This window comes from Microbulbifer mixtoriginis (SeqCode) (assembly GCF_052467705.1).
The window spans coordinates 2,935,689-2,993,359 of record NZ_CP174322.1 but is presented as its reverse complement, the minus strand read 5'-3'; the positions used below and the strand labels follow the sequence as shown (position 1 = coordinate 2,993,359).

The 57,671-nt window shown below is 51.3% G+C and carries 50 protein-coding genes and 1 tRNA gene (2 of these 51 cut by a window edge); 38 read left to right on the top strand and 13 right to left on the bottom strand.

Going from position 1 to position 57,671, the window contains the following annotated elements; translation table 11 throughout:
• A protein-coding gene (locus tag ACJJIB_RS13045; RefSeq protein ID WP_444886372.1) for an SOS response-associated peptidase family protein crosses the window boundary here: on the top strand, positions 1 to 112 show its end. Its footprint begins 623 nt before the window's first position; the window shows 112 of its 735 coding nt (coding positions 624–735); its start codon lies off the left edge, out of view; it ends in the stop codon at positions 110 to 112.
• 385 nt (positions 113 to 497) lie between these two features.
• Here the strand turns inward: ACJJIB_RS13045 and ACJJIB_RS13040 are convergent.
• Together ACJJIB_RS13040 and ACJJIB_RS13035 are read right to left on the bottom strand one after the other, a co-directional pair.
• Positions 498 to 585, bottom strand: a tRNA-Ser gene (locus ACJJIB_RS13040).
• Between the two features lie 164 nt (positions 586 to 749).
• On the bottom strand, positions 750 to 3,692 hold the full coding sequence (locus ACJJIB_RS13035; protein ID WP_444886371.1) for an Rne/Rng family ribonuclease: 2,943 nt from the start codon (positions 3,690 to 3,692) through the stop codon (positions 750 to 752).
• On the opposite strand from ACJJIB_RS13035, the gene ACJJIB_RS13030 reads away from it, so the two are divergent.
• Positions 3,691 to 4,176, top strand: coding sequence for a hypothetical protein (locus ACJJIB_RS13030; RefSeq protein WP_252081844.1), 486 nt, complete (start codon positions 3,691 to 3,693; stop codon positions 4,174 to 4,176). The genes ACJJIB_RS13035 and ACJJIB_RS13030 overlap by 2 nt on opposite strands.
• A gap of 123 nt (positions 4,177 to 4,299) precedes the next feature.
• Here the strand turns inward: ACJJIB_RS13030 and ACJJIB_RS13025 are convergent, their stop codons facing one another.
• Positions 4,300 to 4,491, bottom strand: coding sequence for a hypothetical protein (locus tag ACJJIB_RS13025; RefSeq protein ID WP_444886370.1), 192 nt, complete (start codon positions 4,489 to 4,491; stop codon positions 4,300 to 4,302).
• Here ACJJIB_RS13025 and rluC point away from each other — a divergent pair.
• Both rluC and ACJJIB_RS13015 read left to right on the top strand, forming a co-directional pair.
• The gene (rluC, locus tag ACJJIB_RS13020) at positions 4,490 to 5,485 is read left to right on the top strand and encodes a 23S rRNA pseudouridine(955/2504/2580) synthase RluC (protein ID WP_444886369.1); all 996 of its coding nucleotides are present in this window, start codon (positions 4,490 to 4,492) and stop codon (positions 5,483 to 5,485) included. The genes ACJJIB_RS13025 and rluC overlap by 2 nt on opposite strands.
• Before the next feature lie 12 nt (positions 5,486 to 5,497).
• A complete protein-coding gene (locus ACJJIB_RS13015; protein ID WP_444886368.1) occupies positions 5,498 to 6,142 on the top strand; it encodes an HAD-IA family hydrolase in 645 nt (214 codons plus the stop codon).
• Here the strand turns inward: ACJJIB_RS13015 and ACJJIB_RS13010 are convergent.
• On the bottom strand, positions 6,132 to 6,731 hold the full coding sequence (locus ACJJIB_RS13010; protein ID WP_444886367.1) for a Maf family protein: 600 nt from the start codon (positions 6,729 to 6,731) through the stop codon (positions 6,132 to 6,134). The two genes, ACJJIB_RS13015 and ACJJIB_RS13010, sit on opposite strands and share 11 nt — an antisense overlap.
• A gap of 107 nt (positions 6,732 to 6,838) precedes the next feature.
• On the opposite strand from ACJJIB_RS13010, the gene ACJJIB_RS13005 reads away from it, so the two are divergent.
• The 22 genes from ACJJIB_RS13005 to ACJJIB_RS12900 all read left to right on the top strand — a co-directional run bounded on the left by ACJJIB_RS13005 (position 6,839) and on the right by ACJJIB_RS12900 (position 25,405).
• Positions 6,839 to 7,381 carry a YceD family protein gene (locus tag ACJJIB_RS13005; RefSeq protein WP_444886366.1) on the top strand — a complete coding sequence of 181 codons (543 nt, stop codon included), beginning with the start codon at positions 6,839 to 6,841 and terminating at the stop codon, positions 7,379 to 7,381.
• A 74-nt stretch (positions 7,382 to 7,455) separates the two neighbouring features.
• On the top strand, positions 7,456 to 7,650 hold the full coding sequence (rpmF, locus tag ACJJIB_RS13000; RefSeq protein WP_252081838.1) for a 50S ribosomal protein L32: 195 nt from the start codon (positions 7,456 to 7,458) through the stop codon (positions 7,648 to 7,650).
• A gap of 3 nt (positions 7,651 to 7,653) precedes the next feature.
• A complete protein-coding gene (gene plsX / locus ACJJIB_RS12995; RefSeq protein WP_444886365.1) occupies positions 7,654 to 8,700 on the top strand; it encodes a phosphate acyltransferase PlsX in 1,047 nt (348 codons plus the stop codon).
• 52 nt (positions 8,701 to 8,752) lie between these two features.
• The gene (gene fabD / locus ACJJIB_RS12990; RefSeq protein WP_444886364.1) at positions 8,753 to 9,697 is read left to right on the top strand and encodes an ACP S-malonyltransferase; all 945 of its coding nucleotides are present in this window, start codon (positions 8,753 to 8,755) and stop codon (positions 9,695 to 9,697) included.
• A 45-nt stretch (positions 9,698 to 9,742) separates the two neighbouring features.
• Positions 9,743 to 10,498, top strand: a complete 756-nt coding sequence (fabG, locus tag ACJJIB_RS12985) for a 3-oxoacyl-ACP reductase FabG (RefSeq protein WP_444886363.1) — start codon at positions 9,743 to 9,745, stop codon at positions 10,496 to 10,498.
• Positions 10,499 to 10,720: 222 nt separating this feature from the next.
• Positions 10,721 to 10,957: an acyl carrier protein gene (gene acpP, locus ACJJIB_RS12980; protein WP_152453358.1), complete on the top strand. Its 237-nt coding sequence runs from the start codon at positions 10,721 to 10,723 to the stop codon at positions 10,955 to 10,957.
• 195 nt (positions 10,958 to 11,152) lie between these two features.
• The gene (gene fabF / locus ACJJIB_RS12975) at positions 11,153 to 12,394 is read left to right on the top strand and encodes a beta-ketoacyl-ACP synthase II (protein ID WP_444886362.1); all 1,242 of its coding nucleotides are present in this window, start codon (positions 11,153 to 11,155) and stop codon (positions 12,392 to 12,394) included.
• A gap of 88 nt (positions 12,395 to 12,482) precedes the next feature.
• A complete protein-coding gene (locus tag ACJJIB_RS12970; RefSeq protein ID WP_444886361.1) occupies positions 12,483 to 13,205 on the top strand; it encodes an aminotransferase class IV in 723 nt (240 codons plus the stop codon).
• A complete protein-coding gene (gene mltG / locus ACJJIB_RS12965) occupies positions 13,199 to 14,263 on the top strand; it encodes an endolytic transglycosylase MltG (protein ID WP_444886360.1) in 1,065 nt (354 codons plus the stop codon). Before ACJJIB_RS12970 ends, mltG begins: the two co-directional genes overlap by 7 nt.
• Positions 14,264 to 14,268: 5 nt before the next feature.
• Positions 14,269 to 14,889: a dTMP kinase gene (tmk, locus tag ACJJIB_RS12960; protein WP_444886359.1), complete on the top strand. Its 621-nt coding sequence runs from the start codon at positions 14,269 to 14,271 to the stop codon at positions 14,887 to 14,889.
• Positions 14,890 to 14,956: 67 nt separating this feature from the next.
• Positions 14,957 to 15,976, top strand: coding sequence for a DNA polymerase III subunit delta' (locus ACJJIB_RS12955; protein ID WP_444886358.1), 1,020 nt, complete (start codon positions 14,957 to 14,959; stop codon positions 15,974 to 15,976).
• A 128-nt stretch (positions 15,977 to 16,104) separates the two neighbouring features.
• Positions 16,105 to 16,458: a PilZ domain-containing protein gene (locus tag ACJJIB_RS12950; protein WP_020415211.1), complete on the top strand. Its 354-nt coding sequence runs from the start codon at positions 16,105 to 16,107 to the stop codon at positions 16,456 to 16,458.
• 7 nt (positions 16,459 to 16,465) lie between these two features.
• Positions 16,466 to 17,242 (top strand): TatD family hydrolase, encoded by a 777-nt coding sequence (locus tag ACJJIB_RS12945; protein ID WP_444884694.1) that lies wholly within the window; start codon positions 16,466 to 16,468, stop codon positions 17,240 to 17,242.
• A gap of 28 nt (positions 17,243 to 17,270) precedes the next feature.
• Positions 17,271 to 17,894 (top strand): dUTP diphosphatase, encoded by a 624-nt coding sequence (locus ACJJIB_RS12940; protein WP_444885910.1) that lies wholly within the window; start codon positions 17,271 to 17,273, stop codon positions 17,892 to 17,894.
• A gap of 131 nt (positions 17,895 to 18,025) precedes the next feature.
• Positions 18,026 to 19,006 carry a malate dehydrogenase gene (locus ACJJIB_RS12935; RefSeq protein WP_252081829.1) on the top strand — a complete coding sequence of 327 codons (981 nt, stop codon included), beginning with the start codon at positions 18,026 to 18,028 and terminating at the stop codon, positions 19,004 to 19,006.
• A gap of 394 nt (positions 19,007 to 19,400) precedes the next feature.
• Positions 19,401 to 19,922, top strand: coding sequence for a DUF2244 domain-containing protein (locus ACJJIB_RS12930; RefSeq protein WP_444886357.1), 522 nt, complete (start codon positions 19,401 to 19,403; stop codon positions 19,920 to 19,922).
• An 82-nt stretch (positions 19,923 to 20,004) separates the two neighbouring features.
• Positions 20,005 to 20,481, top strand: coding sequence for a thioredoxin-dependent thiol peroxidase (bcp, locus tag ACJJIB_RS12925; RefSeq protein WP_252081827.1), 477 nt, complete (start codon positions 20,005 to 20,007; stop codon positions 20,479 to 20,481).
• 422 nt (positions 20,482 to 20,903) lie between these two features.
• Positions 20,904 to 21,350, top strand: coding sequence for a helix-turn-helix domain-containing protein (locus ACJJIB_RS12920; RefSeq protein ID WP_020415217.1), 447 nt, complete (start codon positions 20,904 to 20,906; stop codon positions 21,348 to 21,350).
• 115 nt (positions 21,351 to 21,465) lie between these two features.
• On the top strand, positions 21,466 to 21,798 hold the full coding sequence (gene yajC, locus ACJJIB_RS12915) for a preprotein translocase subunit YajC (RefSeq protein ID WP_020415218.1): 333 nt from the start codon (positions 21,466 to 21,468) through the stop codon (positions 21,796 to 21,798).
• A gap of 136 nt (positions 21,799 to 21,934) precedes the next feature.
• Positions 21,935 to 22,525, top strand: coding sequence for an OsmC-related (seleno)protein (locus ACJJIB_RS12910; RefSeq protein ID WP_444886356.1), 591 nt, complete (start codon positions 21,935 to 21,937; stop codon positions 22,523 to 22,525).
• Positions 22,526 to 22,612: 87 nt separating this feature from the next.
• Positions 22,613 to 23,638, top strand: coding sequence for a D-cysteine desulfhydrase family protein (locus ACJJIB_RS12905; RefSeq protein ID WP_444886355.1), 1,026 nt, complete (start codon positions 22,613 to 22,615; stop codon positions 23,636 to 23,638).
• Positions 23,639 to 23,746: 108 nt separating this feature from the next.
• On the top strand, positions 23,747 to 25,405 hold the full coding sequence (locus tag ACJJIB_RS12900; RefSeq protein ID WP_252081822.1) for an alanine/glycine:cation symporter family protein: 1,659 nt from the start codon (positions 23,747 to 23,749) through the stop codon (positions 25,403 to 25,405).
• A 111-nt stretch (positions 25,406 to 25,516) separates the two neighbouring features.
• Here ACJJIB_RS12900 and ACJJIB_RS12895 read toward each other — a convergent pair whose 3' ends face one another.
• The gene (locus tag ACJJIB_RS12895; RefSeq protein WP_252081821.1) at positions 25,517 to 27,640 is read right to left on the bottom strand and encodes a M4 family metallopeptidase; all 2,124 of its coding nucleotides are present in this window, start codon (positions 27,638 to 27,640) and stop codon (positions 25,517 to 25,519) included.
• A 434-nt stretch (positions 27,641 to 28,074) separates the two neighbouring features.
• Complete coding sequence (locus tag ACJJIB_RS12890) at positions 28,075 to 29,409, bottom strand: glutamine synthetase family protein (protein WP_444886354.1); 1,335 nt, start codon at positions 29,407 to 29,409, stop codon at positions 28,075 to 28,077.
• Between the two features lie 229 nt (positions 29,410 to 29,638).
• Between ACJJIB_RS12890 and ACJJIB_RS12885 the strand changes: the two genes are divergently transcribed.
• The 4 genes from ACJJIB_RS12885 (at position 29,639) to cysB (ending at position 33,788) form a co-directional block, all read left to right on the top strand.
• Positions 29,639 to 30,928, top strand: a complete 1,290-nt coding sequence (locus ACJJIB_RS12885; protein ID WP_444886353.1) for an NAD(P)/FAD-dependent oxidoreductase — start codon at positions 29,639 to 29,641, stop codon at positions 30,926 to 30,928.
• An 87-nt stretch (positions 30,929 to 31,015) separates the two neighbouring features.
• Positions 31,016 to 31,696 (top strand): TetR/AcrR family transcriptional regulator, encoded by a 681-nt coding sequence (locus ACJJIB_RS12880; RefSeq protein WP_444886352.1) that lies wholly within the window; start codon positions 31,016 to 31,018, stop codon positions 31,694 to 31,696.
• Positions 31,696 to 32,607: a 5'-nucleotidase gene (locus ACJJIB_RS12875; RefSeq protein ID WP_444886351.1), complete on the top strand. Its 912-nt coding sequence runs from the start codon at positions 31,696 to 31,698 to the stop codon at positions 32,605 to 32,607. Before ACJJIB_RS12880 ends, ACJJIB_RS12875 begins: the two co-directional genes overlap by 1 nt.
• A 209-nt stretch (positions 32,608 to 32,816) precedes the next feature.
• Positions 32,817 to 33,788 carry an HTH-type transcriptional regulator CysB gene (gene cysB, locus ACJJIB_RS12870; protein WP_444886350.1) on the top strand — a complete coding sequence of 324 codons (972 nt, stop codon included), beginning with the start codon at positions 32,817 to 32,819 and terminating at the stop codon, positions 33,786 to 33,788.
• A 27-nt stretch (positions 33,789 to 33,815) separates the two neighbouring features.
• Here the strand turns inward: cysB and ACJJIB_RS12865 are convergent, their stop codons facing one another.
• The 3 genes from ACJJIB_RS12865 to ppsR all read right to left on the bottom strand — a co-directional run bounded on the left by ACJJIB_RS12865 (position 33,816) and on the right by ppsR (position 36,523).
• A complete protein-coding gene (locus ACJJIB_RS12865; RefSeq protein WP_444884701.1) occupies positions 33,816 to 34,112 on the bottom strand; it encodes a hypothetical protein in 297 nt (98 codons plus the stop codon).
• A gap of 167 nt (positions 34,113 to 34,279) precedes the next feature.
• Positions 34,280 to 35,611 carry an aminodeoxychorismate synthase component I gene (pabB, locus tag ACJJIB_RS12860; protein ID WP_444886349.1) on the bottom strand — a complete coding sequence of 444 codons (1,332 nt, stop codon included), beginning with the start codon at positions 35,609 to 35,611 and terminating at the stop codon, positions 34,280 to 34,282.
• A gap of 84 nt (positions 35,612 to 35,695) precedes the next feature.
• Positions 35,696 to 36,523, bottom strand: a complete 828-nt coding sequence (gene ppsR / locus ACJJIB_RS12855) for a phosphoenolpyruvate synthetase regulatory kinase/phosphorylase PpsR (protein ID WP_444886348.1) — start codon at positions 36,521 to 36,523, stop codon at positions 35,696 to 35,698.
• Positions 36,524 to 36,719: 196 nt separating this feature from the next.
• Here ppsR and ppsA point away from each other — a divergent pair, with 196 nt between their 5' ends.
• From ppsA to rraA, 3 genes are all read left to right on the top strand, one after another.
• Positions 36,720 to 39,083: a phosphoenolpyruvate synthase gene (ppsA, locus tag ACJJIB_RS12850; protein ID WP_444886347.1), complete on the top strand. Its 2,364-nt coding sequence runs from the start codon at positions 36,720 to 36,722 to the stop codon at positions 39,081 to 39,083.
• Between the two features lie 430 nt (positions 39,084 to 39,513).
• Positions 39,514 to 40,083 (top strand): L,D-transpeptidase, encoded by a 570-nt coding sequence (locus tag ACJJIB_RS12845; protein WP_252081811.1) that lies wholly within the window; start codon positions 39,514 to 39,516, stop codon positions 40,081 to 40,083.
• 141 nt (positions 40,084 to 40,224) lie between these two features.
• Complete coding sequence (rraA, locus tag ACJJIB_RS12840) at positions 40,225 to 40,704, top strand: ribonuclease E activity regulator RraA (RefSeq protein ID WP_444886346.1); 480 nt, start codon at positions 40,225 to 40,227, stop codon at positions 40,702 to 40,704.
• Positions 40,705 to 40,800: 96 nt separating this feature from the next.
• Here the strand turns inward: rraA and ACJJIB_RS12835 are convergent, their stop codons facing one another.
• On the bottom strand, positions 40,801 to 42,237 hold the full coding sequence (locus tag ACJJIB_RS12835) for a di-heme oxidoredictase family protein (RefSeq protein ID WP_252081809.1): 1,437 nt from the start codon (positions 42,235 to 42,237) through the stop codon (positions 40,801 to 40,803).
• A gap of 360 nt (positions 42,238 to 42,597) precedes the next feature.
• On the opposite strand from ACJJIB_RS12835, the gene ACJJIB_RS12830 reads away from it, so the two are divergent.
• Both ACJJIB_RS12830 and ACJJIB_RS12825 read left to right on the top strand, forming a co-directional pair.
• Positions 42,598 to 44,832 (top strand): acyl-CoA dehydrogenase, encoded by a 2,235-nt coding sequence (locus ACJJIB_RS12830; protein ID WP_444886345.1) that lies wholly within the window; start codon positions 42,598 to 42,600, stop codon positions 44,830 to 44,832.
• A gap of 24 nt (positions 44,833 to 44,856) precedes the next feature.
• Positions 44,857 to 47,061: an acetyl-CoA hydrolase/transferase C-terminal domain-containing protein gene (locus ACJJIB_RS12825; RefSeq protein ID WP_444886344.1), complete on the top strand. Its 2,205-nt coding sequence runs from the start codon at positions 44,857 to 44,859 to the stop codon at positions 47,059 to 47,061.
• Positions 47,062 to 47,071: 10 nt separating this feature from the next.
• Here ACJJIB_RS12825 and pta read toward each other — a convergent pair whose 3' ends face one another.
• The 3 genes from pta to ACJJIB_RS12810 form a co-directional block, all read right to left on the bottom strand.
• Positions 47,072 to 49,234 (bottom strand): phosphate acetyltransferase, encoded by a 2,163-nt coding sequence (gene pta, locus ACJJIB_RS12820; protein ID WP_444886343.1) that lies wholly within the window; start codon positions 49,232 to 49,234, stop codon positions 47,072 to 47,074.
• 2 nt (positions 49,235 to 49,236) lie between these two features.
• The gene (locus ACJJIB_RS12815; RefSeq protein ID WP_444886342.1) at positions 49,237 to 50,445 is read right to left on the bottom strand and encodes an acetate kinase; all 1,209 of its coding nucleotides are present in this window, start codon (positions 50,443 to 50,445) and stop codon (positions 49,237 to 49,239) included.
• Between the two features lie 260 nt (positions 50,446 to 50,705).
• Positions 50,706 to 52,304, bottom strand: coding sequence for an isocitrate lyase (locus tag ACJJIB_RS12810; RefSeq protein ID WP_444886341.1), 1,599 nt, complete (start codon positions 52,302 to 52,304; stop codon positions 50,706 to 50,708).
• Between the two features lie 114 nt (positions 52,305 to 52,418).
• On the opposite strand from ACJJIB_RS12810, the gene ACJJIB_RS12805 reads away from it, so the two are divergent.
• From ACJJIB_RS12805 to ACJJIB_RS12795, 3 genes are all read left to right on the top strand, one after another.
• On the top strand, positions 52,419 to 53,354 hold the full coding sequence (locus ACJJIB_RS12805) for a LysR family transcriptional regulator (RefSeq protein WP_252081803.1): 936 nt from the start codon (positions 52,419 to 52,421) through the stop codon (positions 53,352 to 53,354).
• Positions 53,355 to 53,543: 189 nt separating this feature from the next.
• Positions 53,544 to 55,718, top strand: a complete 2,175-nt coding sequence (locus ACJJIB_RS12800; RefSeq protein WP_444886340.1) for a malate synthase G — start codon at positions 53,544 to 53,546, stop codon at positions 55,716 to 55,718.
• 901 nt (positions 55,719 to 56,619) lie between these two features.
• Positions 56,620 to 57,671 carry the 5' end (the start) of an FUSC family protein gene (locus ACJJIB_RS12795; RefSeq protein ID WP_444886339.1) on the top strand. The gene runs 1,132 nt beyond the window's last position, so only the first 1,052 of its 2,184 coding nucleotides appear in the window; the start codon lies at positions 56,620 to 56,622; its stop codon lies beyond the right edge, outside the window.

Below are 57,671 nucleotides of genomic sequence, written 5' to 3'. Positions count from 1 at the left end.
GGATCATATGTTGCCTTGGTTAAATGCTGAATCTAAATCAGCTGAGGGTTGGCAAAATTTCTTGGCTGGGCATCGTGAGCCGGTAGCTTATCGTCACCACATGATGGTATGAGCAATGGAGGCCGCTTGCTCATGGGCATATCCTGGCCGGTAGGTCTTTATTTTTACATGCTGCGCTCATGAGCAGTATGCGCTGTCCTTATGAAGCTCCCTTTTTTTTCTGTGGTGGTAGTTGTGGCGCTGGACGGTCAGCTGACTTGTTAAAGTTATTTATGGGGACGCGAGTAGTTACTAGTTGCGGGCAGTCAATGAAAATATCCGCCAGTTCCTATCCGGGATGGGTATGAACTGATTGCGGTAGGACTGCCTCGGTGCCAATTCGATACAGCAGGGGTGGAGCGGCTTTTACTGTGAAGATCTTACAAAAGTTAAGTGGGGGGAACACAAAGGGCACAAACAAAAAAGCCCTGAAAAATCAGGGCTTTCTGTATGAATAATGGCGGTGGGGCAGGGATTCGAACCCTGGGACCTGTTACAGTCAACGGTTTTCAAGACCGCCGCTTTCGACCACTCAGCCACCCCACCAAATTGTGCTGTGCATTATACATAGCTTCGTGCTACATACAAGTGCCGTTTTAAATTTTTTCAATTAGTTCAATGGGTTAGGTGATTTATTGACCAGTCAAGGGAAATTCTTCAGATGTAAAAAGCCGCCAGCAGCTGAACTGCTGGCGGCTTTGATTGGTTGCTTAGCCTGCTTCTGCAGAATTGTGGTCAGTATTAGCCTGTGTTACTTGACGTGCCACACGCGGGTCATTGGCTGGGCGTGCAAGTGCGCGAGGGCTGTGCTGGATGGCCGCTGGTTGAGCGGTGTCTAGCGGCTGCTGGGAGCCTATGTCACGATGCTCTGTCACGATCGCCAACTCCAGCAATGGTTTGGGGTTGATGCGCGGGTCGTTGCCGGCGCGTCCCTGAGTTGCCGGCGTAGCGATTTCCTCAGAAGCTTTAGCTTCTGCAGCCATCATTTCCTCTCTGGCGATAGCGTCGCCTTGCTCTACCGATGCCTTTGCGGCTTCACTGGCTTCTTTTAGGGCAGTTTCTTCAGCATCTTCAGTTGCTGCGGTAGCCTCCACGTTAGTAGCAGGTGCCGACACTTTTGTGGCTTGTACTTCTTGAGAGGCTTTGGGGGTTACCAGGGTAGGAGAGGGTTGCTCTTCTCTGGTTGCAGTAACCTTTTCAGGTGTTACTGGCTGCTGAGCGGGTGCCTCGTTTGTGATTGCTGGCTGTGCCTTTGGGGAGGCCTCTGCAACTGGTTTTACTTCCGCCTGGCTTTCAGAAACCTTAGGCGCAAAAGGCTTTTGCTCAGGAGCCTTCACTACAGGCTTGGGCTCGGTTACCTGGGTGGGCTCGGGAGCTTTTTGCTCTTTGTGCTTGGGCTTCGCCGCCTCACTCACAGGAGCTTCGCTTAAGTTTTTGGCTGCGGTATCCCTGGATTTCCTGGCTTCACTTTCCGCTTCGTCAATCGCTTCATTGACTTCGCGATTTAGCTCTTCCTGGCTCTGAGCTACGGCTGTGGCGGCAGTGTTTTCTGTACGGCGGCCACGACGACGAGCTTGTGGACGGCCGCGAACATTGCTGGGGCGACGTGCCGGGCGATCCTGATCGGCGCTTTCATCTACCTGTGAGATGTTTTCGTTAGTGTTACCCTCGGAGACGTTGCCGCGATTTTCATCTTTACGGCGATTGTCTCCGCTACGGCGGCGGCGGCGACGGCGCTGTCCTTCACCGCGGTCGGCTCCGCTATCACGCTCATCGAACGACTTTGTGGTCTGCCTGGCTTCGCGCAGGTCATCGCTCTTGCTATCTTCGCGGCGATCGTCTTTGCGGCGAGTCTGACGTTCATTGCGACTGCCACGGTTGCCACCGCGCTGATTGCGATTACGGTTGCGATTGCGCTGGTAATCTTTACCGCGGTTTTGGGACTTCTGATGCTTTTTGGGCTCTTCTTCTTTGCTGGTGAAAAGCTCAGCAATAGCGTTTATCAGGCGGCTAAACAGACCTGGCTCCGGTTTTTTCTCCGGAGTTGGTGCCGGTGCGGTGTGCGCGAGCGGTTGTACAGCAGGCTGTGCTTGTGGGCGCTTAGGCTGCTCTTCTTTCTTGGTGACAGTTTCCTCTACGCTTCCAGATATTTTATAGGAGGTTTCAAGGGTAGATGTGTCGTCATCGCGTAGGCGCTGAACTTCAAAGTGCGGCGTTTCAATTTCCGCATTTGGTACGACCACTACGCGGGTTTTATTACGTGACTCAATTTGGGAGATCGCCTTGCGCTTCTCGTTGAGGAGGTAGGTGGCAACGTTTACCGGGGTAATTGCGCGAATCTCTGCGCTGCGCTCCTTCTTGGCCTCTTCTTCTACTAGGCGCAAGATAGAGAGGGCCAGAGATTTGGTGCCGCGAATAGTGCCTTGGCCGCTACAGCGGGGGCAAACGCGGAAGGTGGTTTCACCGAGAGATGGGCGCAGGCGCTGGCGTGACATTTCCAGCAAGCCGAAGCGGGAGATGCGGCCAACTTGTACACGAGCGCGGTCCATGCTGAGAGCTTTCTCCATGCGCTTTTCAACTTCGCGCTGATTGGACTTGCTTTGCATGTCGATAAAGTCGATCACGACCAGGCCGCCCATATCGCGCAGGCGCAGCTGGCGGGCAATCTCATCGGCGGCTTCCAGGTTGATGTTGCGCGCGGTCTCCTCAATGTCTCCGCCTTTGGTGGCGCGGGAGGAGTTGATATCAATGGAGACAAGTGCTTCAGTCACATCAATAACGATTGAGCCACCGGAGGGAAGTTTTACTTCGCGTTCAAAGGCAGTCTCAATCTGGCTTTCGATTTGGTATCGGTTGAAGAGCGGAATGCTATCTTCGTAGAACTTTACCTTGTGGGCGTAGTGGGGCATTACTTGTTCAGCAAAGCCCTTTACTAGTTTAAAGGCATCCGCATCATCAACAATAACTTCACCAATATCATCGCGCATGTAATCGCGAATCGCCCGGATGATTACATTGCTTTCCTGGAAGAGGAATTCGGGCGCGCTATTTTTGTCCGCTGATTCTTTGATTAAGCTCCACAGTTGCAGGAGGTAGTTGAGATCCCATTGCAGCTCTTCGCCACTGCGGCCCACACCGGCGGTGCGTACAATCATGCCCATGCCAGAGGGGACATCCACGCTGGCTAGGGCGTCACGTAGTTCAGAGCGTTCATCGCCCTCGATGCGACGGGAGATGCCGCCGGCACGGGGGTTGTTCGGCATTAGTACCAGGTAGCGCCCGGCGAGACTGATAAATGTGGTGAGGGCAGCGCCTTTGTTGCCGCGCTCTTCCTTATCTACCTGGACAACAACCTCCATCCCCTCTTTGACGACATCTTTAATCTTGATGCGGCCTTCGATGTCCTTGGGTTGCTTGAGGAAGTATTCTCGGGAAATTTCTTTCAGGGGAAGGAAGCCGTGGCGCTCTTCACCGTAGTCGACGAATGCGGCTTCAAGCGAGGGTTCTACACGGGTGATTTTACCTTTGTAGATGTTGGCTTTTTTCTGTTGACGGGTGCGATTTTCAATATCCAGGTCATAGAGCCACTGGCCGTCCACCAGTGCTACACGCAACTCCTCAGGCTGGGTTGCGTTGATCAACATTCTCTTCATGCGTGTCGATTTCCTTGCGTTGCGCAAAGGTGAGACACCGCTCATTGCAGGCTTGCTTATGGGCCGCCAAGAGGAGATGACCTGGTGGCGGGGCAGGGAAGTTAGAGAGGCTGTCTGTTCCGCAAATTCAGTCTACGCGGCCTTTCGAGACGAGCGTTCGCCCAACATTCCACTGCAAAAACTCCGGATATGCGATGCTGTGCTGCTATCCGTTGGCACTTACCAGTACCTTTCTTCCTTTAGTACCTTACGTTTAGTACTGCCCTGTACCGGGGCCGTGGGTTTCCATGGCCGGGTTGGGCGCCACCCTTGGGTCAGTTTCAAGCTGGGTGGCAAGGTTTGCGTCATCGTTTCTAGCTCTGTAGCTCGGCTTTTGGCCGCTACTCTTCTTCTATATTTTGTTGACCAGGTTAAAGTAAGCAGTTGTCTCCTGGTTGCCAGTTCGGTCGCTGGCATTATCTACAGAGCGGGACGCAAGTTTTGAGTCGTCCTTTCAAGCGCTGCGGGTCGCGGCCCGTCTTACCTTCGCGATTGTTACCCACTTAACTGTGGGCTGTTGTGCTGGTGAGGCCCCCTTGAGATTCTCGTTTTGGGGAGTGCTCATCAGCTAAGTTTTTATCAATAACACGGGTATGCCCGCGCACTGGCCGAACAGCAGTATTTTCTCCGAAGCCATGGCTATTTCTTCATGTGGGAAGCCGCCGATGACCGAAAACCAGCCGAATTCAGGCCGGCCGAATATAGCACGGGCAGGGAGGTGCTTCAATTGTCCTTGCAGCGGCGCTATGATGCGCGTCATGAGAAGTACACCTCCCCTGAAAGCGGCTGCGGCCGACACTCCCTCTGATACCTGGAACCCCTCTGGTGGCGTGCAGTTTTTAACTGTGCCTGAAGAGCTGGCTGGGCAGAGGATTGACAATTTCCTTCAGGCACGCCTAAAAGGTGTGCCCCGTTCACGCGTTTACCGAATCCTGCGCAAGGGTGAGGTAAGGGTAAATAAAGGACGGGTAAAGGCAGAATACAAGCTCGCGGCGGGCGATGTGGTGCGTGTGCCGCCAATTCGTGCGGCAGAGCAGGCTCCTCCCCCCCATGCTGGAGAGCAGCTGCGCCAGTTGGTGCACGACTCGATACTTTATGATGACAAGGGCCTGCTTGTGATCAATAAGCCTGCCGGCCTTGCCGTTCATGGCGGTAGCGGCGTCCGGCTCGGTTTGATTGAGGTGCTCCGGCAGATGTATCCGCAGAGCCCGTTTATTGAGCTTGTGCATCGCCTCGACCGGGATACTAGCGGTGCGATCATGGTGGCGCGCAAGCGTAATGTTTTACAGCATGTGCAGGCGGAACTGAGGGGCGGACGGATTGAGAAGTCTTATCTGGCGCTGGCGGTAGGTAAATGGCCGCGAGGTAGGAGGGTTGTTGAAGCCCCGTTGCGTAAAAACACCCTCAAGAGTGGTGAACGAATGGTCTCGGTGCATCAGGATGGAAAGGCTTCCGAGACGCGCTTCCAGGTGTTGGAGCGTTTTAAAGCGGCAACACTGCTGGGCGCAGAGCCGGTAACCGGGCGCACCCACCAGATTCGTGTGCATGCCCAGTTTGTTGGCTGTCCCCTGGCGGGTGATAGTAAGTACACCGGTGATGAGGATAACCGCGCGTTTCGTGAGCGAGGCCTAAAGCGTCTTTTCCTGCACTCGGCTTCTGTGCGCTGCACGCTTCCAGACGGCACCGATGTACATGTTGAAGCGCCGCTACCCACTGAAATGCAGGCGCTGTTAAAGAAGTTGCGAGACGAGTAAAGGGGCGCGGCGATGTTGGTTATTCTCGATTGGGATGGCACAGTTTGTAATTCCGAGACGCGGATTGTTGGCTGCATGCTGCGCGCGGCGGCGCGAGTTGGTTTGCCGGCACTTTCTCCTGAAGCGGTGAGCAATATTATTGGATTGGGTTTGCCGGAGGCGGTGGCCACTCTTTTTCCTGAGGCTGTTGATAAAGATCGGCAAGCCTTGAAGCAATTCTATTCAGAAGAGTGGATGGCGGCGCGAGTGGAGCCCCTACCTTTATTTGATGGGGTTTTAGATACTTTGGATGCGTTGCTTTGCCAGGGGCATCAGTTGGCGGTCGCCACGGGAAAGAGTCGTCGAGGCCTCAGTCGGGAGTTTGAAGAGCACGGCATGGGGCACTTATTTATAGCGAGCCGCTGTGCAGATGAAACTGCTTCCAAGCCAGACCCATTGATGCTGAGTGAGCTGCTAGCTGAAGTTGACTGCGGTGTTGATGATGCGGTGATGGTTGGTGACACCATTTATGACTTGGCGATGGCGGCAGCGATTGGTATGCCCGCCGTGGGGGTTAGCTATGGCGCTCATTGCCCAAGTCGCCTGCGGGAGTGTAATCCCCAGGCGATTATCGATGAGTTTTCCGGGTTGCTGGGTTGGCCGCCGCTTAGCTCTTAGCAGTTGATTTCAGTGGATCTATACCAAATTCGCCGAGCAGATCTACCAGGCGAATTAGGGGTAAACCTATAAGAGTGTTGATGTCGGTGCCGTCGAGCTTTTCAAATAATGCTATACCGAGGCCCTCCACTTTAAATGAGCCTGCACAATCGTAGGGCTCTTCCAGCTCAATATATTTTTCAATTTGCGGAAGGCTGAGTGGCCGGAAATACACTGTAAAGGTTTCCACGGTACTCACTTGGCGGTTGCTTGCGCTTTCCAGCAAAGACAGCCCTGTATGGAAGGTAACTTTGTTGCCGGAGCAGGCCTGTAGTTGAGTAATGGCTTTGTCGCGATTACCGGGCTTGCCCAGAATTTGTCCCCGGCATTCTGCAACCTGGTCGGAGCCGATGATCAGGGATTGGGGGTTGTCTCGCATTAAAGCGCGAGATTTTTCCTGTGCGAGCCTTAAGGCAAGGGCGCCAGCGGCCTCCCCTGGCTTGGCATCTTCATTTATATGGGGAGATGCGGTCTGAAAGGGGAGATGGAGTTGCTTCAGTAGCGCCCTGCGGTAGGGGGAGCTGGAAGCTAGTATCAGTGTGGAGGCCATTATTTGGGCGGTTCCATGGTTGTTAGGTCAAAGTTTGTGACCGAGCGATACTGCAGTGACTGAATTGTTTTGACAAGGGTAGGGTGAGTCCATAGAATTGCGCGCTTATGTCGATAGCCCCCTCTAAATCAGTATTGCCTAAGAGCGTTGACGCTCGGAAATTGGTGCAGCGCGAGCAGTATCTGGAAGGTATTTTGCCTCTGGAGTCACTGCAGCGACTACGTGAAGCCGTTGAGTCTGTGAAAGGGGAGGTCGAGGCTGAAATCCAATTTGGCCGTGACCTGCAAAATCACCTCACTGTTAGCGGTAAGGTGCACTGCACGGTGGATTTGTTATGCCAGCGTTGCCTGCATCCTGTAGGCGAGCAACTCGAGGCGCAGTTTTGCTGGGGTATCGTTTGGTCTGAAGAGCAGGGCAAGGCTCTTCCCAAAGACTTGGATCCGGTGATTCAGGATGGCGATGAGCTGGACTTGCACCAGATCCTCGAAGATGAAATTTTGCTCAATCTGCCGATGGTGGCTTATCACGATGAGGAGTGTGTCTCCAAGGAGATTTTCCATATTGGTGAGAAGGCATCTGAAGCGGGTGAGCAACGGGAAAACCCCTTTAAAGTGCTGGAGCAGTTGAAGGGTTCTTCGGGAAAATCCTAGATTTTCTCTTAGAGTTTGGGCTCGCCGGTAGGCGCCCCGGTTCCAGCGAAATTTGTTTATTTTAGGAGCTAGCAATGGCTGTTCAACAAAACAAGAAGACTCGTTCCCGTCGCGGTATGCGCCGTTCACACGACGCGCTAGGCGCCGGTGCAACTCTCTCCGTAGACCCGACTACTGGTGAAAAGCACCGTCGCCACCACGTGACCAAAGATGGTTTCTACCGTGGTCGCAAGGTGATCGACATCGGCGGCGGCTCCGAAGAAGAGTAAGCTTTGTCCAGCCAATTGCGATTGGCCGTGGATGCAATGGGCGGGGACTTAGGTCCCCGCTCTGTCGTTCCGGCCTGTATTAGATTTCTTCAAAATTTCCCTGAAGCGCAGTTGAAACTTTTCGGCCCGCGCGCGCAATTAGAAGCTCTGCTCCTCGAGCAGCGCCACGCCCAAATTCCCGATCGCCTTGAAATCATCCCTTGTGAGCAGGTTGTTACCCAAGAGTGCAACCCTTTGCAGGCGGTTCGCCATAAGCGCAACTCCACCATGGCCCAAGCTCTAAAAGCTGTGGCGGAAGGTGGTGCCCAGGCAATGGTTACCTCTGGAAATACTGGCGCCCTTTTGGCCTTAAGTCGCAGTGTTCTGGGTAATATTGAGGGCGTTCGCAAGCCGGCACTGGGCAAGTCTGTACCCTCAGGGCACGGTTCCTGCTACCTTTTGGATCTCGGCGCAAATGTGGGGTGCAGCGCGGAAGATCTACTGCAGTTTGCGCGTATGGGTATTGAGGCTCAGCATCTCCACACTGGCGTTCCGCGTGAGGACATTGAGGTTGCACTGCTGAATATTGGTGCCGAGGCGCACAAAGGTACTGCTGAAATACGCAGGGCGGCCGAGCTCCTCGAGGGGGATCCGCAGGTTAACTATGTGGGTTTTGTGGAGGGGCACGACATCTTTACCGGGGCTGTCGATGTAGTTGTGTGCGACGGTTTGATGGGAAATGTTGCCATGAAATCCGCCGAAGGCGTGATTAGACTGATGGGTCAAAAAGCGTTCACCATTGAGAAAAAGGGGTGTTTCAAACGTTTTTTTGGCCAATTAGCCATAAAGCTGTTGCGAAAATGGCGCACACAGGTGGAACCCGCTCGCTATAATGGCGCCAGCTTTGTAGGGGTGAAGGGCAACGTGATTAAAAGTCACGGGGGTGCCAGCAGCGAAGCTTTTTACCGGGCTATGGTGACGGCAAAAGAATGTGCCGATGCCGATTTGGCTGCCAGAGTTGGCGCCGCCTTGGTACAAGCTGGCGAGCGAAACTCAAAGGAAATGGGGTAGATACTACACCTCCCTCCTACTGTTATTTGCCAAACAGGTTTAAGGATATCTTATGACCAATGCCGCGCTTGCATTCGTCTTTCCGGGGCAGGGATCTCAAAAGATCGGCATGCTCTCCGAAATTGCTCAGGAGGCCCCTGAAATCCAATCCACCTTTGCTGAAGCCTCAGAAGTTCTGGGATATGACCTCTGGGATCTCTGTCAAAATGGTGAGCAGGAAGCAATCAATCTTACCCAGCGTACGCAACCTCTTCTTTTAGCCTCCAGTGTTGCTCTCTATCGCCATTGGCGCGCTCGTGGTGGTGCGGTGCCCGCTCGCATGGCAGGGCATAGTCTTGGGGAGTGGTCGGCATTGGTGTGTTCCGGTGTCCTGGCTTTTAAAGATGCTGTCCACCTGGTTCGTGAACGTGGCCGCCTGATGCAGGAAGCTGTACCCGTGGGTACAGGAGCTATGGCCGCAGTGATTGGGCTTGATGATGATGTGGTGGGAGAGCTCTGTGCTAAAGCCGCTCAAGGTGAAGTGGTGGCTGCGGTGAACTACAACTCTCCGGGCCAGATCGTAATTGCAGGCAATAGTGCTGCTGTGGAAAGAGCGATAGATGCCTGTAAGGCGGCCGGTGCAAAGCGTGCCATGCCTTTGCCAGTGAGTGCGCCATTTCATACTGAGTTAATGCGTCCGGCAGCGGAGAAGCTCGCCCCTCAGATCGAGGCGGCGGAATTCAGTACCCCGCAAATCCCTGTTGTACACAACGTACATGCCGAAACTGAATCTGATCCTGCGAAGATCAAGGCTTTGATGATTGAGCAGATATATAGTCCGGTTCGCTGGACTGCCTGTGCGCAAAAGCTGATAAACGATGGTGCTTCCCAGCTGGTCGAGTGTGGTCCGGGTAAGGTGCTGGCTGGTCTCATCAAGCGTATTGATCGCAGTGCCGTTTGTCACGGTATAGACACTCCCAGCAGCTTTAATGAAGCACTGAGATCTACAGCCGCCTGAGTTGCTCAGGCACGATGGCAATGGTCAAATAAGGATAAAGCAAGTATGAGTCTGAAGACCTCCCTTGAGGGCAAAGTTGCCCTGGTCACTGGTGCCAGTCGCGGCATAGGTGCAGCAATTGCGGATATGTTGGGCAGCCAAGGCGCAGTGGTCATCGGTACTGCCACTAGTGTTGGTGGTGCCGAAAAAATTAGTGCGCGTTTCGCCGAGCAGGGCTTCAATGGCGCAGGTATGGTACTTGATGTCACCAGTGCGGAAAGTATCGCGGGGCTGCTAGAAGTAGTGAAAAATGATTTTGCGGCGCCGACCATTTTGGTTAATAACGCGGGAATCACAAAAGACAATTTGCTCATGCGCATGAAAGATGATGAGTGGGACTCGGTGATCGAGACAAACTTATCCGCTGTCTACCGTATGACAAAAGCCTGCCTCAGAGATATGACTCGGGCGCGCTGGGGGCGTATCATCAATATCAGCTCCGTGGTGGGTAGCATGGGCAACGCGGGTCAGAGCAATTACGCGGCCACCAAGGCTGGAGTAGCAGGTTTTGCTCGGTCCCTGGCTGCAGAGATTGGCTCTCGCGGCATTACTGTGAATACGGTCGCCCCGGGTTTTATTGATACCGATATGACCAAAGTGCTGCCTGAGGCGCAGCGCGAGGCGCTTCTTGGTAAGATCCCTCTGGGTCGTTTGGGGCAGCCCGAAGAGATTGCCTCTGTTGTGGCCTTCCTGGCGAGTGATGCCGGAGCTTATGTCACTGGGGAGACGATACATGTCAATGGTGGCATGTATATGGCCTGAGGCACGTTGAAAATATTTCAATAACCTATTGATTTTTAAAAGTTTTTTGTATTTGCTGATGGTACCGCAGAGCCGTGCATTACAACCCTAAAAACTTGGGGTACAATGGCCTCTGAATTATCCAAAAGCTGTGTGAGCCGGTCGTTATCGCTGTTAATTGGATTGGCGAAATAACAATAGCGACTAAAACAGATTTTTACCCACTAGGAGTTAAATTGAATCATGAGCAGCATTGAAGAGCGCGTTAAAAAGATCGTTGCTGAACAACTGGGCGTGAAGGAAGAAGACGTTAAGCCTGAAGCCTCTTTTGTTGAAGATCTGGGCGCGGACTCACTCGACACAGTTGAGTTGGTAATGGCTTTGGAAGAGGAATTCGAAACCGAAATCCCCGATGAAGAAGCTGAGAAAATCACAACTGTTCAGCTGGCAATTGATTACATCAAGGACAACCTTGGTTAATTCCTGCTGGGTGGTTTAGGCGCGAACAGTTTTATTACTGTGCGTAGCCAAGCGTTTCTGAGAGCCGTTCTATGTTACATAGCGCGGCTCTCTTTATATTTGCACTATGGAATTGTGACTGCTGTTCTAGTGTTGATTCCTTCGTATGTAGATTGAAGGGAGAGCAGTGGCAGTAAGAGTTTCGGGGGGACCGCAGTGTCGCACAGAAGAGTTGTTGTAACCGGAATGGGCGCAGTGAGCCCGCTGGGTAACACCGTAGAGGAGACTTGGTCTGGCATCCTAAAGGGCGTCAGTGGAGCTGCTCCAATAGAGTCATTCGATGTTTCGGCGTTCTCAACCCGCTTCGCCGCTACGGTAAAAGATTTTGATCCCACTCCTTATGTAGCCGCAAAAGATGCGCGCAAGATGGATACTTTCTTGCAGTATGGCCTGGTTGCGGGTAACCAGGCGATGGAAGATAGCGGTCTGGAAATTAATGAAGAGAATGCGTCGCGTATGGGGACCTGTATCGGTTCCGGTATGGGAGGCATTTTGGCTATTGAAGATAATGCCCTGTTAATTGCCGACAAGGGCCCCCGACGAGTGTCACCATTTTTTGTGCCGGGTGCCATTATCAATATGGTCGCTGGCAATTTGTCGATAAAATTTGGTCTTCGAGGTCCAAATCTCGCTGTCACAACAGCCTGTACTACTGGCACTCATGCTCTGGGATTGGGTATGCGGACCATTCAGTATGGCGATGCGGATGTTATGGTATGTGGCGGGGCCGAAATGGTCACTACGCCTGTTGGGCTCGGTGGCTTCTGTGCGGCCAGGGCGCTTTCTACGCGCAATGATGACCCCAAAACGGCCAGTCGCCCGTGGGATAAAAGTCGAGATGGTTTTGTGCTGGGAGAGGGAGCTGCGGTACTTGTCCTGGAGGAGTACGAGCACGCGAAAGCCCGCGGCGCAAAGATTTACGCAGAGCTTGCAGGCTTTGGTATGAGCGGCGATGCCCATCATATGACTTCGCCTCCAGAAGATGGTGCTGGAGCTGCGATCTCCATGCAGAATGCGCTTAATGACGCCGGTATGAATGCTGCTGATATCCAGTATATCAATGCACATGGCACCTCTACGCCATTGGGAGATACGGCTGAAATTCAGGCTGTTCGTGAGGTTTTTGCAGATTCTTTAGAAGAGCTGGCGGTAAGCTCTACAAAGTCTATGACTGGCCACCTTCTCGGTGCTGCAGGAGCTCTTGAAGCAGTTTTCTCTGTCCTCGCTCTGCGCGATCAGATGGCACCGCCAACAATCAATTTGTATGACCCAGACGAGGCTTGTGAAAATATCAACCTAGTGCCTCAGGAGGCCCAGCCTAGAGCAATTAATTCGGTACTATCTAACTCTTTTGGGTTTGGTGGCACCAATGGTTCATTAATCTTCAAGCGAACCTGATCTGTCTGCCCGCCTCTGGGCGGGCAACTCCCATCCTGATATGTGCAAATTGCCACAATTTTTTCTCAGAAGCCGACCTGTACAGAGCTTGCCTGCTGATGAGAGTTACGAAGATGGAATCCTCGAAACCATGCGCTGTCACAACGGAAGGTTGCCGCTGTGGCCGCTACACCGAGAGCGCCTGGCCCGGAATGCTGGTTTGGATGAGATGCTCCTTAAAGAGATTGATCAGTGCATACCCCGGTTGGTTGAGCAGCTTAACCAGAAAATGGCGATCGCCCGATTGCGGCTGGGTTCGGTTGGTGGTGAGTGGTGCTGGGATCTGTCCTTGTTGCCGCTAAAGTTGACTGCCGAGACTGAACTTGGAGTTCGACTTTACCCCTGTAAGACCTATCTATCGCTTTCAAAAAGTAGGAACTTAGGCAGCAAACTTCTATGTCGCAATCGATATAATAAGGCGAAATCTGAGCTTCCTGAAGGGGAGCGTATCGATGGCCTGATGTTAGATAGTGAGGGCAGGGTTATCGAGAGCTTGCGTTGTAATTTACTGGCTCGCTTTGGTAATACCTGGATAACGCCTGATTTGTATCGCTGTGGTGTCCGGGGCGTCATGCGGGACTGGTTATCCAGTGAGATTCAGTGGCAGGAGCGAGATTTAGAAATTCGGGATCTGAGCGGGGCTGATGAAGTAGCATTGTGTAACAGCGTGCGCGGGGTATTGCCGGTTGTCGAGATTATCGGTCATCAACGTTGGTCGATCGGGGCTGGTGTTCGAGGGTTGCAGCATTTGATCATGGAAACATTGTGGTAAAGAAAAAGCGGACAAGCTCTCCTTTCAAGTTTTGGAAAATCCTGTTTAGTGGTTTTCTCCTCGTTGCCTTATTGGGCGGAGCCTCTCTGTGGATGTTACAGATGGCCCTAGCGTCTCCACTGGCTGTGGGAGAAAAGGGTCTGCAGTTCCAAGTGCAAAAAGGCAGTAGCTTATCTGGAACCTTGCGGAAACTGAAAAGTGACGGGGTGATTAGCTGGCCGCGATTGATTCTTGCCTATGCCTATTGGGAGGGCAAAACCGATATCCACTCTGGTGAGTATCTGATACCCAGCGGAAGTACGGCAGTGGATTTAATTACCCGGTTAAACCGGGGTGACGTCACCATTTATCGACTCACTTTAGTTGAGGGATGGACTTTCCGGCAGGCGCTGCAAAAGATTCGCTCGGGGCAGAGGATTGTTAGATCTGAGGCTGGCAGTAGTGTCAGTGCCGCGGCCAGGGCTCTTGGCCTGAAAGAGGGTGCTGAGGAAGGTTGGATTTTCCCAGATACCTATGTATATCGCTCTGGGACTACAGATATTGAGCTTTTGCGCGAAGCGTATACACGTATGCAGCGCGTGCTGGATGAAGAGTGGCAGGCAAAAGAGGATGGCCTCCCTTACGCAACGCCCTATGAGGCCTTGATTATGGCTTCGTTGATTGAAAAGGAAACTGGTCAGCCTTCCGAGCGAAGTCAAATTGCCGGAGTTTTTGTGCGGCGCCTAAATATGGGCATGCGCTTGCAAACCGATCCCACCGTAATTTATGGGCTGGGGGAAGACTATGATGGTAACCTCACCCGAGCACACCTTCGCCAGCCAACCCCGTATAATACTTATGTAATCAATGGGCTCCCCCCTACACCAATTGCACTGCCGGGACGCGCGGCTATCCGCGCCGCACTGAACCCAAAGCCCGGCAAAAGCCTGTATTTTGTAGGTAAGGGGGATGGTTCCCATCATTTCTCAGCCACTCTGACAGAGCACAACCGTGCGGTGCGGGAGTATCAGTTGAAAAGGCGAGCGGATTACCGCTCCAGTCCGGCAAAAGGAAATTAGAAATAGTGTCGCGCGGAAAATTTATAACCCTGGAAGGCGGGGAGGGGGTTGGCAAGTCTACCAACCTGCAGTTTATTACCCAGTGGTTAGCTGATCGTAATATTCCATTTATTCAAACCCGCGAGCCGGGTGGCACTCCCCTGGCTGAGCAGCTGCGGGAGTTGCTACTGGCTAAGCGTGACGAGGCTGTTGATCCCACGGCGGAGCTGCTTATGGTTTTTGCCGCTCGAGCACAACATCTGGCGAAAGTGATTATCCCGGCCTTGAAACGGGGTGACTGGGTGATTTGTGACCGCTTTACTGATGCCACTTATGCCTACCAAGGTGGGGGGCGAGCGCTTGACAGGGCTCTAATCGAGCGCTTAGAAAATGATGTGCAGGGAGATTTGCGGCCTGATAAGGTGCTTCTTTTAGATTTGGACCCGCAAATAGGTTTACAGCGCGCTGCCAGTACTGGAGCTGCCGACCGGTTTGAAAGTGAGCAGCTGGCTTTCTTCCACCGGGTGCGTGAAGCTTATCGTGAACGTGCTCAGGCAGCCCCTTCGCGCTATGCCGTTGTCGATGCTAGTCAACCTTTAGTGCAGGTCCAGCAACAGCTGGGGCAGGAGTTACAGCGGCTTCTTTGATGCACGCTTTAAAATATGGTCACCACGAGTGTGGTGAAGTTTCCAGTTACAAATTTGGCAATTGGCAGTGTCTGAAGTACCTGAACATACCCCTATTCCTTCTTTACTACCCTGGCAAACGGAACAGTGGCAACGGCTTGGTACCCAGTGGCGCGCTGGTCGATGCCCTCATGCCCTATTACTGAGTGGCCAGCCTGGTCTTGGCAAACGCGCTTTTGCTGAGGCTTTTTCTGCGCTGGTATTGTGCGAGCAGCCCAGAGAAGGGCAGGCCTGTGGAAGTTGCAAGGATTGCCACCTTTGGCAGGCGGGGTCGCACCCGGATTTTCTTCGGGTAGAGCCTGAAAAGGTAGGCGGTCCGCTTAAGGTTGAACAGATTCGCCAGCTGGGGGATTTTGTCTCCCGCACCAGTGGGCGCGGGGGGGCGCGCTTGGTATGGCTGGCGCCAGCGGAAGCTATGAACATCAATGCGGCCAATGCGCTATTAAAAAACCTGGAGGAGCCTGCGGCATCAGTGATTTTCCTTCTGGTCAGTGACTCTCCCGCAGGTTTACTGCCAACAATTCGCAGTCGTTGCCAAGCTGTTGCTTTTCCATCCCCTTCTGCAGAAATGGCATTGCAGTGGCTGCATGGATATGGTTTGAAGGAAGGTGCGGCAACCAAGGCCCTGGCGTTGGCCGGTGGGGCGCCATTGTTGGCTGCGCAATTGGCCGAGCCAAAATGCGAGGAAGTTCGGGAGCGCTTTCTGGGGGAGCTAATTGCCCTAGCTCAGGGTAGTGCAAGGGCTGTGGCAGCTGCAGGTCGCTGGGAGACTCCGCCCGAGCCTGCAGATCTGGCCCAGCTTATTCAATTTTGGCAGCAGTGGGTTGCCCAAATGACTAGGGTGCGCAGTTGTGATTCCACTGGCGATACTCAGGTTATGACCCTTCTTCAGAGGTTCCCAGGAATAGGGCAAGGCAGTTTGCGCCCACTGTTTGGTTTTTACGATCACCTCGTTCAGGCGCGTAAGGGGCTTGCGAGTGGAGCGAATCCCAATCGTCGCTTGTTGCTGGAGGAGTTGATGATACGGTGGTCTAGGCTTTTTGCTTAATGAGAAATGTAAAGCCGTAACCACACGCGGGGGCATTAAGCTTCTTTCTACCGGGAACGTGTAGTGTTCTGGACAGAAACAGTACGCTCAGATAAGTTAGCGCAACATTTAAAACATTGAGGTTGAGCATGAAAGCCATGGGAGGCGGTGCCCGAAACGGCATCCTATCGCTGAAAATCCAGGATAAGTCGGTTCTCTATGCCGCTTATATGCCCTTTGTAAAAAATGGTGGCTTGTTTATCAGCACGGATAAATCCTACAGCCTCGGCGATGAAGTATTCCTGTTGTTAAGCTTGATGGATGAGCCGGAAAAAATTCCGGTGGCAGGCAAGGTTATCTGGATAACCCCTAATGGAGCCCAGGGAAACCGTACGCCGGGTATTGGCGTTCAGTTTGGTGACAAGGACAACATTGCACAAAACAAGATAGAAACTTACCTGGCTGGCACCCTTGAATCCAGTCGACCTACTCACACGTTGTAATTTTCACATGCTCGTAGATTCTCATTGTCACCTGGATAGACTGAAGCTCGATAAATTTGATGGCGATCTGGATGCAGTCTTGGAGTTCGCACGCAGCCGAGGAGTTGGGAAATTCCTATGTGTTGGTATCAGTCTGGAAAATGCAGATGCCGTCGTAGAAATCGCCTCAAAATATGAGGATGTTGTTTGCTCTGTTGGAATACATCCGCTGGATGTTGAATCCGGTCTCGCTGGGGTGGACGAACTGATCGCGATGGCTGAGCGTCCCAAGGTAGTGGCACTTGGGGAGACTGGTCTTGATTATTATTACAGTACGGACACCAAAGAGACCCAACAGCAGAGCTTTATTGCTCACTTGCAGGCCGCAGGTCAGGTGGGGTTGCCGGTTATTGTGCACACACGCGATGCTCGTGAAGATACAATTCAGTTGATTCAAGAGTACGGAAACCCACAAACAGCCGGTGTATTGCATTGCTTCACTGAGAGCTGGGAGATGGCCAAGGCCGCATTAGATCTCAACTATTACATTTCCCTCTCCGGTATTGTGACATTTAAAAATGCTGAGGATCTGCGCGATGTTGCGCGCAAACTGCCGCTCGATCGCCTGTTGGTGGAAACAGATTCTCCCTACCTTGCACCGATTCCTTATCGTGGCAAGCCCAATATCCCGGCTTATGTGCGAGAAGTAGCCGAATTTATTGCTGAGTTGCGCGGAATTTCATACGAGCAGCTGGCTGAAATCACTACAGAAAACTTTCTCCGATTATTTCCTCGGGCTGCCTAAGCCCGGCTAGTTAGAAGTTCCCTATATGATGAAGCAACAATTGCAGGTCATGCTGACCCTGCAGGACGAAATTAATACCGTTGTTAACAAAAACTGGCGTGCGCAAAATTTTGCCTGGTATCGCGCGATCTGGGTAGAAAGCGCGGAACTCTTGGATCATTACGGCTGGAAGTGGTGGAAAAAGCAGCAGCCGGATATCGACCAGGTAAAGTTGGAGCTGGTGGATATCTGGCATTTTGGCCTGAGTCTTGAGCTGCAACAGGGCTCTCCGGCCCAAGTCGCTGAAAAGATGCTTAAGGAATTAGAGGCTGGCCAGCGAGAGCCCGGTGATTTTCGTGAAGATCTGGAGGCCTTTACTTTGAGCACCTTGGCAAGTAAACAATTCGATCTGCCAGGGTTTGCGCAGCTTCTTGCCGGCACAGAGATGCCTTTTACTGAACTGTATCAACGTTATGTAGGAAAGAACGTACTCAATCGATTCCGCCAGGATAACGGGTACAAAGAAGGAACTTATGTGAAGAACTGGGGCGGACGTGAAGACAATGAGCACTTAGCGGAAATCGCCGCTGAGCTTGATGCCTCGGCAGTAGATTACAGCGAGCAGGTTTATCGTATTTTGCAGCAACGTTACCGGGAAGCTGCCTCGGCTTGAGCCTTTTTTTGGCGTCTCTTATAAAAAATTAAAGTTTTGTTAGGCAAATTGAGTTGAGAATTGCTCCGCTTGAGGTGAAATTTGCTCAAGAGGCCCTATAATGCGGCCGCTTACAAACGAGGAGAACTATCGTGAAAGCACCTGTTCGTGTTGCTGTTACCGGCGCTGCCGGTCAGATCAGCTATTCGCTGCTGTTCCGCATCGCTTCCGGCGAGATGCTGGGTAAAGATCAACCAGTTATTCTGCAGCTGCTGGAAATTACCCCGGCACTAGAAGCGCTGAAAGGCGTTGCTATGGAGCTTGAAGACTGCGCCTTCCCGCTGCTCGCGGGTATCGTTCAGTCCGATGACGCTACTATTGCGTTCAAAGATGCAGATTATGCTTTGCTGGTCGGCGCGCGTCCCCGTGGACCGGGTATGGAGCGCAAAGACCTGCTGGAAGCTAACGCTGCTATCTTCTCTGCACAGGGTAAAGCCCTGAACGACGTTGCTTCTCGTAACGTAAAAGTACTGGTTGTTGGCAACCCGGCTAACACCAATGCCCTGATTGCTCAGCGCAATGCGCCAGACCTGGACCCGCGTAACTTCACCGCGATGACCCGTCTGGATCACAATCGCGCTCTGTCCCAGCTGGCGAACAAAACTGATTCCAGCGTTAACGACATCACCCATATGACTATTTGGGGCAACCACTCTTCGACTCAGTACCCAGACCTGCACCAAGTGAAGGTTGCCGGTGCTGCGGCGATGGATAAAGTGGAGCAGGAGTGGTACGAAAACGACTTCATCCCGACGGTTCAACAGCGTGGTGCAGCTATTATCAAGGCGCGCGGTGCTTCTTCTGCGGCTTCCGCTGCCAATGCTGCTATCGACCATATGCGCGATTGGGCCCTGGGCACCGCTGAGGGTGACTGGACCAGCATGGCTGTATTCAGCGATGGTTCTTACGGTATTCAGGAAGGCCTGATTTACTCTTTCCCTTGCACTTGCAAAAACGGCGACTGGGAAATTGTTCAAGGCGTTGACATCAACGACTTCTCCCGCGAGAAGATGACTGCGACCGAACAGGAGTTGGCGGAAGAGCGTGATGCAGTCGCTCACCTGCTGCCCTAACCCTGTCGATTGACCGGCCTTGATGGCTGGTTCGTCTAAAAAGCCCGCACCAGTGTGTGGGCTTTTTTATTTGGCTCTTCGTCGCTGATTTATTGACTTCGCTGTAGCTATAAAATCGCCAGCTAGTCCAGATAAAAAAGTTTGCGTATTTCAAGTAAGAAGTAAGTGATACCAAGTGAGGGCATCTCCTCTTATTATTTCAATCCCGCCAACAGTGGCTTATTCAGAAAGGCTAGATTAGGGTTCCTTTAGCCGCAGCTTAATAGAGTGACTTTTGCTAATGGTATTTAAAATAGAGTGGGGTGGCCTGAATACTGGCGGGTCGTTATACGAGTGTGGGCTGATGGCGGCGGCACTACACTGATTAGGTAAGTATTGTCTGGAAGTATTTGCCATGGTCACAGAAGTCGGCCGCCAAGCCCCTCGATGCGCCTGTATTCTTCTTCAGCCTAATCAATCCCTGTCGGCAACGGGAAATCTTTGGGTGTTCTTTTCCCTGGTTGGTGTTTCCCTTGGTATTAGTTTGGCTTTTGCCTTTGCTGGGGCTTGGATGATCCTGCCATTTGCAGGGTTGGAAATTTTACTACTTGCAGTTTTATTCACCTATGTCTACCTAGAAGGGACCCGTCGCGAAGTAATCCGCATTAGCGATGAGAGGGTTGTGTTCGATTGTTGTAAAGGGTTCCGCCAGCAATCTGTCTATCATCGGGAGTTCTCACGGGGAAATCTTGCCTTGCTGGTGAGGATGGGTAACAGTCCGGCTGAGCCTGCCTCGGTGACCTTTAGCGGTCCAGAAGGATGCCTGGAGGTAGGTGAGTTTTTGACCGATGCAGAGAAGGCAGAGTTAGTGCAAAAGCTGAGGAAAATAGGCATTTTTGCGCGCAGGGAGAAGGAGTTTCGCCTGCACCAGTTTTGAATGATGGAGTTCTTGGCATTTCAGTTAGTACTTTTCGTTATAATCCCCCCAAAACTTAAACCAACACTTCAGGGGATTTCTTATGTCTTTTCCCAAAATTGGCAATTTGGCACCGGCATTCACACTGACAAACCAAAGCGGAGAGAAGGTTTCACTGAAAGATTTCCGCGAAAAAAGCAATGTTGTGCTTTATTTCTACCCAAAGGCACTGACCCCAGGTTGTACAACACAGGCTTGTGGTATCCGGGATAGTGCCGATGCGTTCAAGGAGCTAGACACTGTTGTTCTCGGTGTGAGCCCAGACCCAGAAGCTAAGTTGCAGCGATTTATTGATAAACATGAGCTGAACTTCGACCTCCTGTCCGATGAGGATCACAAGATTGCGGACAAGTACGGTTGCTGGGGGCTGAAGAAGTTTATGGGCAAAGAGTATATGGGGCTAATCCGGACAACTTTTATCATCGACAAAAGTGGACGCTTACGCCATGTTATCGACAAAGTGAAAACCAAGACCCACAGTGATGATGTGCTTGGCTGGGTGGCTGAAAATCTGGATTGATTATCTGTTACACAGCTTCTGCAAACTCTTTCTAAGGGGGTAGGGTAGCCTCTGGCCCCCGAATTTCCTTGAGTTTTCATTGAAATTGCGTACCGGGACCATTCAATTTTGTCTTCTGCGGCACAATAAGATGAAAAAAACCACTGTCGTCCCTTGCATTCTCAATTCTTGGTCTATACTGGCAGATGTAAAGGAAAGGTGCGCCGGCGAGAGAGTGTTTCTCTTTGGGTATTGCCGGAGCGGTTAGTTTAAAAATTGTACATCTCTGTGAAGGATTCGATGTCTGTTTTTGGTGCATCCCGCATCGAGTAGTAGTCCGCCGAAGTTGTAGGTGTGTTGGTGTGGGCAGGGGCAACCGGGATTCGCTGGATGCGGACATAGAAAAATAACTGCGGCTCACGGAACTCAAAAGGAGCAGCTCGATGAACCATACTCAGCCCGACCAGACTTCGCTCTCTGAAGATAAATCCCTGCAGCAGGCCAGAATATCCGGCGACCCGAATATTCTCGACCAGCTGCTGGCCCCACCGGAAGCTACCAGCTTTGGCATTGCTGCCAGAGTCATCGATGTGCTCGAACAGCGCATTGGTAAGGCTTCTCTCGCTATTCGCCCCGTTGCTTCCGACTTAAGCATGTCCACCCGGACTTTGCAGCGTCGTTTGCAGGAGCATAACTTGAGCTTTGCCTCACTGCGTGACCACGTGCGCTTCCGCCACGCGGTGCACTTCCTCAAAGATACCGCCCTGAGTGTTGACGGAATTTCAAGGATTTTGGATTTTTCTGATCGGACCAGCTTTACCAGTGCCTTCAAGCGCTGGACCGGTATGTCGCCAACTGGTTATCGCCGTCAGGTGCGTCAACGCTTTTAAGTGAGTGCGAATTGGTTAGGCCGGTCTCTTGTTGATCGGCCCAATCCGTTGCCTCAACAGGGGAAACCCGTTAGAGTTGGCGGCAATTTTATAGGCTGACTCTTTGAGGTTTTGCATGAGCTTTTTTATCCCCTCCGCCATGGCACAGCAAGCGGCACCGGCGCCACAGGGTAACCCCATGATCACCCTGTTGATGTTTGCGGGTTTGTTCGCTTTCATGTGGTTTTTTATCATCCGTCCTCAGCGCAAGCGCCAGAAGGAGCATCAAGAGTTGGTTGGTGCACTGAAAAAGGGTGACGAAGTCGTGATGAGCAGCGGTATGCTGGGTCGTGTAGACAAGGTGGACGAAGATTACATCGTGCTGGAAGTTGCAGACAATATGTCTTTGAAGTTCCAGAAAGTAGCAGTTCATGCTGTTTTGCCCAAGGGCACGATAAAGAAGATCTGATAGCTTTTTACTAGATTTTTTAGTCATTCAGATTGGAAAGCCCGGCATATGCCGGGCTTTCTCGTTTTTCGGCAAGTGAGATTTACTCGGGCGATACTTCTGGTTAATTGATTTAGAAATTTTCAGGAGGTCCTATATGCAAAGCGATAGCCAAAATGCTTTGAAAGCAGCCATTGTTAGAAAAGTTACGGCACTTCCTAAGTTATCCAAAATTCAAGTGGATCCACCAGTTAAAGAACGGGGAAGTTTTCACTTTCAAGTTAACCTCTCGGCTAAAGCAGCTTTGGAAGAGGGATACCTGAAAACTGCGACTGTACAAGCGAACGTACCGGGATGTGGTGCTTTTGAATTACTCTGCGATGAAGGCACCATTATTGGTGGTGCGGATAGCGCACCGGCACCACTTGATTACCTATCAGCAGGTATTGCTTTTTGTTTTCTCAGTCATATCAGCATCTACATTAATCAGAACAAACTGAATATTGAAAGTGTCAAGATTGAGCAACAGATGCGTTTTAAGGCTGAGGTGTACAATATGCAGGAATGTACTGATATTCCACCTAAGGGGGTCTGTGAAGGAGTAGAAACCGTTGTTTTTGTTAAATCTGCAGAGTCGAGGGAAGCGATTGAGAGAATGGTGGGAGTTTGCCGCGCTGCCTGTATGGGATTACAGACTGTAGTAAATGCTGTTCCTGCCAGGATTACATTGGCTTTTAACGAGTCCTAGAATTGTTACCTTTACGGGGGATTTAGCATAGACAAGGCTTTATGCCTTTACCGATAAGCCTTTTTGGTATTTGCAGTGGAACTTGCTATGCCTGACAGTTTGCCGATTTCTTTACCTGAGCGGATACGTTTAGCCCATCTTCCCACGCCTATACAGCCGCTGGATAGGATTAGTAAACAATATTCCTTTCCTTTTGGCGGCCCTAGAATTTGGATAAAAAGGGATGACCTGACTGAATCTGGAATGTCAGGTAATAAATTGCGAAAACTTGAGTTTGTTGTTGCTGAGGCCTTAAAGCAGGGCAGCGATACCTTGATCACCGCTGGGGGTATTCAGTCCAATCATTGCCGCACCACTGCACTTGTCGGTGCTCGCTTAGGACTCAAAGTGCACCTGTTATTGCGTGGTGAGCCCATAGCCCAAGCAGATGGAAACCTACTGCTGGATCAGTTGGCGGGGGCAGAAGTGAGCATCCATTCGCCTGAAAATTTTGCCAAAGATCTCAAGCGGCTGTTCAATTTTTGGTCTGATCAATATTCGAAGCGCGGGCACATTCCCTTCCGTATCCCTATTGGTGCCAGCGATGGTCTGGGATTGTGGGGGTATCTCTCGGCTTCGCAAGAACTTATTACAGATTGTCGAATGAGAGGATTCCGGCCGGATCATATTGTGTGTGCCACTGGCAGTGGAGGTACCCAGGCGGGTTTAACGATGGGGTGCTATCTGCTGGGGCTTGGTGTTCAGGTCACAGGTTATGCTGTCTGCGATAATGCCACTTATTTTCAAACCAAAGTGAGAGAGGATATCCGCCATTGGAGCAGGTTATCGGGAAACCCTGTGGATTTGCAATCTCTGCAAGTGCATGTGAACGCCGACTATATTGGGCCGGGGTATGCCAAGGCTGAACCTCCAATCTACGAAATGATTGAAGAGATTGCTGCTCTAGAGGGAATCTTGTTGGACCCTATATATACCGGTAAAGCTTTTTATGGGCTGATGCAAGAATTGAGAAAAGGCCATTATAAAGGATCTAGTAACCTGGTATTTCTGCATTCGGGGGGGCAGTTTGCCTTGTTCCCCTATCGTCATAACTTCTCTTTTAATAGGGTTTAGGCCCCTTTACTGTTCTAGTGCTTCGGAAGCTGCTAACCTGCGCAACAAATTACAGCTGTGGCTGTATATAAAACAATCAGAATTGATTCAGAGAAGTGGGGGGTTAGTTTGGATTCCTTTAATCAGCTGCTACTGTCGTTGGACGGTATGCTTGGATCGGCACCTTGGTTCCCGTGGGTGCTGCTCGGGGTAGGTTTCTTTTTTACTATCTATCTTGGGTTTCCGCAATTTCGTTACTTTGGACACGCGATTAAGATTGTCCAGGGGAAATATGATAAACCCGGTGACCCAGGAGATACCTCTCACTTCCAAGCACTGGCTACCGCTCTTTCAGGAACTGTAGGTACCGGTAATATCGGTGGTGTTGGCCTCGCTATTTTCCTGGGCGGCCCGGCCGCTTTGTTTTGGATGTGGATGACCGCCTTCCTGGGGATGACAACCAAGTTTGTCGAAGTCACACTGTCACATAAATATCGTATTAAAGCGGCGGATGGCTACTACGCAGGTGGTCCTATGTTCTACATGGAGCGCCGTCTCAATATGAAGTGGCTGGCAGTGTTATTTGCCATCGCCACAGTAATTTGTTCCTTCGGTACCGGAAGCTTGCCCCAGGTGAATAATATTGCCCAGGCGATGCACGATTCTTTCGGTATTGAGAAAGCGCTCACTGGTGGTGTGCTTGCCATCCTGCTGGGGATGGTGATCATCGGTGGCATTACCCGAATTGCCAAGGTTACCTCCACTATCGTTCCGGCAATGGCACTGATCTATGTAATTGGTGCGTTGGGTGTGATTTTCTACAATATAGAAAATATCGTCCCTTCATTTGTGGCCGTTTTCCGTGATGCCTTCACTGGAAGTGCTGCTGTAGGTGGTTTCCTCGGAGCCAGTTTTGCCTATGCCTTTAACCGTGGTGTGAATCGTGGCCTCTTCTCCAACGAGGCGGGGCAGGGCTCTGCACCGATTGCTCACGCCGCCGCACGTGCCGATGAGCCTGTTTCCGAAGGCATGGTTTCACTACTGGAACCGTTTATCGACACCATCATTATCTGTACTCTGACTGGCTTGGTAATCTTATCTTCCGGTGTATGGACTGAAAAACACGAAAACCTGTTTGAGGGGGCTGACACATATGTTGTCGAAGGTCGCTACGAAGAGAGTGACCCCAAGCAGGTTAAACAGCTGTTTAATTACTTAAGTGGTCAACCCAGTGATGTGAAGCCCTATAACGGATCAGTGGTTGTCACTGATGGGCAGCCTCTAAACCTGCAGGATTTCACCCTGATTCATGCACGCTCAATTGCAGAAGATCTGGATTTCCGTGTTGGTGAAGATCAGTTTAGCGGTGTGCTTAATGTTGTTGATGGTAAGTTTGCTAATGAGGATGTGGATATTTGGGGTAAATCCCTGGTTCATTCCGTTGCATTGACCAGTAAAGCTTTCCAGCGCGGTTTCTTCGGAGAATACGGTGGCTTGATTGTAACTCTGGGTATTCTCATGTTTGCTTTCTCGACCGCTATCGCTTGGTCCTACTATGGTGATCGCTCTATGATCTACCTGTTTGGTCCCAAGGCGGTAATGCCTTACCGAATTGTGTATGTGATTGCCTTCTTCTGGGCGGCGATTGAGGACACCACCGTTATTTGGAACCTGTCTGCGGTAGCCATCGTCATTATGACCTTACCGAACCTGTTTGGTATTACGATATTGGCGAAGGAGATGAAGTCAACGGTGAAGGATTATTGGAAGGACCCCAGCCATAAGTAACTTGGCTTGCAAGGGTTACTCCTAGAATAAAAAAGGCAGCCTAGTGGCTGCCTTTTTTATTGTCTGGCCCTGTTGGTATGGCAACGGGGCCAGATTGTTCAGCAGATAAGCTTATTCTGCTTGGGCGCTGAGTGCTACACCGGAGTATGTCTGGTAACCGCGAATACTAATGTACCAGGTACCTGCTTGTGGGTTGCTGATGTTGCAATTCTCATCATTACCCCATTTATATGGACGACAATCCCAGGTGTTTCGAGTTGGTGCTGAGCCAAAGCGAACATAGAGGTCACCGTCCCCACTGCCACCAGACATTACCGCTTTCAGGGATGACATACCGCTGTCCACATCCAGGGTAAAGTGCTGCCAGGCATTAGCGGAGCCAGACAGATTGGTTTTTTCCCAGCCGCCGGGGTTGCCACCGCCACCGTCGGTGAAGCTACCTACCAGACTGACACCGGAGAAGGAACTATAACCACGCACCATCACATAGTAGGTGCCTGCTTGTATGTTGGAGATCTCACAGGTTTCATTGTTGCCGGTAGTGTAGGGGCGGCAGTCGTATGTGCTGGTGGTTGGTGCTGAGCCAAAACGTACATAGAGGTCCGCATCACCAGTGCCACCAGACATATTAAAGCTTAGGCCGGTAGCGCCAGCAGGAACATCTAAGGTGTAATGGAGTTCATCGCCAGAGCCGCCACCAAGGTTGTCAACGGAAACTCCATTTTCAAGCTCTCCAGGAGGAGGTGGTGGAGTGTTATCACAGGTAACTCCTACGGTACTGAAGGCAGTTGTAACATCCGCTTTACTGTACCCTAGGTCTACAGCAGCTTGCTCAACACCGCAGGCAGCCTCATCGTAGTCAGAGTTTGAGCCCCAGTACATCTGATTAGCGAGGACAAAAATATCAAATGCCTTGCGAGTATCCCAGCCGTTGGTATTGGCGATCAGATAGAAAGCTCGATTGTAGACACCGGAGCTATAGTGTACGTCCATACCGCTGTAATAATCATCGGCATGGCCAATGGAGCGTCCATCCTGTGTCGGGTCTTCAAAATAACGCAAGGCGCCATTGGCTTTGAAAATCTGGGCTCCAACCAGCCAGTCGTTACTGCCAGTCATAAAGTATTCAGCGGCTTCACCAGAGATATCGGAGAAGGCTTCATTAATTCCCCCTGGTTGTTGACTGTAAACTAGGCCAGAGTTCTGCTCGGTAAAGCCGTGGCTGACTTCGTGAGCCGTAACATCCAGGCTGACTAGGGGGTGGAAGGTGTTTTGCCCATCGCCAAAGGTCATCTGGCTGCCATCCCAGAAAGCATTTTCGTAGTTATTACCGTAATGCACGCGAAGGCGCAGCTTTTGAGTCAGCGGTGAAGTGTTGTACCAGTCACTGAACATTGCGAAGACCACGCCACCAAAATAGTGCGCGTCATTTAGCGGTGAATAAGCACCATTGATTTCTTTGTGATCATTGTAGGGGCAGTTGAATTGATGGACGCTACCGCCACTGGTTCCATGATTCAGGTTCACAGTTTCAACGTTGGTAGTATCCATACGGCAGTTGGCATCAACCTGCATGGAGGGGAAATCGGTACCATATTCATAGCGGCCCGTTTTTACATTGCCGCCAGGACCTTGTGCATCTTGGAAGGTGAGGCCATCCCAATGCTTAATCACTTCACCGGTCATGGCATCAATAAAGTAGAAGGGGCGCTTGGGGTCGTCTCCATACTCGACCCAGTTCACCAAGTAGGCTAGGCGAGCCTCATCTTGTTCATTGATGTAAACATAGAGTTCTTTTTTCTGGTTTTTGGCCTCCAGTTTAAGCACTGGCAGTGATAAAGCACCCGACATCACTCCTTGTTGTGCGCGCAGTGAAACCTGATGATTCATGGCGCGATCAAGGGCATTGCCCGCGTCAATTGCCGCACGCACGGTGGGTACTTCAAGTTCGAGTCCGGTAAGGATATTACCGTGCATCTCGGTAATGAGTCCCTGTCCAGAACTGGTTACGGTCTGTCCCCACACGGGTATGCCTTTGTGGGTTTGTTGGTAGCGGGCGACGGTTTTGCCATTTCCCAGAGTACGCTCACGAATTTTTACCAATGCCATATCAGATCCGGCAACGGTATTTAATGTCTGTGGCGAGAGCATATCTGGAGTGGCTGGAACACGGTCGGCAGCCTGCGCACTAATAGCCATAGCTAAAGTGCAGGTAAGTCCTATGAAATGCTTCATTGCTAGCTTTCCCTTATTTAACTTTTTTATTAGCGACCGAGCATCAGCAGCTGGAAAACAATCCAGTAAGGAATTACTGATTGCTTCAGCAACTTGATGCAAACGGTCTTTATGGTTGGTAAGACAGCAGAAGAAGGCCGGGCATCTGGGGTGGGGCCAATAATTGGCAATGACGTCCGCTTTCTCAAACCGGTTGCCCAAATATTCCGGGCAACCTGAGATTACCTTGCATGTGCTTAGTGGCAACAAAAAGGTGATGACAAACTCATATATTTGAATTGTTTTCGATATTTTTGCTTAATTAGTCACAAATCAGCAAATAATATCCTGCCGAGGAATCCAAATTGATGCGCTTAAATAAACCCGATAAAAGGGTGGTGCGCCAGCCGAGAATAAAATTTCAGAAAAGTCTCAAAAATATTTTTTGGGATTATCTATACGTTGAGAAGTAGATATTCCCGCTCCCAAGAACTGATAACTCGGTTAAATTCCTCGTATTCATCACGTTTTATTGCGCTCCATGCTTTTACGAATTTTTTGCCAAACATTTCAGCGGCGGCTTCACATTCCGTTAAAAGATTGAGGGCGTGCTCTTGAGTGCGGGGTAAGGTAATGGTCTCTTTGGAGCAGTCGCCCTGATACGGTGCGCTAGGCGCTACCTTATTGATCATACCGAGATAACCGCAAGCGAGAGAAGCCGCAATGGCGAGATAAGGGTTGCAGTCGGCACCAGGAAAACGATTTTCCAATCTTTTTCCTTGAGGTGAACTGTCGGGAACTCTAAGGCCGGTAGTGCGATTGTCATAGCCCCAATGCAGGCTTGTCGGGGCGGCCATTTCGGGAGTGAAGCGTCGATAAGAATTGACATTTGGGGCTAGAAAACTAATGAATCCTGGAGTGTACTCCTGCATACCGCCAATAAAATACATGAAGCTATCGTTTTCATTTCCATGGTCATCTACAAATATGTTCTTCTCTGTTTTTAAGTCGACAACACTTTGGTGAAGATGTAATGCACTGCCGGGTTCGTCCTCCATGGGTTTGGCCATAAAGGTGGCATAAATTCCGTGGCGCAGAGCAGTTTCTCTGACGGTGCGTTTAAAGGTGAAAACTTGGTCGGCGAGTTGAAGTGGGTCTCCATGAAGGAAATTGATTTCCATCTGCGCGGTTCCTGATTCGTGAATCAAGGTATCTACATCGAGCCCCTGCGCCTCACAGAAATTATACATATCCTCAATAATGGGTTCGTATTCGTTGGCAGCGTCGATGCTATAAGACTGTCTGGTTTTTTCCGTGCGGCCAGATCTGCCAACGGGTGCTGAGAGTTTTTCATCTGGATCAAGATTGCGCTTTATGAGGTAAAACTCTACTTCCGGAGCAACGATTGGTTTCCAGCCTTTCTCCTTATATTTTTCCAAAACGAATTTGAGGATGTTCCGCGTACTAATCGGATGTGGTTGACCATCCCGGGTATAACAATCGTGAATAATTTGAGCAGTGGGATCATTGGCCCAGGGGTTAAGTCGAACGGAATCGGGATCTGGCACCAGCAACATATCCGTATCTGCAGGGTCCACGAGTTCATTGTGCTCATCGACATAGTCGCCGGTAACGGTTTGAACAAGGATACTTTCTGGAAGTCGGCTGTCCTGGGTAAGGAATTTATCTGTAGGCGTAAATTTGCCTCTGGCATTACCCGACATATCCGGCACCAGGCACTCCACTTCGGCAATATCGTGTTCGGCGAGCCAGCTTGTAATCTTATCCATTTGTTAGAGTTACCCAGTGTGTTTCCATCTACATGTCGTACCAGTATATGCCTGACCCTCACATTGGCGGTAGCCGCCAGTGCAGGCAAAAATAATGACTTGCCGGATATGTTTTGAGATTTATGGGAAGCCTGGCACGGCAGGTAAAAGGGAATTACCATTTTGCTATTCTCGGGGCCGAACTATTTTAGAGCTTCCCGCATACTCAACGCCTTGAAGGGCTGCATTGATGAAAACCACCTCTGGTTATACAGATTCTTACTACTCAGCAAGTGCCAATCCGCTTACCTCCTATCCCCAGCTGGATGGTGTCCGGGAGGTGGATGTTTGTGTGATTGGGGCCGGCTATACCGGGCTCTCCACAGCGTTGCATTTAGCGGAACGGGGCTACAAAGTGTCTGTCTTGGAAGCGCAGCGTGTGGCATGGGGCGCATCTGGTCGCAATGGTGGACATGTGGGGGTTGGGCAACGGCGCTGCCAAAGTGACTTGGAAGAAATGTTCGGTGTGGAGATTGCCAAGCGGTTTTGGCAATTTAGCCTTGAGGCGGTGCGGCTGGTAGAGCAGTTGATTGATAAGCATCAAATTAATTGCGACCTGAAGCGAGGGATTATGCATCTCGCAGCTAAACCCAGCCATGACAACTACCTGCGCAAGGAAGCCGAGCTTCTTCAGGAGCGTTATGGTTACTCGGGTGTGCGCTATGCCGATGAGCAGGAGGTGGGTGGCCTTGTGGGAACAAGGCGTTATTTAGGCGCGCAAATTGACAGTGGCTCCATGCACCTTCATCCATTGAACTATGGGCTTGGGTTAGCTGCGGCTTGTGTCAGAGCTGGGGTCGAGCTCTATGAGCACAGCAGAGTGACTAGCTATCGGGGAGGGAATTCCTGTACCGTCGAAACAGCCAAGGGGCAGATAAAGGCGGCTAAGGTTATATTGGCCTGCAATGGCTATCTCGGAAACTTGGAGCCGCGGCTGGCTGGCAAAATTATGCCAATCAATAATTTTGTTCTGGCCACTGAACCTCTGTCTGAGCCTGCTGCTCAAAAATTGATCGCCAATGATTATGCAGTACAGGACACACTGTTTGTTATCAACTACTGGAAGTTATCGGGAGATAACCGCCTGATTTTTGGTGGTGGTGAGAATTATACGGCCAGCTTTCCTGCAGATATACGCAAGTTTGTACGGAAAAAAATGCTGCAGGTGTATCCGCAGCTAAAGCAGACCCGAATTGAATATGGCTGGGGCGGCACTCTGGCGATCACTATGAATCGCATGCCGCATATGGGGCGCCTGGAGCCCAATATCTATTACAGTCAAGGTTACTCGGGCCACGGGGTGCCTACTGCAACCTTTGCGGGAAAACTGATCGCTGAAGCAATTGCTGGCACTGAGGAGCGCTTTGACATCATGACGAAGATCCCAACAGAGACTTTTCCTGGTGGAACCCTTTTGCGTTGGCCGGGCCTGGTGTTGGGAATGCTTTACCACAGTTTGCTTGATAGGTTTGGGCATTGAAAGAGGTGAGGTGGCTGGACTGTTGCTGGTGAAATTGTCGACTCCTTTGGTGTTAAGATGCTGTGAGTTGCCATTAGGAAACCGATCTTGTCCAGTACCGAACAGCATAAGCGCAAAAGCCAATTAACCCCTCGCCGCGAGCCGGTCCAAGCCCGTGCACGGGCTCGAGCCCGGCAGATACTCGATGTCACCGGGAGGCTCCTGGAAGAGGTCGGGCTCGATGATCTCACTACTATCCTAATTGCGCGGAAGCTCGATATTTCAGTGGGCTCCCTCTACCATTATTTCCCCAATAAACATGCGATTCTCTATGCTATGGGCGAGCAGTGGCTCGCTAGTATCAGTGAGGCCATGGCTGAGCTGGCAGAGCTCGATCTCGAGTATATGACACTTGGGAGTTTTATTGATGAGTTTGTTGGGCGCCTTCTAGCTGTGTACCGTGAGCAGCGAGGACTGCTGCCATTGGCCCAAGCTATGTGGGGAATTCCCGAGTTGCACGAGCTGGATAAGAGCCATGACGAGCTGGTGATCGGGCACTTGGTGGTTATGTTCCGTCGCTTGGGTTTTACCTGCCCGCCCAATGAAATGAATCGCTTGGGTCGGCTCACACTGGAAAGCTGCCATGCGCTATTGCTGGTGATGGTTAACCAAGCAGAGGTGCGTGCTTACCGTACCCGTGAAGATTTACAGCAAATGCTTTTCACTCTGTTGAACCTCAGAGGAAGCGATAATAGTCCCGAGGGGCTCAGTGATGTGGAGGCGCCCTGATGGCCATGCGTCCGGACAAACTGGTAATCGCGATTTCTTCTCGGGCATTGTTCGACTTGAATGATAGCCATAAGGTTTTCGAGGAGCTGGGCCTGCAAGCTTTCTCGCGCTATCAAGTAGAGCGGGAGAACGATGTTTTGCAGAAAGGAGATGCCTTCCACCTGGTAGAGAAATTTCTAAAAATCAACGAGCAGCTTGAGGGAGAGCCCAGGGTCGAGGTCATCCTGCTTTCCCGTAACAGTGCTGATACAGGACTTCGGGTGTTTAACTCAATTGAGCACTATGGTCTGGATATTACCCGGGCTGCCTTTTGCAATGGTGAAAGCCCCTATCGCTATATCGGTCCATTTGGCTGTAACTTGTTTCTCTCGACTGATGGCTTGGATGTTCGTCGCGCCCTGGATCAGGGGGTTGCTGCGGCAACTTTGGTGGCTGGGGGTAACCGCGAGCAGCGCGACGATGTTTTGCGCTTTGCCTTTGATGGTGATGCGGTAATCTTTTCTGACGAGGCTGAGCAGATTTTCAAGCGGGATGGACTGGATGCCTTTACCCGTGCAGAGCGTGCCTCTGCACAGATGCCGCTGGGTGGAGGGCCTTTCAAGGGATTTCTTGAGGCTCTGCAAACATTACAAGCGGAATTTGGTTTAGAGAGTTGCCCAATACGCACTGCCCTGGTGACGGCAAGGTCTGCGCCAGCCCATGAGCGGGTAATACGCACGTTGCGTGCCTGGGACATCCGGGTAGATGAATCGGTATTTTTGGGGGGGCTTCCAAAGGGGGAATTTCTGCGGGCATTCGGTGCTGATGTGTTCTTTGATGACCAGCCGGCGCACTGTGCCTCCGCAGCCGAGCATGTGGCTACAGGTCATGTGCCGCACGGTATTGCCAATATCGCAAATAGTGATGCCTGAGTATTTGAGCCCTTTCGGGGCCAATTAATACTGGAAAGTCGATTGACACCCGCCGCTCTTCACCGGATATTCATCTGTCCGTTGGCCCCGGCTTCGATTGGCTGCTATTCTTTTCTCGCATAACTCAAGATGTTTTTTATAACTAACAATTTATATGTCAGAGTTGCACTCGTCCTGGGGCGGGGTGATTGATATTAAAGGGAGGACTTATGAAGCTGCAGCAGTTGCGATATATCTGGGAAGTGGCGCATCACGATCTCAACGTTTCTGCTACTGCGCAGAGCCTCTATACCTCCCAGCCGGGCATCAGCAAGCAGATTCGCCTACTGGAAGATGAGCTGGGGGTGGAAATCTTTGCCCGCAGCGGCAAGCACCTCACCAGGGTGACGCCAGCGGGGGAGGCGATCCTCAAGACCGCTGGCGAAATTATGCGCAAAGTGGAAAATATCAAGCAGGTTGCCCAGGAGTTCAGCAATGACAAGAAGGGCAGCTTGGCGGTTGCCACTACCCATACCCAGGCGCGGTATGCGCTGCCCCCGGTTATCAAGCTGTTTATTTCCCGTTACCCTGATGTATCGCTGCATATGCACCAGGGAACCCCCATGCAAATCTCGGAAATGGCAGCTGATGGTACTGCGGATTTCGCTATTGCTACCGAGGCACTAGAGCTTTTCAGTGATTTGGTGATGATGCCGGTTTATCGCTGGAATCGTTGTATTTTGGTGCCTAAAGATCATCCTCTCTGCCATGTCAGCAAGCTGAATCTTGAAGAGGTTGCAAAGTATCCGATCGTCACTTACGTGTTTGGCTTTACCGGCCGCTCAAAATTGGATGAGGCATTCCTGGAGAAAGGGCTTTCGCCTAAGGTCGTGTTTACCGCCGCGGATGCGGATGTTATTAAAACCTATGTGCGCCTGGGTCTCGGTATTGGCATAGTGGCGGATATGGCGGTGGATGGTGAGGATGAAGATTTAGTTGCCCTGGATGCCAGTGATTTGTTCGAGCCCAGTATTACCAAGATCGGCTTTCGCAAGGGAATATTCCTGCGAGGCTTTATGTATGATTTCATCCAACAGTTTGCTCCGCATCTCACCCGGGAATTGGTGGATCAAGCTGCGCATGCTACTTCCAGAGCTGAGGTAGATGCACTATTTGCCGATACAGAGCTGCCGGTTTATTAGTATTGCGGTGTAGCTGGCTGGCAGAGGCTAAGAGGCCTCTGCCTGTTGGATCAGGGGTTGTAAAACTTCCTTGGCAAATTTGAAGTAGACGGTATAGATCTCTGCTTCTTGCCCTTCACGCTCGACCACAAAGAATGGCGCTCGATCCACATTAAATTGCTGTGCAATTTGCATCCCGGCACTTTGCGGGTCGCGCACGTCAGCTACCAAGGTTTGATCGATAAATTTGAGTTGCTCGTTCACTTCCAGTTTTTCCTGCACATCCCGGCATTTGGCGCAGGGTGAGCCATCGGCGAGTACTTTTTTGACTAGTGTGATCTTCACAATAAATTCCTTGATCCAGTTAAGCGCTGAAATTGGCACTACTGACATTGAATCTATCAGATGGCCTAATAACTTTGAAATATCAATCCTAGATAGTTCTATAACCAAAATGCTGTAGTAAGACTACAGAAAGCCCAGTAGGCAGTGATTTTTGACGGGCTGGGTGATCAATTCAGGAATTGCTCTGCGGTTTCAAGAAGTAAGCGCACTTTGGCCAGGCACTCCTTGTACTCTGCAGTCGGGTCAGAGTCGGCGACTATACCTCCACCGGCAGCACAGGTAATGCGCCCATTGCTGGCGCTAAAGGTGCGAATGGCGATGTTGGTATCGGCGCGGCCGCAGCTACTGATATAGCCGATGCTACCGCAATAGATGCCCCTGGGACTGCCTTCCAGCTCGCGAATGACCTCCATAGAGCGGCGTTTGGGCGCACCGGTGATGGAGCCACCGGGAAAGCAGGCCGCTAACAGGTCGCTGTAAGCTGAGTCCTCATGCATTTCTCCTGTCACTACGCTGACCAAGTGGTGAACATTGGCAAAGCTAGCCAGCTGGAATAGCTCCGGCACCCTCACGCTGCCACTGCGGCACAACTTGCTGAAATCGTTGCGCAGCAAATCCACGATCATTAGGTTTTCTGCGCGATCTTTAGGGCTTCTCTGCAGGGTAAATGCCGCACGCTGGTCCTCTACCGGATCAGCTACTCTGGCGGCGGTGCCCTTGATGGGCTCGGTGCGCAAGCTACTGCCATCGGCACGAATAAAGCGCTCTGGCGATAGGCTCAGCAAACTGCCCTGGGGCATTTCCATAAATGCTGAAAATGGCCCTGCCACGCGTCGACGCAATGCCAGGTAGGCACCAAAGAGATCGCCCTCGTAGGGGGCGCTGAAGCGTTGGGTAAAGTTTGCCTGGTAGACATCTCCCGCTGCGATATACTCGAGGATTCGCGCAATGCGCTCCTCATAGTCAACAACACTGAGTTCGTGGGCAAATGGTGCTAAAAGGCGAAACCCCTCGGGATCCTGCTCTCGCTCCCAATGCACCGATTTAAAACGATCGATTAGCTCTTGTACCTGCCTGGCTGGGCAGGCAGGATGAAAAACCAGATGGCTGGAGCCCAGCTGGTGATCTGCAATAAAAGCCCAGCTATAGAGCCCAAAAAAGCCTGCCGGTAGGTCCGTAGGTCGGGTATCCGCCGGCAAAAAGTTACCGCCGGTGCCCAGTTCATAACCGGCAAAACCGATGATTCCACCGCAAAAAGGCAGTTGTGAGTCCCGCTCCTGTGGGCACAGCTCACGACTTAGGTCATCTACCCGAGTGAAAGGCTCGCTGCTATCTGCTGCCAGTTCCAGCGCGTTAAGAGGGTCGGCACTGATAATATCGTAGCGACCTCCGCTGCTGAGAGGTCGGCCGCTATCGAGCCATACCGGCACAGGTAGATCCGCAATTGCCTGGAAGGCCGCTGCAGAATTGAGTGAATAGGGCAGGGAGACTATTTGCATATCAAAACACGGCAGTCTGGAAGACGGCGCACACTACACACTTTGTCGCGGCGTGAAAAGGGCGCCTGGCTTTTTGGTCATCCCTTAGTCAATTCTTCGCTCGATGCCGGCCTGGGACATCAGGCGCGTAGCGAGCTCCTCCACGGATAGCTGGGTGGCATTGAGGAAGGGCACTTGCGCCCGCCTTAGCATCTGTTCGACTTGGCGCACCTCAAATTCGCACTGCCCTATAGAAGCGTAGCGGCTATTGGCGCGTCTTTCCTGTCGAATCTGCATCAAGCGTTTGGGGTCTATGGTGAGGCCGAAGAGTTTGCGCTGGAAGGGGCGCAGAATCTTGGGCAGGGTGGTGGAGTCCATATCCTCTTCGGTGATGGGGTAGTTGGCCGCGCGCAGTCCAAATTGCAAGGCCAAATATAGGCAGGTGGGGGTTTTGCCGGAGCGGGAGACGCCGAGTAATATGACATCCGCTTGCTCAAATTCACTGATGCGGCGCCCGTCGTCGTTATCGATAGCAAAGTGCACCGCATCAATGCGTTCGCTATAGCGGCGATTATCGGCAATGCCGTGGGAGACATTAACGGTCTGTGCAGGATCGCGCCCAAATAAATTGGCCAGAGGTGTCAGGTAATTTTCGAAGATATCCAGCATTAAAGCGGGGCTTTGGTGCAATTGATCGCGAATCTGGTCAGAAACGATGCTGGTAATAATGATGGGCTGCAGACCGGATTCCTTGGCAGCGCTCTCTATACGCTGGAGAGCCTGCTGGACCTTTTCGGTAGAGTCAATATAAGGCAGAGTCACCTGTTCGACATGTTGGTCTTGAAACTGTGCCAATAGGCTGTGGCCAATGCCCTCTACAGTGAGGCCGGTTCCGTCGGAAATAAAAAAAGCGGTGCGTTTGTCTTTTGCCATGCTGCGTCTCTGTCTGTTGGCGGGACTTTTTAGTGGCCGCTAGTATAGGGGTGGTGGGCTTAAAGGTCTTATTTTCTGAGAGCTAACCAAGCTTGTAGAAAATTTACAACATATTGGCCGTTTTTCCTGGGCTATTTTTTACAAGACTCATCCTTATAATCAGCGCCCAACAAACCTGATTTCAGAGGGCCTTCACTTGACGAATTTCACCATCGACTTTGCAAAACTGGGAATGGATGATGTCGACAAAGTCGGCGGTAAAAACGCATCACTCGGCGAGATGATTTCATCTCTGGCCGGCGCTGGTGTGAGTGTACCGGGCGGCTTTGCGACCACAGCGGAGGCTTTTCGGGCTTTCCTAGCCCATGAACAGTTAGAGCAGCGTATCGCCGAGCGGCTGAAAGGGCTCGATGTCGGTGATGTTATTGAGTTAGCCAAAGCCGGCGATGAAATTCGCAATTGGATCATACAGACCCCATTTCCTGCACAGCTGGAAAAAGAGATCCGCGATGGTTATGTAGCTTTGGGTGGTGGTGAAACAGCTGTTGCTGTGCGTTCCTCCGCGACTGCTGAAGATTTACCGGATGCTTCTTTCGCAGGCCAGCAGGAGACATTCCTGAATATCCGCGGTATTGATGCGGTTCTGATTGCAGTTAAAGAAGTATTTGCCTCTCTCTATAACGACCGCGCCATCGCCTACCGCGTACATACAGGTTATGCGGATGTAGGTGTTGCTCTGTCGGCTGGTATTCAGCACATGGTGCGCAGTGAGACTGGCGCTGCCGGTGTAATGTTCACCTTGGATACTGAGAGTGGATTCCGTGATGTGATCTTTATCACTGCGGCCTTCGGTCTGGGTGAGACTGTTGTACAGGGTGCTGTGAATCCTGATGAGTTCTATCTCTACAAGCCGGCTTTGGATGCCGGGCGCCCAGCTATCCTGCGTCGCAATCGCGGTAGTAAAGCCATCAAAATGGTTTACGACGAAAGCGGCGATTGCGGGCGCTCAGTAAAAACCGTTGAGGTTGCAGAAGAAGATCGCCAGCGTTTTGCTCTCAATGATGAAGAGCTGACCAGCCTGGCAATTCAGGCCCGTAAAATCGAAGAGCACTACGGTCGTCCGATGGATATCGAGTGGGCCAAAGATGGTGATACTGGCAAGCTATTTATCGTACAAGCGCGCCCGGAGACCGTGCGCTCCCGCGATCAGGGTACAAGCATTGAGCGTTACAGCCTGCAGGAGCGCGGTGAAGTACTGTGTGAGGGGCGCGCGATTGGTCAGCGCATCGGTGCCGGCCGCGTTCGCAAGCTGAAGTCCGTCGAAGATATGGCAGCTATGCAGGACGGTGAGGTCCTGGTGACCGATATGACCGACCCGGATTGGGAACCGGTGTTGAAAAAGGCCAGCGCAATTGTTACCAACCGCGGCGGCCGTACTTGTCACGCGGCGATTATTGCCCGTGAGCTGGGGATTCCCGCAGTGGTTGGCTGTGGAAACGCCACCGAGTTATTGGAAGACGGTACTCCCGTCACCGTCTCTTGTGCCGAAGGCGATACCGGCTTCGTAATGTCCGGCGAGCTGGACTTCCAGCGTGAAGAAACTGAAGTTTCCGAAATGCCGGATCTGCCTTTCAAAATCATGCTCAATGTGGGCAATCCAGATCGCGCTTTTGCCTTTAGCCACCTGCCCAATCAGGGGGTTGGCCTGGCGCGCTTGGAATTTATCCTGAATCGCATGATTGGGATTCACCCGAAAGCCCTGCTTGAGCTGGATAGCCTCCCGGATGACCTGCAACAGAATATCCGTGAGCGCATCGGCGGCTACGCCTCCCCGGAAGACTTTATTGTTGAGAAACTGGTAGAAGGTATCGCTACCCTGGCCGCGGCCTTTGCACCTAATCGTGTAATCGTGCGTTTATCAGACTTTAAGTCCAACGAATACGCACACCTGGTTGGTGGCCAATTGTACGAACCCAGCGAAGAGAACCCGATGCTTGGCTTCCGTGGTGCGGCTCGCTATCGCTCTGAAGATTTCCGTCAGTGTTTCGCCCTGGAATGTCGTGCACTGAAGAAAGTACGTGACGAGATGGGGCTGACCAATGTGGAGATCATGGTACCCTTCGTGCGAACTCCGGAAGAGGCAGAAGAGGTTGTCGGTCTGCTCGCTGAGAACGGTCTGCGCCGCGGAGAGGCTGGTCTCAAGGTCATTATGATGTGCGAACTGCCATCCAATGCCCTGCTGGCAGAAGAGTTCCTGCAGCATTTTGATGGCTTCTCAATCGGTTCTAATGACTTGACCCAGCTTACCCTGGGTCTGGATCGGGATTCCGGTCTGGTGGCCGACCTGTTCGACGAGCGTAACCCGGCAGTGAAGGCTCTGCTGTCCCGCGCCATCCAGGCCTGCAAAAAAGCCGGTAAATATGTAGGTATCTGCGGTCAGGGACCTTCTGACCACAAAGACTTCGCCCGCTGGTTGATGGATGAGGGAATCGACAGTGTTTCCCTGAACCCGGATACCGCTGTAGATACCTGGCTATTCCTAGCTAACGAAGAAGCCTAATATCCTTTCAAAGCGGCCCTTTGGGGCCGCTTTTCCTATCTAAGCGCCTCTCCTGCGACTTTGGTTTTTTTTCCCGAATCCATTGCATGTTTGCCCCAAAATTAGACTTCTGTTGCCGCTTCTCTTGATAACTTCGGAATTTATCCTGCTATTTCTGTGTGAGATTTACAGATCACACGCTATCGAAAAAATTCAAAACTCTATGGCTTGCCTTCAGAGATAAGAATTCATTCTAAGGATTACCACCAGCCTCAATAAAATCGGAAGAGTCCTGAGGCAGAGCGTGGATAGAAAAACTGAGCGCAATTTGCTTTGGTGCTGATTCACCTGCAGGGGTAAATCCTCCGGTGTAGAAGTTTGAGTGGTATCGGTTGGGCTGTTTTCCTTTCCGCCCACTTTGGCAGAGCAGAGAAAGTTGTTGAGGTGAGCTATGCATACGAGCAGACAGTTACAGATCCCAATATTGCATATTTTTCTGATGTTGTGTCTCTTGGCACTAATCGCCGTTCCCCCTGCAATGGCAAAGCCCCGCGGTGGTAACTGGTTTGATGATCGCGCTGCGGCTAGGGGAGGAGGCGCCTCAATCAGGATTGACTTGAGTGAACAGCGCGCTTACCTCTACAAAGGCGGCAAGTTGGTCGGGGTATCCAGAATTTCCTCCGGTAAGCGGGGTTATAGTACGCGGCCAGGACACTTCCGTGTATTGTCCAAGCACCCGCATCATCGCTCTTCGATCTACGGTAGTTATGTAGATAGGCGCACAGGACGGGTGGTGAGGTCCAATGTAAATACCCGTAAACATCGTCGCCCCGCCGGTACTGTGTATCGTGGTGCAAAAATGAATAACTATATTCGCTTCAATGGCGGGATCGGTCTGCATGCTTCTGGCCATGTGCCCAGACACCCTGCCTCTCATGGTTGTGTGCGTATGCCTCCGCACATGGCTAGAAAGTTTTATCGCCATGTACGTGTAGGTACTCCGGTGCGTGTTACGCACTAAAACATGAAAACGATTTTGTAGCAGCGAAGCCTTGGCCGGGTATTATCTATAGGGATGATACCCGGTATTTATTTGTCAGCCTGCCACCAGAGTGACACTATCGCTATCATCATTTTTTACGGAATGATTGCGAGAGGACTTATGCCAATTTCTACCCCCGATTTGTGTGATGACCACGGTGATGCAGTGCAAGTGGTTGAGCCGATGTTTGTTAATTACGGAGGCCGTGAGAGCTTTGGCGGTCAAATCGTAACTATTAAGTGTTTTGAGGATAACTCGCTGGTGCGGGAGTTAGTGGCGGAACCGGGACAAGGAAAAGTTCTGGTAGTCGATGCGGGTGGTTCAATGCGTCGCGCTTGTCTTGGCGATATGCTCGCCGATAAAGCGGTAGCCAATGGCTGGGAAGGCATAGTGATGTATGGCTGCATCCGCGATGTTGACCAGATTGGGGCGCTAGATTTAGGCGTTCAGGCCCTGGGTACACACCCAATGAAAACGGAGAAAAAAGGTATTGGTGAGCGGGATCTGGCAGTGACTTTTGGAGGGGTGACTTTTCGACCTGGAGAATATCTGTATGGGGATAACAACGGAATCATTGTTGCGCAAGAAGCACTAGTGTGAACCCCACTTTTCAATTACACAGCTTTCACAAAAGCTTGCATATAAAAATGCCCGCTGGCAACTTTGTTGCCGCGGGCATCGTTCATGAAGAGCTGCCTATCGATTGTGTAAATCTGAAACTGGATCCTTGGGCATGCGCAGAGACATCAGAAAATAAAGGATCTTATTCTTGTCTTCGTCACTCAGATTTTGGAAGTTTTCTGCGGCGTAGCCTGCATCACTTCCAGGATTATCGTGTAACAAGATGGCTTCTACCAAGGTGAGTGCGCGCCCATCGTGCATATAGGGCGCTGTGTCAGCAACTCCCCAAAGACGTGCGGTGATAAATTCCCTGTTTTGCACCTCATCCTGAAAAAAGGCGGTTTCAGCTAAGGCTATGCCCATGTCATAGCGTTTGAGATCAGAGAACATTTCGACCTCAATTCCCGCTCCAAAAATGGATTTAAAAACTGTGGGGGGCTTGCTTAGATCCACGTGATAGAAAGTATCTTCAAATGGTGCCTCTGGGGAGCCCGTTAGCTTAAAGGGCAAGGTCCTCCGCTCAGTGGTCATTACGGGACGATGGCAGTCGGCACAGCCAACCTCGTGGAACAATTTACGACCCCGGTTATTTTTGCCGGATTCTATTTGGAAGGGGCGGTCCAGGGTGGCAATGAAAATACTGATCGCGGATAGATCACCGACAGAAATTTCGTTGGTCACGCCGTCATTGTCTTCGTCGGCTTCTGCCCCGCCAAACTTTTCTGTTGCCTGCATCCCCATGTGAAAAGAAAGGGCGTTCAAGGAGAATTCGCGGGCTGAGGCATTATCGCCTTTCCTGCCAAACGGGCGTACCACAAGGTCTGCATCGACGCCTTCCACATTGCTGGTGTCCAGGTTGCCATCTTCATCGACAAAAATACTGCCAAAATTAACGGATTTAGTATCCAGACTGACAACAGTTCCAGGGTTGTCTAAGGCGTATTGTTTGAGGCGCTGAAGGTCAGCGGTCATTTCTCTGGCGACTAGTTCAATTCCTCCAGAGCCAAATAAGAATAGGGGGTTGATTAGGCGGCCATCGTATTCCGCAGTCCCATCGAAGCTTTCGTCAATGACATCGATATTTACCGGACGCAGCATTGCGCTGGTGCTAAAACCGCCACCGCCGCCAATACCCATGGTGGCCGGCACAGTTCTATTGCTGACGATACTGTGACATTCCAGGCAGTTCTGGGAGTCGAGTCCATTGACTCGCAGGAAGGTACCATTGCCTTGTAATGTCGGTCGGTTACCGCCATCTGCGGAGTGGTTATCAGGCTGGGATTCATCGTGTGCACCATCCCCGTAGCCATCGTAGCGATTAAAGGGGGTGCTGAAAATGAGCATCCCGGCCTGGCGAATTTCATCCAGGCTCAGTTCACCTTCAACAATTTGTCCCTGGGTAATTCTGTCTTCCGGGGCCAGCCGGGGGCCTTCTCCCACCAGATTGGCGAAGAGCAGGCTGGGGGTTAAAAGTCCGACACCGGCAAGCGAGTTCACAAGAGTCTGCTTCATACGAGCATCCTAATTCAATGCTTTCTATCAACTGATCCAGAGCTTCATTTGCGGCGTCCATTCCATCTCTCTAAATATAGGTAGTATTTCCCAGGGATATCGCGACAACTGGCGCTTCATACATCTTATTGATGTATAAATTTCAGGTTCTCTTGGGCGTCTAGTTACCAGGGGGCTCTCCCCGCACAAAATGTTGTGTCAGGAGTACTGAGTGACTGCTTGTGAGTTTTCAATTTGGGAAGGGATCTTACTGAAACTCTTCAACCGCATTCGTTGCCTATCATTATTTTTTGAAATAGCACCATGGCTAGTGGTAATTGGCGGGGTAGTGCACCGCTAGGGATACTGCGGAAGGTAAAAATGAGCGAGTTGCGCAAGAAATTCTTTACCAAACCCCTATTGAACATCATAAAGAGGATTTTACCGCCAATATCTCAAACGGAACGGGAGGCAATGGAGGCCGGAGAAGTTTGGTGGGATGCTCAGCTACTCTCCGGAAAACCGGACTGGAAGCAACTACTCGATATGGGACCGCCGGAGCTGAATGAGGAGGAACAGGCTTTTCTCGATGGGCCTGCCGAAGAGCTCTGTAAAATGATCAATGATTGGCAGATCAGTTTTGTCGATCACGATATCCCAGAGCATGTTTGGGAGTTTCTGCGCAAAAATCGTTTCTTCGGCATCATCATTCCCAAAAAATATGGTGGTCTCGGCTTTTCCCCTACTGCGCATGCAGAAATAGTCACCAAAATTTCTACGCGGAGTAACACCGTCGGCGTCACTGTGATGGTGCCCAACTCCCTTGGGCCGGGAGAATTGCTGCTCGCTCATGGCACCCAGGAGCAAAAAGACTATTATTTGCCCCGGCTTGCCGATGGCACGGATATTCCCTGTTTTGGCCTCACCAGCCCCCAGGCGGGCTCTGATGCGGCATCCATGATTGACCGCGGAGAGGTTTGTTACGGTGATCATCAGGGGGAAAAGGTCTTGGGGATGCGTGTCAACTGGCACAAGCGGTATATCACCCTGGGGCCTATTGCCACGGTCTTGGGGCTCGCCTTTAAGTTGTACGACCCGGAGCATATTCTCGGCGATAAAGAGGAGCTGGGAATTACCGTGGCACTGGTTCCTACTGATACAGAAGGCGTGACTATTGGTCAACGCCATCTCCCGGCGATGCAGGCCTTCCAAAATGGTCCCAACTGGGGAAAAGATGTCTTTATCCCTATGGAGTGGATTATTGGAGGTCAGGAGAATGTTGGCAAAGGCTGGGAAATGTTGATGAGCGCTTTGGCTGCTGGGCGTGGCATCTCGCTTCCCTCGCTCTCTACGGGCGGTGCTAAAATGGCGGCGAGGACCACTGGTGCCTATGCGCGTATCCGCGAGCAATTCAATGTTCCTGTAGGGCGTTTTGAAGGGGTGCAAAGTCGGCTGGCGGAAATCGCCGCTATCGCTTTCGTGCTAGATAGCGCCCATAAGACAACCACCAGGGCATTGGATGATGGACTTAAGCCGGCGGTAATCACCGCAATTATGAAAGCCAGTGCAACAGGGGGGCTGCGCCAGGCTATTGATGATGCCATGGATATTCATGCCGGTAAAGCCATCATGGATGGCCCACTGAATTACCTGGGTAATGCCTATCGTGCGGTACCCGTGGCGATAACGGTAGAAGGGGCCAATTTATTGACCCGCAGCTTAATGATCTTTGGCCAGGGTGCAATTCGCTGCCACCCCTACATACTTGATGAAATGCTCGCTGCTGAAAATCCCGATGAAGAGGAGGGGCTGGAGCAACTGGATCATTTGCTCCCCAAGCATATGTGGTTCCAGTTCAAGACACTATTGCGAGGAGTATTTCATGGTTGGACCGTGGGGCTCTTTGCCAGCAGCCCTCGCAATGTTGGAGGCGCGGCCAAGTATTTTCGTCAGATCAATCGCTACTCAGCTGTGCTGACACTGGTGACAGAGGTCTCGCTGATCACCTTGGGCGGTGAGTTAAAAAGAAAAGAGCTGATATCCTCCCGGCTCGGCGATGTGCTTAGCCAGCTTTATCTGTTGAGCTGTACTCTCAAGCGTTTCTATGATGATGGCAATCCCAAAGATGATTTACCGCTGCTGGAATTCGCCATGCGTGATGGTTTGCATAAAATCGAAGTTCAGTTGCTGGAAGTTTTTCAGAATTTCCCGCGCCCATTTTTTGGACAGTTGATGCATTTTCTGACTATGCCCTGGGGGCATAGTATCCATACTGCTTCAGATCGACAGGCGCGAGCATGTGCCGAGTTGCTGTTGAGTCCCTCCAAAACCCGAGACCGTTTGACCCGTGGTGTTTTCCTTGGCAATCCTGGCGATGGAGTTGAAATTGTCGAGCAGGCCTTCAACAAGGTATGTGCCTCTGAGCGTGCACGAGAGAAGTTAAAAAAGGGGGGTATTCGCACCCTAAGTCGCGAGTCGGTGGAAGAGGGGTTGCAACGTAATCTCATTAGTGATGAAGAAGCGGATGCTCTTCGTGACGCCGCTGATGCAGTGGATAAGGCTATCCAGGTCGACCACTTTGATCATTTGGCCAGGGTGGTGGGAAAAATCCAATAGCCTTGTGAGAAAAGCCTGATTTCCATGGAAGTTTCTCCTGATAATGTTCCCCAGCGGTTTACCGGCGCCGAGGAGTGTATCGATGCTCTGTTACGCAGGGTCGGTAAAAAGATTGTGCTGGGGTTACCCCTCGGATTGGGAAAAGCCAATCACTTTGCCAATGCCCTCTACGCGCGTGCCGCTGCAGATCCTTCTATTTCTCTGACCATTTATACCGCCCTGACCCTTGAGCGACCCAGGGGGGACAGTGATATCACGCGCCGTTTTGTACAGCCTTTACTGGATCGCCTTTACAGTCACTATCAGGATCTTGGTTATGTGACGGCAAGGAGGCAAGGGCAGCTTCCCAATAATATTGAGGTGATAGAGTTTTTTATGGAGCCCGGTGCTTTGCTGGGTAATCGCTATGCTCAGCAACATTATGTCAGTACTAATTATACCGAGGTGCCCGAAGATCTCTTGCGCAATGGGATCAATGTGATCGCGCAAATGGTGTCCCCCTCCCCGGCGGGTGGCAAATACAGTTTGAGCTGTAATCCGGATCTGACCCTGCCACTTTTAAAGCTGGCCTCCGATCGCAAAGGGCAATCGCTTTTTTTACTGGGAGAGGTAAATCATCAATTACCTTATATGCCGGGCAGTAGTGAGCTTGCGGAAGGCGCTTTCGATTTTTTGTTAGAAGGTAACCAGTTCAATACCCCATTGTTTGCCGCTCCTGCAATGCCGGTGAGTTTTACCGAATACGCTATCGGTTTTCATATTGCCAGCCTGATAGCTGATGGTGGTACTTTACAAGTGGGTATCGGGGCGCTCGGCGATGCGGTGTGTCATGCCTTGCGCTTGCGTCACAAAGAGAATCCGCTCTTCACCCGCCTGCTAGATGAGTTAGCCGATTCGGAGTCATTCGCATACCGAAAAAACCTCCCCCTACAAAAGGCGCCCTTTCAACAGGGGCTATATGGTGCCAGTGAAATGGTTCCCCATGGCTTTTTACTTCTGCGTAAGGCGGGGGTTTTAATCCGTGAAGTGTTTGCTGATGCCGCACTGCAGGAGTTGCTGGATTTGGATGCGATCACCCATACAGTGAACGAGGAGACTCTGCTCGCTCTGAAAAAGAGAGGGCGTATCCACTGTCCGTTAACCCCTGATGACACCGCGTTTTTGCAGCGTTTTGGTATTGTGGATCCAAGTTACAGCTGGCGCGGCCACAAGTTGTTAACACCTGATGGCGAAGAGGAGGAGTGTGACCTGCACAGTGAGCACGGCCGTCGACGATTGATAGGCAGTTGTTTGAACAACAAACTTAAAGGCGGTATTTGGTTGCACGGTGGATTTTACCTTGGCCCTGAGGTGATGTATCGAGAGTTACGGGATCTAGCCCCCATTGAGCGGGCCGGTATCGATATGACTTCTATCGATTTCACCAACGATCTGCGCGGCCAACAAATGCTGAAGCAAGTCCAGCGCAAACACGCACGTTTTGTAAATTCAGCCATGATGGTGACATTGGGCGGAGCCGTTATTTCTGATGCTTTAATGGATAATCAGGTAGTTAGTGGTGTTGGAGGGCAATACAATTTTGTTGCCCAGGCGTTTGCACTGCCTGGGGCCCGCTCCATTATTGCCCTGCCGAGCACACGCGTTCGCGACGGAATTTGTGAAAGTAATATTGTCTGGGAATACCCCCACACCACTATACCTCGGCACTTGCGTGATATTGTGGTAACTGAATACGGCGCGGTGGACCTGCGGGGTAAAACAGATCGGGACGTGATGGTTTCCATGCTCAGTATTTGCGATACACGATTTCAGGCAGTGTTGCTGGAGCAGGCCAAATATGCAGGCAAAATCGAAAAGGACTTCACTATTCCGGCAGCGTTTAATCGAAATACCCCGGAGCATATTGCCGAGGTCTTTTCCGATGAAAAGTCCCTCGCCATGTTGCCTTACTATCCGCTGGGTACGGACTTTACCGATGAAGAGGGATGGCTGGCTGTCGCACTTCAACAGTTGAGAGCGGCTGACCGCAGCTGGTGGCGAATGCTGATAACGGTGATCAAGGGGCGTAGAATGTGGCGGGACAATTCTGATCAGTTCGCGTTTATCCATCGCTGTCTGGAGCGGATGGGTTGTGACCATTCGGATACCTATGAGCACCGCCTGGAGGCCTATGTTATTGCCGCCGCGCTGCATGAATATATTGACCTTCGCCGTCCCCTCTGTGGATAGAGGCCAGTTATTATTTAGTTATATGTGATTGATGTTGCTGGGCCTGAATAGCGGTAAGTGCAATGGTGTAGACAATATCGTCCACCAGGGCACCGCGGGAAAGATCATTCACCGGTTTGCGCAGCCCCTGCAACATAGGCCCAATACTGACTAAGTCCGCACTGCGTTGTACTGCTTTATATGTGGTGTTGCCGGTGTTTAAATCAGGGAAAATAAATACGGTGGCGCGGCCCGCGACTGGGCTCTGTGGCGCTTTCTGCTCAGCCACATTTTTTATCAGCGCCGCATCGTATTGCAGTGGTCCATCAATAATCAGCTTGGGCCTTCTCTGCTTGGCGATTTGTGTGGCTTCACGCACTTTATCTACGTCTAAGCCGGTTCCTGAGGTGCCGGTGGAGTAACTGATCATTGCTACTCGGGGTTCTATCCCAAAAGCCGCTGCGGAGTCTGCCGACTGGATGGCGATCGCAGCCAATTGGTTGGCGTTGGGATCCGGATTGATGGCGCAGTCTCCGTATACCAGTACCTGCTCGGGTAGAAGCATAAAGAAAATTGAGGAGACAAGCTCTTCACCTGGAGCGTTCTTGATCAATTGCAGGGCGGGGCGGATGGTATTGGCGGTAGTGTGAATAGCGCCTGAAACCAGGCCGTCCACTTGGTCTAGGGCCAGCATCATAGTGCCCAAAACGACATTGTCCTGTAGCTGTTCTTTCGCGACCACCTGAGTGAGGCCTTTATTTTTACGAAGAGCTACCATGGGCTCTACATACTCTTCCCTGACATCTTCGGGCTTGATGATTTCTACTTTTTTACTGAGCCTGAGGCCCTGTTGCTCGGCGATTCGCTGGATAGATCCCGGTCTCCCCAGCAGTATCGGTTGTGCAATTCCCCGTTCTGCACAGGCCAGAGCTGCGCGTATAGTACGGGGTTCTTCCCCCTCTGGAAGCACAATGCGTTTTAGTACCCGGCGGGCCATTTCTGTTAGGTGGTAGCGAAATGCTGGGGGTGACATCCGCCGTGGTCGCTGGGAAACCTGGCTTAAGGATTGCACCCAGTTTTTATCCAAGTGGCTGGCAAAAAAATCCTGTACCCGGTTTACTCGCTCGCGGTCATCTGCGGGAGTGCGCAGGTTGAAGGTTTGTAACTCCATCACGGTATGCCAGGTGTTGGAGCTGACTAACATTACCGGCAGTCCAGTCTCCATGGCCGGTGTGCAAAGTTTGTGTACCCGGCGATCCAGTCGGTAGCCCCCGGTCAGCAGCAAACAGCCAATTTTCACACCGTTCATTGCTGCCAGGCTGGCTCCTACCATAACATCGGGCCTGTCAGCTGAAGTGACCAGTAGGGCACCTGAATTAAAGCGATGCAGCATATTGGCTAGGGATCGCGAGCAGAAGGTTACGCTGCGCAAACGGCGGCTCTCTAGTTCTCCGCGATTGATCAGTTGTGCATTGAAATGCCGGGCCAGATCCAGCGCCCGGGGGGCCAGCAGCTGCGCATTCCAGGGGATGGCGCCAACGATGCGTAGAGGAATTTTACGATACAGATCCTTTCGGTTGACAGCTTTGGTACAGGGCTCCTGTTGAGCGCCTACCGAGATAAAGTGGCCACCAGGTGGGTCGGTTATGCGGGGAGGGGCATCCAGCTTATTGATAATGCAGCCTACCACCGGGTTGGATGGGCCCTCACCAAACGGTTGCATCGCATACTGCAGACGCTCTGTAAGCTGGCGAATATCACCTGTGTGCAGGCTGGCAACCAACACCACTTCCGCATCCAGGGTTTTTGCCATCTGGCAGTTCAATTGGTCAGAAAATTGATTCTGCCTTCCGGGTAAAAGTCCCTCCACGACTATTACATCCGCAGTTTGAACGCTGCTGCGGTAGCGGGCCAAAATTTTCTCCAGTAGCTCTGTGGTACCACCTGCGGAGATCATAGTTTCAGCTTCTTGTGCGCTGATTGAACGAGGAATGTCTAGCTTGGTAGTCTGCCGCAATATCTCTGTGGTTCTCTCGATGGCGCCGTCGCGGGAAGGTGCTTCGCTGACAGGTTTGAAAAACTGGGTTTCTACGCGGTTGCGTTCAAGTGCCCGTATTAAGCCCAGGCTTACCGATGTAATACCCACACCCACATCCAGTGGAATCAGCATTAGGGCGCGCGCGTTGTGGGGCATGTTTATAGTGCCCTGTTCGCTAAGCGGATGGTATCTCGAGCAATAACCCAATCTTCACGGGTGGGTATCACAAGGATATCCGGTGTTCCGTCTCTGGATATCTGCCCTTCAGAACCGAAGCGAATGTCTTCATTGCGCTTATTGTCCAGCTGGTAGCCGAGCTGGCTGAGCCAACCTATCGTTTCTCGCCGCACCCAAGATGAGTTTTCGCCAATACCCCCGGTGAATACCAGCGAATCGACGCGCTTTAGTGGCACTGTGTAGGCTGCAATATATTTGGCCAGCCGATAACAAAATAGCTTCAATGCCAAGCTAGCACCGGCATGGCCTTTGCCCATAGCTTCTTCCAGTTCACGACAGTCATTGCTTAGCTCGGATATCCCCAGCAGGCCGCTGTTGCGATTCAGTAACTGTTCGAGTTCCGCTAGGGAATAGTCCAGTGCCTCTCCCAAATGAAGTAATAAACCAGGGTCTAGGTCCCCGCAGCGACTGCCCATTACCAGCCCTTCAAGAGGAGTCAGCCCCATACTGGTATCCACGCTCTTTCCGTTTTTAATGGCGCACAGGGAAGCGCCATTGCCGAGATGAGCGGAGATCACATTAATTTTGTCTGTGGGCGTTTTCAATATTTCGGCGCTGCGCTCACCGATGTAGCGATGACTGCTGCCATGCATACCGTAGCGGCGCAGTTGGTGATCCCGATACAAACTGTAGGGCAGTGCATAGAGGTAGGCGTAATCCGGCAAACTCTGGTGGAAGGCGGTATCGAAGACCGCCACCTGCGGCAACTCTGGGAAAGCGAGCAGTGAGGCCTGTATACCTTGCAGGGCTGCAGGGTTGTGTAGTGGCGCCAGTTCACAGCAGGCTCTGATAGCTGATACCACGCTGTCATTGATCAGCGTGGAATCTGCGAACTGTTCGCCACCATGGACTACCCGATGCCCGATAGCCCGAAGCTGCCCGCGCAACGCTGACCAGGGGCCGTCGAATCGCTTTACCAACGCTCCGATAACACCTTCGTAGTCATCCCCAGGGGAGAGCTTCTGTGTTCCTTCTTTTTCATCGTGCAGCCAAGAGAGTGCTGCTGAGGATGATCCCAGGGCATCGGCTTGGCCTTTTAAGCGTTCCTCACCAGTTTCTGGGTTAATGATGGTGAACTTTAAAGAAGAGCTGCCGCAGTTGATGGTCAGTACAAGGCTTGGGCCAGACATAGGCGGTGCGCACCTTAGCGTGTATACCCTAAGGCTAGCTAATATGGCGCAAAAGTCTTTGAGAAAAGGCAATAAGATTGGGAGCAAAAAAAAGGGCCGCGATTGCGGCCCAAGTTCAAAATGCAGAGATAAAAGCGCAGTTTGCACAACTGTTCTTCTTCGGCGGAATCATTGTCCTGATCAATTTGAACAGGAGAGAATCCCTGAAGAAAAAGGCGGCTTGCGCCGCCTTAGATCTACCTGAAAGGTATAAGAGCGATTTAACCGAACTGGTTCATGGTGTTGTCTTTACCGGCAGCCTTCAGTGCCGCTTCACCAGCAAAGTACTCTTTGTGGTCGTCGCCGATGTCGGAACCAGCCATGTTCTGGTGCTTAACGCAGGCGATCCCCTGACGGATCTCTTTACGCTGAACACCTTTCACGTAGCCCAGCATGCCTTGCTCACCGAAGTACTCTTTGGCCAGGTTGTCGGTAGACAGGGCCGCAGTGTGGTAAGTCGGCAGGGTGATCAGGTGGTGGAAGATACCGGCTTCGCGAGCTGCATCGGCCTGGAAGGTACGGATCTTCTCGTCAGCAGTTGCGGACAGCTCAGTATCGTCGTACTCGGCGCTCATCAGGTTGGCGCGGTCGTAAGCGGATACGTCTTTGCCTTCTTCAGACCATGCATCGAATACCTGCTGGCGGAAGTTCAGGGTCCAGTTGAAGGATGGGCTGTTGTTGTAAACCAGCTTCGCATCGGGAACCACTTTACGGATTTCGTCCATCATGCCGCCGATCTGGCGAACGTGGGGCTTCTCGGTTTCGATCCAAATCAGATCGGCGCCGTTCTGCAGAGAGGTGATGCTGTCCAGGATGCAGCGGGCTTCACCGGTGCCTTTGCGGAACTGGAACAGGTTGGAAGCCAGGCGCTTAGGACGCAGCAACTTACCTTCGCGGTTGATTACAACGTCACCATTGGCCAAATCAGAAGCTGCGATTTCTTCACAGTCCAGGAAAGCGTTGTACTGGTCGCCCAGATCACCCGGCTCTTTGGTCACGGCGATCTGCTTGGTCAGGCCTGCACCCAGGGAGTCGGTACGGGCAACGATAACACCGTTGTCTACGCCCAGCTCCAGGAATGCGTAGCGAACTGCGCGGATCTTGGCCAGGAAGTCTTCGTGAGGAACGGTGACTTTACCGTCCTGGTGACCACACTGCTTCTCGTCGGAAACCTGGTTCTCGATCTGGATACAGCAAGCACCCGCCTCGATCATCTGCTTGGCCATCAGGTAAGTGGCTTCTGCGTTACCAAAACCGGCATCGATGTCGGCAATGATCGGCACAACGTGAGTTTTGTGGTTGTCGATCTTGTCTTGTACTGCTTTCTCGGCTTCTTTATTGCCGGCTTCGCGGGCGGCATCCAGCTCGCGGAACAGGTCGTTCAGCTCGCGGGCATCGGCCTGACGCAGGAAGGTGTACAGTTCGTTGATCAGGTGCGCAACAGAGGTTTTCTCGTGCATAGACTGGTCGGGCAGAGGACCGAATTCACTGCGCAGAGCGGCGACCATCCAGCCGGACAGGTACAGGTAGCGACGGTCAGTATTGCCTTCGAAGTGCTTCTTAATAGAAATCATCTTCTGTTGGCCGATGAAACCGTGCCAGCAGCCCAGGGATTGGGTGTACTTGGAGCTGTCTTTGTCGTAGTTCTCCATGTCAGCGCGCATGATATTGGCGGTGTATTTGGCAATATCCAGGCCGTTCTTGAACTTGTTCTGGGCGCGCATACGGGCAACAGATTCGGGATTGATAGCATCCCAAGTGCCGCTTTTGCTGTCACGGAGCTTAGCTACCGCGTCGATGTCTTGAGTGTAAGTGGACATGACAGTGTTTCCTTAAAACGGTGACTGCGATTAGGTGTTGAGTATCTTAGGAGGAGTGGCATAATTTGCCTAATTTATTGATTTTATTTTCACTATCGATCTGGCAAATGTTGTATGCAACTGGAAAGAGCTGACCTGAACCTGCTGGTATACCTGGATGTGCTGCTGCGCGAGCGCAATGTGACTCGAGCGGCCAACTACTTAGGGCTGTCCCAACCCGCAATGAGCAATGGCCTGAAACGCCTGCGCGAACTCTTTGACGACCCTCTGCTGGTACGCACCCGAGAGGGCATGATGCCCACGGAGCGTGCCCTTGAACTTCAGCCGATGGTTCGTGAGGCGCTATCCAGCATTGACCGTGTGATTCAGCCCAATAGGGATTTTGATCCCGCCAACACCCGGCGTACCTTTCGCATTATGGCCAGTGACTATGCCGAATCCACGTTGATCCCGCCCCTGCTTAAGCAGCTGAGGGATGGTGCTCCAGGAATCAGCCTGGATATCATGACGCCCAGCGATGTGAGCTTTGTCGATGTGGAGCAGGGTAAGGTGGATATGGTAATTAACCGTTTCGATAGTATGCCCCAGAGCTTCCACCAAGCTACCGTATGGCGCGACAGTTTCTCTTGCATGATGCGAGCGGATAACCCTATTCTCGAAGACTACAATCTGCAGAGTTACTTAAAGGCTCAGCATATATGGGTGAGCAAGACCGGCATGGGTGTGGGGGTAGGAGTAAACCCAGAGGATGTGCAACGCTTGGGCTGGGTGGATGAGGCTATTGGCAAATTGGGGGAAAAGCGGGATATCTCGGTTTTCACACGCCACTACCAAGTGGCTATGCTGTTGGCCGAGCAGAGTGACCTGATTGTCACTGTGCCCACCCGTCTGGCACAGCTTGCCAGCGACAATCCCAGAGTCGTGCGCAGGGATCCGCCGTTGGATATCCCTCCTCTTGAGCTAAAAATGGCTTGGAGCCCACTTTTACAGCAGAGCGCACCGCACCGCTGGTTACGGCGCCTGATCCTGGATATTGGTCGGGCTCTATGAGTGACCCCTTAGTAAGGAATCATGCGCCCTGCGGGTGAATATACAGTTCTCTTGGCAGTGAATCATGCGTCATCCATTTTCATAAAAATTTGATCTATGAATAGTGGAAATTGTGTCTATAAATTAGCGGTATGCTGAAATGGCTGTTTAGAATGCCGTAATTCCAACAATCAGTGAGAGGCCCAGGGTATGACGGAACGAGTCCAAATCGGTGATCTACAAATCGCACCAGAGCTTTACAACCTGGTCTGCGAGGAGGTGATTCCAGGAACCGGGGTCGATGCCGATAAGTTCTGGGCTGGACTCGATGCGATTGTCCGCGAACTGGCGCCAGTCAATCGCTCCCTGCTGGAAAAACGCGACGAATTACAGGAAACCCTGGATCGCTGGTACACCGAAAATCCGCAGGGCTTCCTCGATCTGGAAGGCTACCAGACCTTTCTGAAAGAAATTGGCTACTTGGTGGATGAGCCCGCTGAGTTCAGTGCTTCCACTGAGAATGTGGATGAGGAGATCGCCACTCTCGCCGGTCCTCAGCTAGTGGTCCCGGTGATGAACGCCCGCTATGCACTGAATGCCGCAAATGCCCGCTGGGGCAGCCTTTACGATGCCCTCTACGGCACTGATGTGATCAGCGAAGAAGGTGGAGCGGAAAAGGGCAGTGAGTACAATCCGGTGCGCGGAGCCAAAGTGATTGAATATGCGCGCAGCTTCCTAGATCAGTCTGCTCCATTAACCTGTGGCAGTCATAAAGAAGCCGTCCAATATCGTATTAACGGCTCTCTGCTGGAAGTTGTCCAAGCCAATGGCGATATTGCCACCTTGAAAGACGGCACTCAGTTTGCCGGTTACCGCGGTGACAGCGAAGAACCCTCGAGTATTTTGCTCAAGCAGCACGGCCTGCACTTTGAAATTCAGGTGGATCGTGAAAGCCCTATCGGTAAAACCGATGACGCGGGTATTAAAGACGTCCATATGGAATCTGCATTGACCACCATTATGGACTGTGAGGACTCCGTAGCGGCAGTCGATGCGGAAGACAAGGTTGTGGTTTATCGCAACTGGCTCGGCCTGATGAGAGGTGACCTCAAGGAAACCATCAATAAAGGCGGCAAGACTTTTGAGCGCAAATTAAATGTCGACCGTGAATATATTACACCGAATGGTAATCAGCTAACCCTGCCGGGCCGCAGTTTGATGTTTGTGCGCAATGTTGGCCACCTGATGACCAACGATGCTGTTTTATATGGTGACGGCCAGGAAATTCCGGAAGGTATTCTCGACGGAATGATTACCAGCCTGATCGCTCTACATGATCTACGCGGCAATAACGAGATCAAGAACTCTCGTGAAGGAAGCATCTATATCGTAAAGCCGAAGATGCATGGCCCGGAAGAGGTGGCTTTTGCCAACACGTTGTTTAATCGTATTGAGGATGCCCTCGGCCTGCCGCGCCACACGGTGAAAATGGGTATTATGGATGAGGAGCGGCGTACCACGGTAAACCTCAAAGCCTGTATTGCCGAAGCCAAAGAGCGCGTGGTCTTTATCAACACCGGCTTCCTGGATCGCACAGGAGATGAAATTCATACCTCTATGCTTGCCGGCCCCATGATTCGCAAGGGAGATATGAAGCAGTCCACTTGGATCAACGCCTACGAAGAGTGGAATGTGGATGTGGGTCTCAATAGCGGTCTCAAGGGTAGGGCGCAGATTGGTAAAGGTATGTGGCCGATTCCAGATCAGATGTCAGCGATGATGCACGCCAAGCTCGCACATCCAATGGCTGGTGCGAATACTGCTTGGGTACCATCGCCCACGGCGGCAACTTTACATGCACTGCACTACCACAAGGTCGATGTGAACCGTCGACAGGAAGAGATTCAGCACCGCCATCACGCCAAGCTGGAAGATATTCTCACCGTACCGGTGGCCAAAGACACTAATTGGAGTACTAAAGAGATTCAATTGGAGTTGGATAACAATGCTCAGGGCATTCTCGGCTATGTGGTGCGCTGGGTTGAGCAGGGGGTAGGTTGCTCCAAGGTGCCGGATATTAATGATGTCGGTCTGATGGAAGATCGCGCCACCTTGCGAATTTCTTCACAGCATATTGCCAACTGGCTCAAGCATAACATTGTTAGCGAGAAGCAAGTGCGCGAAACCATGGAGCGTATGGCTGCAGTTGTGGACCGCCAAAATGCCGGTGATGCCAATTACAACAATATGGCTCCAAATTTCGATAGAAGTGTTGCCTTCCAGGCCGCTTGTGAGCTCGTATTTGAAGGTTGTGTACAACCAAACGGCTACACTGAGCCGGTTCTACATCGTCGCAGGCGTGAGTTTAAGGCTTTGAATGGTTGATTTCTGAGCTGGATTGTTTCTTAAAGGCCCCTCAAGGGGCCTTTTTTATTGGATCTGTGGAGTATCATTTAGCATGCCCAACAGTAGATAGTAATTAATATTCCGATAGAATTCCGTGCTTGAAGCTGATAAGTGACATGGCTTTGCTGTTGAACAGTAAAGGATGGAGAGTGTTGTCATAGTGACCTCCTCCTATTTAGTCACTCTGGCTGTACAAAGTGCCGCCCTACTAGCCACCGCAAATACTCGAATTGATAGATTGTTGGCGCCACTGAGGCAATCGTCCAAGCTGTTTGTATCATTTAATTTCGGCCGCTTACAGAGGGAGTAAAGTATGGCCCATCTCCCCATTCTTTGACTTAGCAGGTACTCAATTTTCAAAGTGTATGGTTATGACACGATGGCGCGCAATCAAGTGAAGTAAATGTTAAGTAGGCAAATGCTGGGCTGATTGCTTTAGGGTACCTCTCTAACCAATCCTGATTTTATTAAGCGGTTAAAGAAAGGTATACCGCTCAATAAATTTGATAATACAATTTTCCTTAGGGGATAAAAAGCCTATACAAATTATCTCTTTGCCTATGCCCAAACTACAGGCTATAAAAAGAGATTGACGGAAAGCCTTAGGCTGTGAGACGAGCTTTTAAATACGAACTTCATTTTTTCGTTTATAACTTATGTCGTATGTTGGGATATAAGTTTTCAGTGATCTTCGCTGACGCTCATACTTTATTGGCACTTTAAAATACGCTTTGTGCGTGCTGTATCTATAAGTGTATCCCTGATTTAGTTGCTTTCTTATATGCCATACTTCCTCCTGCCAACCTAAAAATTACATGCCTTGTAATCATTAGGGTGTCAAAAGCTTGTCGCTTTATCGTGAAAATACTCGGAGATAACATTGTACCTGTCTCGCAATGCGAAAGAGTCAATAAAAATTGCGCTGGCTTTGGTAATTGTTTATGCCATTGCAATGGGTATCAATTGGGAAAAACCTTTTTGGGGTGCATTTGCCGTTATTGTGTGTAGTCAGGCAAACTTGGGGCAGTCGTTAAATCGTGCCATTTTGTGGATGCTGGGCACTCTGTTTGCACTTCTAGGCGGCTGGATAATCGTCGCATCATTCCCTCAAGATCGATGGCTTTTTATGATTGCGCTATCGGTATGGGTTGCGGGCTGCGTTTATATCCTGCAAAGGTCAAAGCGTCAGTATTTTTGGATGACCTGTGGCTACGTTATTTTGATGTTATGGGATGCGACTGGTGGTGATTTATCCCTTTCTTATGAGGAAGGGATATTCCGTATTCAGGAATCTTTACTGGGTATTATTGTATATGGGCTTGTAGCTGTTTTGATCTGGCCAAATTGTAGCCGCGAAGAACTGCATGAAGCAGCGGTTTCCCTGTTAGATATGCATCGTGCTTTTGCAAATAGATGTTTTTTAAGAATTCAAGATCGAAAGAAAGTTAAAGTCCTTAGAGATAAGCGAGTTGAACTGTTAAGGGCAGATACACGCTTGCGTACAGCTATTAATGATGCCAGTTCTGATAGTTATGAAATCTGGGAGTGCCGTAGGCAGTGGAAGGCATTTGGTCATCGTACAACAGCGGTAACACAGTCATTACTTAAATTAGAAGAGAGTTTGGCTCTATCCAGTGATTTGGGGATTATGAAGTTTCTTTTGAATATGAATGACTATTTGGAAGTTATGAGAGGGCGATTTAAGAGAGTTAGATTTGCCATTGCTGAAGATGAGGTGGCTGGAGATGCTCGGGAGAGGGTGGTTAGGGGGGACGTTGAAAAAGTAAAAAAGGAGCTGTCAACTCCAGAGACTGCCGCAATAGCTGTAACCAGGCGTTCTTTGAATGATTTGGAGGTGGAAACCCGGGCACTAATTAATGCTGTAAATGATCTAAAAAGCCTGGAATTTTCCAGTTCGAGTACTTCAAGTGA

Bases quoted from the DNA above. Each gene is read 5' to 3' on its own strand.
- ACJJIB_RS12830 (WP_444886345.1), top strand. From the start codon at position 42,598: ATGAGCGAGTTGCGCAAGAAATTCTTTACCAAACCCCTATTGAACATC.
- ACJJIB_RS12905 (WP_444886355.1), top strand. From the start codon at position 22,613: ATGCCTGACAGTTTGCCGATTTCTTTACCTGAGCGGATACGTTTAGCC.
- acpP (WP_152453358.1), top strand. From the start codon at position 10,721: ATGAGCAGCATTGAAGAGCGCGTTAAAAAGATCGTTGCTGAACAACTG.
- ACJJIB_RS12805 (WP_252081803.1), top strand. From the start codon at position 52,419: ATGCAACTGGAAAGAGCTGACCTGAACCTGCTGGTATACCTGGATGTG.
- ACJJIB_RS12920 (WP_020415217.1), top strand. From the start codon at position 20,904: ATGAACCATACTCAGCCCGACCAGACTTCGCTCTCTGAAGATAAATCC.
- ACJJIB_RS12890 (WP_444886354.1), bottom strand. From the start codon at position 29,409: ATGGATAAGATTACAAGCTGGCTCGCCGAACACGATATTGCCGAAGTG.
- ACJJIB_RS13025 (WP_444886370.1), bottom strand. From the start codon at position 4,491: ATGACGCGCATCATAGCGCCGCTGCAAGGACAATTGAAGCACCTCCCT.
- ACJJIB_RS12845 (WP_252081811.1), top strand. From the start codon at position 39,514: ATGCATACGAGCAGACAGTTACAGATCCCAATATTGCATATTTTTCTG.
- yajC (WP_020415218.1), top strand. From the start codon at position 21,466: ATGAGCTTTTTTATCCCCTCCGCCATGGCACAGCAAGCGGCACCGGCG.
- bcp (WP_252081827.1), top strand. From the start codon at position 20,005: ATGTCTTTTCCCAAAATTGGCAATTTGGCACCGGCATTCACACTGACA.
- ACJJIB_RS12930 (WP_444886357.1), top strand. From the start codon at position 19,401: ATGGTCACAGAAGTCGGCCGCCAAGCCCCTCGATGCGCCTGTATTCTT.
- fabD (WP_444886364.1), top strand. From the start codon at position 8,753: ATGACCAATGCCGCGCTTGCATTCGTCTTTCCGGGGCAGGGATCTCAA.
- ACJJIB_RS13030 (WP_252081844.1), top strand. From the start codon at position 3,691: ATGCGTGTCGATTTCCTTGCGTTGCGCAAAGGTGAGACACCGCTCATT.
- rpmF (WP_252081838.1), top strand. From the start codon at position 7,456: ATGGCTGTTCAACAAAACAAGAAGACTCGTTCCCGTCGCGGTATGCGC.
- ACJJIB_RS13005 (WP_444886366.1), top strand. From the start codon at position 6,839: ATGTCGATAGCCCCCTCTAAATCAGTATTGCCTAAGAGCGTTGACGCT.
- rluC (WP_444886369.1), top strand. From the start codon at position 4,490: ATGAGAAGTACACCTCCCCTGAAAGCGGCTGCGGCCGACACTCCCTCT.
- ACJJIB_RS12910 (WP_444886356.1), top strand. From the start codon at position 21,935: ATGCAAAGCGATAGCCAAAATGCTTTGAAAGCAGCCATTGTTAGAAAA.
- ppsR (WP_444886348.1), bottom strand. From the start codon at position 36,523: ATGGCAAAAGACAAACGCACCGCTTTTTTTATTTCCGACGGAACCGGC.
- pta (WP_444886343.1), bottom strand. From the start codon at position 49,234: ATGCCCCACAACGCGCGCGCCCTAATGCTGATTCCACTGGATGTGGGT.
- ACJJIB_RS12945 (WP_444884694.1), top strand. From the start codon at position 16,466: ATGCTCGTAGATTCTCATTGTCACCTGGATAGACTGAAGCTCGATAAA.
- ACJJIB_RS12810 (WP_444886341.1), bottom strand. From the start codon at position 52,304: ATGTCCACTTACACTCAAGACATCGACGCGGTAGCTAAGCTCCGTGAC.
- cysB (WP_444886350.1), top strand. From the start codon at position 32,817: ATGAAGCTGCAGCAGTTGCGATATATCTGGGAAGTGGCGCATCACGAT.
- ACJJIB_RS12895 (WP_252081821.1), bottom strand. From the start codon at position 27,640: ATGAAGCATTTCATAGGACTTACCTGCACTTTAGCTATGGCTATTAGT.
- fabG (WP_444886363.1), top strand. From the start codon at position 9,743: ATGAGTCTGAAGACCTCCCTTGAGGGCAAAGTTGCCCTGGTCACTGGT.
- rraA (WP_444886346.1), top strand. From the start codon at position 40,225: ATGCCAATTTCTACCCCCGATTTGTGTGATGACCACGGTGATGCAGTG.
- ACJJIB_RS12825 (WP_444886344.1), top strand. From the start codon at position 44,857: ATGGAAGTTTCTCCTGATAATGTTCCCCAGCGGTTTACCGGCGCCGAG.
- ACJJIB_RS13010 (WP_444886367.1), bottom strand. From the start codon at position 6,731: ATGGCCTCCACACTGATACTAGCTTCCAGCTCCCCCTACCGCAGGGCG.
- ACJJIB_RS13035 (WP_444886371.1), bottom strand. From the start codon at position 3,692: ATGAAGAGAATGTTGATCAACGCAACCCAGCCTGAGGAGTTGCGTGTA.
- ACJJIB_RS12950 (WP_020415211.1), top strand. From the start codon at position 16,105: ATGAAAGCCATGGGAGGCGGTGCCCGAAACGGCATCCTATCGCTGAAA.
- ACJJIB_RS12885 (WP_444886353.1), top strand. From the start codon at position 29,639: ATGAAAACCACCTCTGGTTATACAGATTCTTACTACTCAGCAAGTGCC.
- ACJJIB_RS12835 (WP_252081809.1), bottom strand. From the start codon at position 42,237: ATGAAGCAGACTCTTGTGAACTCGCTTGCCGGTGTCGGACTTTTAACC.
- ACJJIB_RS12875 (WP_444886351.1), top strand. From the start codon at position 31,696: ATGGCCATGCGTCCGGACAAACTGGTAATCGCGATTTCTTCTCGGGCA.
- ACJJIB_RS13015 (WP_444886368.1), top strand. From the start codon at position 5,498: ATGTTGGTTATTCTCGATTGGGATGGCACAGTTTGTAATTCCGAGACG.
- ACJJIB_RS12940 (WP_444885910.1), top strand. From the start codon at position 17,271: ATGAAGCAACAATTGCAGGTCATGCTGACCCTGCAGGACGAAATTAAT.
- ACJJIB_RS12815 (WP_444886342.1), bottom strand. From the start codon at position 50,445: ATGTCTGGCCCAAGCCTTGTACTGACCATCAACTGCGGCAGCTCTTCT.
- ACJJIB_RS12800 (WP_444886340.1), top strand. From the start codon at position 53,544: ATGACGGAACGAGTCCAAATCGGTGATCTACAAATCGCACCAGAGCTT.
- pabB (WP_444886349.1), bottom strand. From the start codon at position 35,611: ATGCAAATAGTCTCCCTGCCCTATTCACTCAATTCTGCAGCGGCCTTC.